Annotated in this window: 48 protein-coding genes and 1 pseudogene (1 of these 49 running past the window's edge); 23 read left to right on the top strand and 26 right to left on the bottom strand. The window is 62.7% G+C overall.

Annotation, left to right across the window (positions count from 1 at the left end; translation table 11 throughout):
* The 5 genes from G520_RS0116935 to G520_RS0116915 all read left to right on the top strand — a co-directional run.
* Window positions 1-438, top strand: partial view of a c-type cytochrome gene (locus G520_RS0116935; protein WP_028536682.1) — the 3' portion only. Its footprint begins 189 nt before the window's first position; the window shows 438 of its 627 coding nt (coding positions 190-627); its start codon lies beyond the left edge, outside the window; the stop codon is at window positions 436-438.
* Window positions 439-568: 130 nt separating this feature from the next.
* Window positions 569-2,593: a cytochrome c biogenesis protein ResB gene (locus G520_RS0116930; RefSeq protein ID WP_028536681.1), complete on the top strand. Its 2,025-nt coding sequence runs from the start codon at window positions 569-571 to the stop codon at window positions 2,591-2,593.
* On the top strand, window positions 2,593-3,735 hold the full coding sequence (gene ccsB / locus G520_RS0116925; protein ID WP_028536680.1) for a c-type cytochrome biogenesis protein CcsB: 1,143 nt from the start codon (window positions 2,593-2,595) through the stop codon (window positions 3,733-3,735). The genes G520_RS0116930 and ccsB overlap by 1 nt, the downstream gene beginning before the upstream one ends.
* Window positions 3,736-3,740: 5 nt before the next feature.
* Complete coding sequence (locus tag G520_RS0116920; protein WP_028536679.1) at window positions 3,741-4,028, top strand: GIY-YIG nuclease family protein; 288 nt, start codon at window positions 3,741-3,743, stop codon at window positions 4,026-4,028.
* A gap of 28 nt (window positions 4,029-4,056) precedes the next feature.
* Window positions 4,057-4,707, top strand: coding sequence for an MBL fold metallo-hydrolase (locus tag G520_RS0116915; protein WP_028536678.1), 651 nt, complete (start codon window positions 4,057-4,059; stop codon window positions 4,705-4,707).
* Here G520_RS0116915 and G520_RS0116910 read toward each other — a convergent pair.
* From G520_RS0116910 to zwf, 6 genes are all read right to left on the bottom strand, one after another.
* Window positions 4,698-9,266, bottom strand: coding sequence for a hemagglutinin repeat-containing protein (locus G520_RS0116910; protein ID WP_028536677.1), 4,569 nt, complete (start codon window positions 9,264-9,266; stop codon window positions 4,698-4,700). The genes G520_RS0116915 and G520_RS0116910 overlap by 10 nt on opposite strands.
* A 72-nt stretch (window positions 9,267-9,338) precedes the next feature.
* Complete coding sequence (locus G520_RS0116905) at window positions 9,339-10,901, bottom strand: ShlB/FhaC/HecB family hemolysin secretion/activation protein (protein ID WP_028536676.1); 1,563 nt, start codon at window positions 10,899-10,901, stop codon at window positions 9,339-9,341.
* 201 nt (window positions 10,902-11,102) lie between these two features.
* Window positions 11,103-12,746, bottom strand: a complete 1,644-nt coding sequence (gene pgi, locus G520_RS0116900) for a glucose-6-phosphate isomerase (RefSeq protein WP_028536675.1) — start codon at window positions 12,744-12,746, stop codon at window positions 11,103-11,105.
* 26 nt (window positions 12,747-12,772) lie between these two features.
* Window positions 12,773-13,609 carry a transcriptional regulator HexR gene (gene hexR / locus G520_RS0116895; RefSeq protein ID WP_028536674.1) on the bottom strand — a complete coding sequence of 279 codons (837 nt, stop codon included), beginning with the start codon at window positions 13,607-13,609 and terminating at the stop codon, window positions 12,773-12,775.
* Window positions 13,602-14,591, bottom strand: coding sequence for a glucokinase (locus G520_RS0116890; protein WP_028536673.1), 990 nt, complete (start codon window positions 14,589-14,591; stop codon window positions 13,602-13,604). The genes hexR and G520_RS0116890 overlap by 8 nt, the downstream gene beginning before the upstream one ends.
* Before the next feature lie 184 nt (window positions 14,592-14,775).
* Window positions 14,776-16,236, bottom strand: coding sequence for a glucose-6-phosphate dehydrogenase (zwf, locus tag G520_RS0116885; protein WP_028536672.1), 1,461 nt, complete (start codon window positions 16,234-16,236; stop codon window positions 14,776-14,778).
* Window positions 16,237-16,500: 264 nt separating this feature from the next.
* On the opposite strand from zwf, the gene edd reads away from it, so the two are divergent.
* The 8 genes from edd (at window position 16,501) to G520_RS0116845 (ending at window position 25,776) form a co-directional block, all read left to right on the top strand.
* Window positions 16,501-18,336: a phosphogluconate dehydratase gene (gene edd / locus G520_RS0116880; RefSeq protein ID WP_028536671.1), complete on the top strand. Its 1,836-nt coding sequence runs from the start codon at window positions 16,501-16,503 to the stop codon at window positions 18,334-18,336.
* Window positions 18,337-18,338: 2 nt separating this feature from the next.
* A complete protein-coding gene (locus tag G520_RS0116875; protein ID WP_028536670.1) occupies window positions 18,339-18,962 on the top strand; it encodes a bifunctional 4-hydroxy-2-oxoglutarate aldolase/2-dehydro-3-deoxy-phosphogluconate aldolase in 624 nt (207 codons plus the stop codon).
* 646 nt (window positions 18,963-19,608) lie between these two features.
* The gene (locus G520_RS23305) at window positions 19,609-22,017 is read left to right on the top strand and encodes an Hpt domain-containing protein (protein WP_084637691.1); all 2,409 of its coding nucleotides are present in this window, start codon (window positions 19,609-19,611) and stop codon (window positions 22,015-22,017) included.
* Window positions 22,018-22,059: 42 nt separating this feature from the next.
* Entirely contained in the window at window positions 22,060-23,034 is a 975-nt protein-coding gene (locus G520_RS0116865; protein ID WP_028536669.1) for a chemotaxis protein CheX, read from the top strand.
* Between the two features lie 34 nt (window positions 23,035-23,068).
* Window positions 23,069-23,437, top strand: coding sequence for a response regulator (locus G520_RS0116860; protein WP_028536668.1), 369 nt, complete (start codon window positions 23,069-23,071; stop codon window positions 23,435-23,437).
* A gap of 56 nt (window positions 23,438-23,493) precedes the next feature.
* Entirely contained in the window at window positions 23,494-24,282 is a 789-nt protein-coding gene (locus tag G520_RS25765; RefSeq protein WP_028536667.1) for a methyl-accepting chemotaxis protein, read from the top strand.
* Window positions 24,279-24,842: a hypothetical protein gene (locus tag G520_RS0116850; protein ID WP_028536666.1), complete on the top strand. Its 564-nt coding sequence runs from the start codon at window positions 24,279-24,281 to the stop codon at window positions 24,840-24,842. Before G520_RS25765 ends, G520_RS0116850 begins: the two co-directional genes overlap by 4 nt.
* A gap of 109 nt (window positions 24,843-24,951) precedes the next feature.
* Window positions 24,952-25,776: an HDOD domain-containing protein gene (locus G520_RS0116845; RefSeq protein ID WP_028536665.1), complete on the top strand. Its 825-nt coding sequence runs from the start codon at window positions 24,952-24,954 to the stop codon at window positions 25,774-25,776.
* On the opposite strand, the gene G520_RS0116840 is transcribed toward G520_RS0116845, so the two are convergent.
* A complete protein-coding gene (locus G520_RS0116840; protein ID WP_028536664.1) occupies window positions 25,773-27,656 on the bottom strand; it encodes a ribonuclease catalytic domain-containing protein in 1,884 nt (627 codons plus the stop codon). The genes G520_RS0116845 and G520_RS0116840 overlap by 4 nt on opposite strands.
* A gap of 76 nt (window positions 27,657-27,732) precedes the next feature.
* Window positions 27,733-28,497 carry a DeoR/GlpR family DNA-binding transcription regulator gene (locus tag G520_RS0116835; protein WP_028536663.1) on the bottom strand — a complete coding sequence of 255 codons (765 nt, stop codon included), beginning with the start codon at window positions 28,495-28,497 and terminating at the stop codon, window positions 27,733-27,735.
* A gap of 109 nt (window positions 28,498-28,606) precedes the next feature.
* On the opposite strand from G520_RS0116835, the gene glpK reads away from it, so the two are divergent.
* The gene (glpK, locus tag G520_RS0116830; protein ID WP_028536662.1) at window positions 28,607-30,085 is read left to right on the top strand and encodes a glycerol kinase GlpK; all 1,479 of its coding nucleotides are present in this window, start codon (window positions 28,607-28,609) and stop codon (window positions 30,083-30,085) included.
* Window positions 30,086-30,121: 36 nt separating this feature from the next.
* Here the strand turns inward: glpK and argH are convergent, their stop codons facing one another.
* Both argH and ppc read right to left on the bottom strand, forming a co-directional pair.
* Window positions 30,122-31,501 (bottom strand): argininosuccinate lyase, encoded by a 1,380-nt coding sequence (gene argH / locus G520_RS0116825; RefSeq protein ID WP_028536661.1) that lies wholly within the window; start codon window positions 31,499-31,501, stop codon window positions 30,122-30,124.
* An 88-nt stretch (window positions 31,502-31,589) separates the two neighbouring features.
* Window positions 31,590-34,283: a phosphoenolpyruvate carboxylase gene (gene ppc, locus G520_RS0116820; protein WP_028536660.1), complete on the bottom strand. Its 2,694-nt coding sequence runs from the start codon at window positions 34,281-34,283 to the stop codon at window positions 31,590-31,592.
* Between the two features lie 204 nt (window positions 34,284-34,487).
* On the opposite strand from ppc, the gene hemC reads away from it, so the two are divergent.
* The 4 genes from hemC to G520_RS0116800 are packed head-to-tail and all read left to right on the top strand — an operon-like array spanning window position 34,488 to window position 38,400.
* Window positions 34,488-35,417, top strand: a complete 930-nt coding sequence (gene hemC / locus G520_RS0116815) for a hydroxymethylbilane synthase (RefSeq protein ID WP_028536659.1) — start codon at window positions 34,488-34,490, stop codon at window positions 35,415-35,417.
* Window positions 35,414-36,166, top strand: coding sequence for a uroporphyrinogen-III synthase (locus G520_RS0116810; protein WP_028536658.1), 753 nt, complete (start codon window positions 35,414-35,416; stop codon window positions 36,164-36,166). The genes hemC and G520_RS0116810 overlap by 4 nt, the downstream gene beginning before the upstream one ends.
* On the top strand, window positions 36,163-37,188 hold the full coding sequence (locus tag G520_RS0116805) for a uroporphyrinogen-III C-methyltransferase (RefSeq protein ID WP_028536657.1): 1,026 nt from the start codon (window positions 36,163-36,165) through the stop codon (window positions 37,186-37,188). The genes G520_RS0116810 and G520_RS0116805 overlap by 4 nt, the downstream gene beginning before the upstream one ends.
* A 3-nt stretch (window positions 37,189-37,191) precedes the next feature.
* Window positions 37,192-38,400 carry a heme biosynthesis HemY N-terminal domain-containing protein gene (locus G520_RS0116800; RefSeq protein ID WP_028536656.1) on the top strand — a complete coding sequence of 403 codons (1,209 nt, stop codon included), beginning with the start codon at window positions 37,192-37,194 and terminating at the stop codon, window positions 38,398-38,400.
* A 69-nt stretch (window positions 38,401-38,469) separates the two neighbouring features.
* On the opposite strand, the gene glpD is transcribed toward G520_RS0116800, so the two are convergent.
* The 3 genes from glpD to G520_RS23295 all read right to left on the bottom strand — a co-directional run bounded on the left by glpD (window position 38,470) and on the right by G520_RS23295 (window position 42,072).
* Window positions 38,470-39,951: a glycerol-3-phosphate dehydrogenase gene (gene glpD, locus G520_RS0116795; RefSeq protein WP_028536655.1), complete on the bottom strand. Its 1,482-nt coding sequence runs from the start codon at window positions 39,949-39,951 to the stop codon at window positions 38,470-38,472.
* A 107-nt stretch (window positions 39,952-40,058) separates the two neighbouring features.
* Window positions 40,059-40,826 (bottom strand): substrate-binding periplasmic protein, encoded by a 768-nt coding sequence (locus G520_RS0116790; protein ID WP_028536654.1) that lies wholly within the window; start codon window positions 40,824-40,826, stop codon window positions 40,059-40,061.
* 49 nt (window positions 40,827-40,875) lie between these two features.
* On the bottom strand, window positions 40,876-42,072 hold the full coding sequence (locus G520_RS23295; protein WP_051229493.1) for a tetratricopeptide repeat protein: 1,197 nt from the start codon (window positions 42,070-42,072) through the stop codon (window positions 40,876-40,878).
* A gap of 186 nt (window positions 42,073-42,258) precedes the next feature.
* Here G520_RS23295 and G520_RS0116780 point away from each other — a divergent pair, with 186 nt between their 5' ends.
* Together G520_RS0116780 and G520_RS23290 are read left to right on the top strand one after the other, a co-directional pair.
* Window positions 42,259-43,431, top strand: a complete 1,173-nt coding sequence (locus tag G520_RS0116780; protein ID WP_028536653.1) for an MFS transporter — start codon at window positions 42,259-42,261, stop codon at window positions 43,429-43,431.
* 53 nt (window positions 43,432-43,484) lie between these two features.
* Window positions 43,485-43,892, top strand: a complete 408-nt coding sequence (locus G520_RS23290) for a MerR family transcriptional regulator (protein ID WP_036666482.1) — start codon at window positions 43,485-43,487, stop codon at window positions 43,890-43,892.
* Between the two features lie 104 nt (window positions 43,893-43,996).
* Here the strand turns inward: G520_RS23290 and G520_RS0116770 are convergent, their stop codons facing one another.
* The 3 genes from G520_RS0116770 to G520_RS0116760 all read right to left on the bottom strand — a co-directional run bounded on the left by G520_RS0116770 (window position 43,997) and on the right by G520_RS0116760 (window position 45,245).
* Window positions 43,997-44,191 carry a hypothetical protein gene (locus G520_RS0116770; protein WP_028536652.1) on the bottom strand — a complete coding sequence of 65 codons (195 nt, stop codon included), beginning with the start codon at window positions 44,189-44,191 and terminating at the stop codon, window positions 43,997-43,999.
* 254 nt (window positions 44,192-44,445) lie between these two features.
* On the bottom strand, window positions 44,446-44,706 hold the full coding sequence (locus G520_RS0116765) for a hypothetical protein (protein ID WP_028536651.1): 261 nt from the start codon (window positions 44,704-44,706) through the stop codon (window positions 44,446-44,448).
* Window positions 44,707-44,822: 116 nt separating this feature from the next.
* On the bottom strand, window positions 44,823-45,245 hold the full coding sequence (locus tag G520_RS0116760) for a winged helix-turn-helix transcriptional regulator (RefSeq protein ID WP_028536650.1): 423 nt from the start codon (window positions 45,243-45,245) through the stop codon (window positions 44,823-44,825).
* A gap of 111 nt (window positions 45,246-45,356) precedes the next feature.
* Between G520_RS0116760 and G520_RS0116755 the strand changes: the two genes are divergently transcribed.
* Window positions 45,357-46,232, top strand: a complete 876-nt coding sequence (locus G520_RS0116755; protein ID WP_028536649.1) for an SDR family oxidoreductase — start codon at window positions 45,357-45,359, stop codon at window positions 46,230-46,232.
* A 21-nt stretch (window positions 46,233-46,253) separates the two neighbouring features.
* Here G520_RS0116755 and G520_RS0116750 read toward each other — a convergent pair whose 3' ends face one another.
* On the bottom strand, window positions 46,254-46,763 hold the full coding sequence (locus tag G520_RS0116750) for a GNAT family N-acetyltransferase (RefSeq protein WP_036666480.1): 510 nt from the start codon (window positions 46,761-46,763) through the stop codon (window positions 46,254-46,256).
* A 253-nt stretch (window positions 46,764-47,016) separates the two neighbouring features.
* Between G520_RS0116750 and G520_RS25730 the strand changes: the two genes are divergently transcribed.
* Entirely contained in the window at window positions 47,017-48,333 is a 1,317-nt protein-coding gene (locus G520_RS25730; protein ID WP_051229492.1) for a methyl-accepting chemotaxis protein, read from the top strand.
* A gap of 341 nt (window positions 48,334-48,674) precedes the next feature.
* Window positions 48,675-48,932, top strand: a complete 258-nt coding sequence (locus tag G520_RS0116740; protein WP_028536646.1) for a hypothetical protein — start codon at window positions 48,675-48,677, stop codon at window positions 48,930-48,932.
* A 255-nt stretch (window positions 48,933-49,187) separates the two neighbouring features.
* Here G520_RS0116740 and G520_RS24620 read toward each other — a convergent pair whose 3' ends face one another.
* From G520_RS24620 to G520_RS24615, 9 genes and pseudogenes are all read right to left on the bottom strand, one after another.
* Window positions 49,188-49,628, bottom strand: a complete 441-nt coding sequence (locus tag G520_RS24620) for a GNAT family N-acetyltransferase (RefSeq protein ID WP_084637690.1) — start codon at window positions 49,626-49,628, stop codon at window positions 49,188-49,190.
* Between the two features lie 161 nt (window positions 49,629-49,789).
* Window positions 49,790-50,164 carry an HVO_A0114 family putative DNA-binding protein gene (locus tag G520_RS0116730; protein WP_028536644.1) on the bottom strand — a complete coding sequence of 125 codons (375 nt, stop codon included), beginning with the start codon at window positions 50,162-50,164 and terminating at the stop codon, window positions 49,790-49,792.
* Entirely contained in the window at window positions 50,161-50,472 is a 312-nt protein-coding gene (locus G520_RS0116725; RefSeq protein ID WP_028536643.1) for a toxin-antitoxin system TumE family protein, read from the bottom strand. The genes G520_RS0116730 and G520_RS0116725 overlap by 4 nt, the downstream gene beginning before the upstream one ends.
* Before the next feature lie 214 nt (window positions 50,473-50,686).
* On the bottom strand, window positions 50,687-51,334 hold the full coding sequence (locus tag G520_RS0116720) for an aspartate/glutamate racemase family protein (RefSeq protein ID WP_028536642.1): 648 nt from the start codon (window positions 51,332-51,334) through the stop codon (window positions 50,687-50,689).
* 1,972 nt (window positions 51,335-53,306) lie between these two features.
* A complete protein-coding gene (locus G520_RS0116710) occupies window positions 53,307-53,894 on the bottom strand; it encodes a phage tail protein (RefSeq protein ID WP_028536640.1) in 588 nt (195 codons plus the stop codon).
* The gene (locus tag G520_RS0116705; protein WP_156877008.1) at window positions 53,891-54,280 is read right to left on the bottom strand and encodes a hypothetical protein; all 390 of its coding nucleotides are present in this window, start codon (window positions 54,278-54,280) and stop codon (window positions 53,891-53,893) included. The genes G520_RS0116710 and G520_RS0116705 overlap by 4 nt, the downstream gene beginning before the upstream one ends.
* Entirely contained in the window at window positions 54,273-54,806 is a 534-nt protein-coding gene (locus G520_RS25095) for a hypothetical protein (protein WP_156877007.1), read from the bottom strand. The genes G520_RS0116705 and G520_RS25095 overlap by 8 nt, the downstream gene beginning before the upstream one ends.
* Window positions 54,799-57,336 (bottom strand): DUF927 domain-containing protein, encoded by a 2,538-nt coding sequence (locus G520_RS23285; RefSeq protein WP_156877006.1) that lies wholly within the window; start codon window positions 57,334-57,336, stop codon window positions 54,799-54,801. Before G520_RS23285 ends, G520_RS25095 begins: the two co-directional genes overlap by 8 nt.
* 23 nt (window positions 57,337-57,359) lie before the next feature.
* Window positions 57,360-57,671, bottom strand: a pseudogene (locus G520_RS24615) (integrase core domain-containing protein); the annotation flags it as partial.

Genomic DNA, 57,671 nt, shown 5'->3' with positions numbered 1-57,671 from the left:
GCCTATCTCTATAACCAGCTCAAGTCCATGAAGAGTCAGGCCCGGGTCAATCCGGTCATGAGCGGCATCCTCTCCACCCTCAACGACAACGACTTGCGCAATGCCGCCGCCTACTTCGCCGCCCAGAAGCCGCTGCCCCGCGAAGCCGCGGACAAGACCCAGCTCGTCGCGGGCCAGAAGCTGTTCCGCGCCGGCAACGCCGTGACTCACGTCCCCGCCTGTATGGCATGCCATGGCCCGAGCGGCGCCGGCATTCCCGACCAGTTCCCACGCCTGGGCAGCCAGCAGGCCGCATACATCGCCAAACAGCTCGGCGACTTCAAGGCAGGGACGCGCAAAGGCCCCGACGGCAAGCCCAGCCAGATGAACGACATCGCCGCGCGCCTGTCCGACAGCGAGATGAAGGCGGTTTCCGAGTACATTTCCGGATTGCGCTGAGCGCGGCACCATCCACACCACGTGATCGCAACACACCCGTCCCCCGGACTGCCGCAGGATGGCGGGGCATCCCTCCCGCGTGCCGCACGCAAACGACGCGCGGGAGGGGAAAAACCGGATCAGATCCTCTATGAAAAACCGCAGGCTTGCCTCATTCACACTGCGTTCTCTCTACGAGCTGTTAAGCTCGATGCGCTTCGCCATCGGCATGCTGACCATTGTCGCCATCGCCTCGGTCATCGGCACCGTCCTCAAACAGAACGAGCCCTACCCCAATTACGCTTTCGAGTTCGGCGCCTACTGGTTCCGGGTGTTTGAAACCCTGGGCCTGTACGATGTCTATCATAGCGGCTGGTTTCTGACGATTTTGTCTTTCCTGGTCCTGTCGACCACGCTGTGCATCGTGCGCAACGGACCGGCCTATATCAAGGATATGAAGTCATGGCGCGAGAATGCGACTGCCGGTTCTCTCGCCTCGATGCGCCATTCGGCGCTCTTTCGCTCGCATGAGGCAGACCCGGCCACGATTGGCGCCTATCTGAGCGCGCAGGGCTTCCGTTTTCGCATCAGCGAACGCGACGACCGCAGTACGCTGCTCGCGGCAAAAAAAGGAACAGCGACCAAATTCGGTTACTTTTTCGCTCACGGCGCCATGGTGCTGATCTGTCTGGGCGGACTCATAGACGGCAACCTGCCGCTCAAGCTTGCGCAGTGGACCGGGCGGGTGCAGGCAGAAACCCGCGAGATTCCACAGGCGCAGATTCCCGCCAGAAGCCGTCTCGGCCTGAATAATCTGTCCTTTCGCGGCGACGTGAATATCGCGGAGAACAAGAGTGCCGATGTCGTCTTCATCAACGCGGGGCAAGGCTATCTCGTGCAGGAACTGCCTTTCATCGTCACGCTCAAGGCCTTTCACGTCGATTACTACAGCAATGGCATGCCCAAGCTGTTCGCCAGCGACATCGTCGTCACCGACAAGGCCAGCGGCAAGGAAACGCCGGCCCGGGTCGAAGTCAATCATCCGCTGATCGTCAAAGGCATCGCCATCTACCAGGCCAGCTTCGGCGACGGCGGCTCGCCGCTCGTTTTCGACGCCTGGAATCTGGAGGCGCCGCAGATCGCGCCGGTCACCCTGAACGCTCAATCGTTGTCCAGCCAGCCGCTTGTCGCCAACGGCAAAAACTACACGCTCGAATTCGGCGAGCTGCGCGTGATCAATGTCGAGAACATGGCCGCCGCCCAGGCGGCGCCCGCGACGCTGGCCCAGCGCATGAACGAGGCGCGCTCGGTCCGCAAGGACAACACCTCGCTGCACAATGTCGGCCCCAGCATCAGCTTCAAACTGCGGGACAGCCAGGGACAGGCGCACGAATACCTGCAATACATGACGCCCGTGAGGCTGGATGGCGCCAACTATGTACTGGCAGGCATGCGCAGCGAAGTCGGCCAGCCTTTCCGCTATCTGCGCCTGCCGCTCGACGATGAGATGTCCATCGCACGCTTCATGCGCTTGCGCGCCACGCTGCTTGATCCAGGCCGCTACGAAGCCATCGCGGCCAGAAGTACCGCCAAGGCGCTGCAAGGCCAGGCGATCTCGTCCGATATGCGCGACCGCTTCCGCGACAGCGTCAAATGGATACTCGCCCGTTTCGCACAGGGCGGCTTCGCCGGACTCGAACGTTTTCTCGACCAGCGCGTGCCGGCTGACAAGCGCGCCGACATCGCGCAGACCTATGTCAAGATTTTGCAGGGCGCCATCATCGACGCCATGGACGTGGCAGACCAGGCCGCCGGCGCCGAACCGCTGCGCATGAACGAATCCCACTACCGCTTTCTGCTGGACGGCCTGGTGGCAATGAGCGCGCTTAACGACTATGCTTCTCCGGTGTTGCTGCAACTGCGCAGTTTCAAGCAGGTCCAGTCCACCGGGTTGCAGATCACGCGCTCGCCAGGCAAGACTCTGGTCTATCTCGGTTCCATGCTACTGGTCCTGGGCATATTTCTTATGTTTTATGTACGCGAACTCCGAATCTGGGTGGTGCTGTCGGGGCATGATGTCAGGATAGCCATGACGTCCAATCGCCATAACCGAGACCTCGATACCGATTTCGACCGGCATCGCGACGCGCTCAAACAGCTGCTGCGAGGTGAATGATGGAAATCGCTCAACACTTTGGCACCCCCCGCTTCTACAAGCGGCTGGATAAATTCGACGGTCTGTATGCCCTGGCCATCGCCCTCGCGACCGGCGTCGCGCTGCGTCGTTACGGCTCCGGCATGGACGCCTACGAGATCGCCATCCTGTTCGGGGCCGCCGGCGGCCTGATCGCACTGGGCTGGTTCTGGAAAGCCTGGCGGGTGTTTTTCCCGGTGGCGGCGCTGACCGCCCTGGCAGCCATCGGCCAGTATCACGGCGACCTCGACCGCGGCCAGCATGCGTTCGGACTCAAATATCTGTTTTCCAGCCAGTCGTCCATCATGTGGATGTGTTTTCTGTTTTTTCTGGCGACGGCGCTCTACTGGGCGGGCCTGCTTGCGCGCTCGGCCCTGCTCGCGCGCATCGCCTCGGGCCTGACATGGAGCGCCGCCGCGCTCGGCCTGGCCGGCATGCTGACACGCTGGTACGAAAGTTATCTGATCGGCCCCGACATCGGCCACATCCCGGTTTCCAATCTGTATGAAGTATTCGTACTGTTCTGCCTGATCACGGCACTGATGTATCTCTATTACGAGGCGCGCTTCCAGGCACGGCAGATGGGCGCCTTTGTCCTGCTCGTGATCTCGGCGGCGGTCGGTTTCATTCTCTGGTATGGCATCGCGCGCCAGGCGCATGATATCCAGCCGCTGATTCCGGCTCTCCAATCGTGGTGGATGAAGATACACGTTCCGGCCAACTTCGTCGGCTATGGCGCGTTCTCGCTGGCCGCCATGCTCGGCGTCGCCGAATTGCTGGAAAGGCACGGCCACCTCAAGGGCAAGCTGCCGCCGGCGGCGGTTCTGGACGAAGTCATGTACAAGGCGATCGCGGTCGGATTCCTGTTCTTCACCATCGCCACCGTCCTCGGGGCCATGTGGGCTGCCGACGCCTGGGGCGGCTACTGGTCGTGGGATCCGAAAGAGACGTGGGCGCTCGTCGTCTGGCTCAATTATGCGGCCTGGCTGCATATGCGCCAGATCAAGGGCTGGCGCGGAGAGCCCCTCGCCTGGTGGGCGGTGTTCGGCGTCGTCATCACCAGCTTCGCCTTTCTCGGCGTCAATATGTTCCTGTCCGGTCTCCACTCCTACGGCGGGCTCTAGTCGCGATGGCGGCGTGGTTCCTGTACCTGATCGAGTGCAGCGACGGCAGCATCTACACCGGCATCACGACCGATGTCGGCCGCCGCTGGCGTGAACACGCGAGCGGCAAGGGCGCACGCTATACGCGCATGCGCCCGCCGCGCCGGCTGCTGGCGGTCGTCGAATTCGGCGACCGCCGCCAGGCATCGCAAGCCGAGTACGCGCTCAAGCGGCTGGCGCCGGAGGCCAAACGCGACTTTGCCCGCCGGCACGGCGCCGACCTTCTCCTGACGCCGGACGCATGCCACAATTAACGTTTGAAGATTCGCGGCGGTAACACACATGTCCCTCAAATTTCATGTCATCCCGGTGACGCCATTCGCCCAGAATTGTTCCATTCTGTGGTGCGACCAAACGCAGCGAGCCGCCGTGGTCGACGCAGGCGGCGATCTCGAACTGATCGAGAACGCGCTGGCGACGCGCAACCTGACCCTGGAAAAACTGCTGCTCACGCATGGCCACATCGATCATGCCGGCGCCGCCGCCGAGCTCGCGGCGAGCCATGCTGTTCCGATAGAGGGACCGCAGCGTGAAGACGCATTCTGGCTGGATCAATTGCCTCAGCAAGGCACCATGTTCGGCTTTCGCCAGGTTCCGGCATTGACACCGGACCGCTGGCTCGAGCAGGGCGACTCGGTGACCGTCGGCGAGCAGACCCTGCAGGTGCTGCACTGCCCGGGCCATACGCCGGGCCATGTGGTGTTCTACAGCGAGCCTGCCGCCTTGCTGATCGCCGGCGACGTCCTGTTCCAGGGTTCGATCGGCCGTACCGACTTCCCGATGGGCAACCACGCACAGCTGCTGAACGCGATTCACGACAAGCTGTTCACCCTGCCCAACGCCACCACGGTGGTCACCGGCCACGGGCCGCTGACCACGCTTGGCGACGAAAAACGCTCGAACCCTTTCCTCGCCGACGCGCGTTATCGCTGAACGCCGACGAGGGTGCCGGCCACGCTGGCATCCTCGTCGCGATGCGCGTACGAAGGGGCTTTCTCTCCGCTGAAATCGACGCTGCCGCTCAGGCTCGAATGGCGCCCCGGTAAACGGGATAGCTGAGCGCCTTCCGCCTCGACCTTGCCGCCGCTCGATTCGACACGCGCGCCGACGATGTCGATGCCCCCGCTCGCATCCAGCTTCACATCGCCGCGCGCCATCACGCCGGTCGCCGCCACGACCGTGTCGTCGTGCATGCGCTCGAAGGAGACGCCCCCCCCAGGCACGCCGCCCTGTAGCGACGCGGCAAGCGAGCCTTTTCCGCTATCGGCGCTGTCCGGACGCCCCTGCAGGTGCAAGGCGCCGTCGATATGCATGTCCACCGTGCCCGCCACCACCTCGGCACCGGACAGAACCGCGCCGGACGACGCCAGAATCACGTGTCCCCCTTCGACCCGGGTTCCGAGCTGATGCAGCCCGCCGTGCTCGCCCTGCTCCACCCGCAGGTCGACATCCGCGCCCAGGCTGGCCTTGGCTTCTGCCGTGGGCGACTTGCGCTTGCCGGCCAGGGTGGCCTCCACCCGCAGTTCGGAGCCACTGCTCGTCCCCGTCGCCGACTCCAGCGTCATCGCTCCCGCGCTGCGCAGCTCAACGCCGGAACCCGTCAGCATCGCACCTTCCACCCGCAACGCGTCTGCGCCCTCCGCACCGGCCGACACGGCCACGCCTTCGCGACTGACAATGACGGCGGCTTGAACCGTCGTCCCGGCATCATGCTTCCGCCCCACCGTTCCCGCGCCTTCGACCTCCACCGCTTCGCCACCTGCCGCCACCGCCGAGCGGCCGCTCCACTCGAGCGTTTCCGACTGCGTCTGCCCCCGTGCCGCGTCGATTTCGACTCGGCCGCCGGCGGCCAGCGTCACCGGACCGGCCTCGGCATCGCGCGCTCCGATGCGACTCCCATCCAGCAGAAGGTCGCCGCCGGCCGCGACGTTTACCGCCCCCGGACTGTTCAGGCCGACCGCCTGCACGGTCGTGGCGCTCGCCTGCCGATGCGCCCCCCCGGCGGCGGCCTGGCCCGACCCGGAGTCGCCGGTCTCGCCCAGCGCCAGCCCGAGACGGCCTTCGCCATGCGTGCGATCGTGCGTTTCCTGCTGCCGCTCGTGCGCGGCCGCCAACGAGAGCGTGCCGCCGACATCGATAGCGATGCCGCCCGCCCCCGCCTCGATGCGCGTGCCGCTATAAGTGGCGTCGCCGGCGACACGAATGTCGATTGCATTGCCGGCTATCGTCCCCCCCTGCTCGTGCCGGACCAGGCTCGTGTCCTTCTGCCCCTCGCCTTCGCCCTGACCCTTCACCTGCAAGTCGTAGCCGGTGCGGGTCGCCACACGCAATCCAGCCTCGCCCCGGTCGGCGCTTTCTTCATGCCGGCTCTCGCTGACGGCGACGTCCGACACATGCCTCCCGGCGGACAAGGCCACGCTCCCCGCCTCGGCCTTATACTGTGTCCCCTGATCGAGCAGTCGACCGGTCGCCTCGACCGTCACGGATGCGCCATGCAGTTGTGTCGGCTCGGCCTGCAGGCGGCTGTCGTGGCTATTGCTGGCGTTGGCCCTGACCGTAAGGGTGAAACCGGCATCCGGTATGCCGATGCCGCTGATCGCGGCATAAGCGGCCTTCCAGTCCCCGTCGGCCGCATGCCGTGCCGCCTCCCCCAGCGCAGCGGCGACCTTCGCGTCGCCCGGATCGCCCAGCAGGGAAATCCCGGCCTGGTAAGCTCCTTTCCAGTCGCCGCGCGCCGCACTCTGCGCTGCCGACGCCAGTGCCTTGCCCACGCTCCCGGCGTCGGGCTGCACCAGAGGCAGATCGCCCGCCAGCTTGACGACGGGACGGAGCACTTCGCCATAATCGGCGCTCGGCCCCAACTCGGCACCCCACTTGAGCTCGCCATCGCGCGTATCCCGCTGCGAGGAGGCGGCGCGCTGCGCGATGTCCTCGGCGCTGATGTGCAAGGCACCGGCGGCGTTCAGGCGCGCTCCCTCGCTTTGCACCTTGCTGCCGTCCAGCGTCAGCGCGTTGCCGGCATCCATGCTGCTCACCTGTGCGTTATTGGCCTCGGAGGCATGCGTAGTCGTGCGCTGACCGAGGAATACCCCGTCGCCCGCGCGATCGATGCCGCCGCTCACATACGCTCCGCCGGCAAGCGCCGACGCCGTAGTCCGTTGCTGCACCGTATCGCGGCTGGCGGCCAGATCCACATCGGTCGCGGTGACGGCGATGTCACCGCCAGCCGCGATCTGCGACCCCTCCAGCTTCACTGACCCGCTGGCCCGGATAGTCACGTCGCCGCCGCGAACGCTGGCCGCAAGGGTATCGACGCGCTCCATATCCTGCGTGTCGCGCCGGTATTCCGCCTGCCACCCGGCGCGGTACTGCTTGTCCCCTTCCATCCCGGAAAAAACGCCCAGTTCCAGCGCCGAGGTATGCGAATGCGCTTGCGACTCTTGCGATGCCGCCCTGATCTCCACCTTGCCCCCTGCATCGATCGCCAGCCACCCGCCGGCATCGACGCGGCTGCCGATCAGGGCAAAATCGCCCTGGCTGCCGATGCGCAGATTGGATTCGGCGCGGACCTCCGATCCTATCGCACGCTCTTCCGAACGGCTGTCGTCGCGCGAAGCCGTCGGGATGCTGAACACGCCGCCCCGGCTCTCGCGGACGCGGGTCTGCGTCGATTCGATACCGTTGTCGATGACGACATCGCCGCCTGCCGCCGCCACGGCATCTTCACGGCCGAGTACCGCACTGCCCGATATATGGATATTCCGCCCGGCGGCCATGCCCAGCCGGCCGTTCGCCCCGATCTCGGACGCACTCAGGCTCGACGCGTCGCCGCTGTCCGCATGCGTGCCTCCGCCTGCGATCCCGCCCCATAGCGTATTGTCGTCACGGCTGCTGCGTTGCGATACGGCCTCGGCCGCGCTCACGATCAGGTCGCGCCCGGCGCCGACGACCAAGTCGCCCCCCGTCACCAGCACGGCGCCGTCCAGATTCACATCATTGGCAGCCGTCAGCCTGGCGCCGCCGCCACCGGACAGCACGCTGCCCACGATGCGTTCTTCCGTCTCGCTCCGGTTCCAGCTGCCCGTTTCCAGCCCCGCCCCCTCGTTGACACGCCTCCCGCTCTGGCGTTGACTCCGGCTCTCGCGCACGCCATCCACACGCAGATCGCTGCCGCTGGCGAGATCCAGCCCGCCTCCTGATCTGAGCTTTGCACCGCTGATGCGCATGCCGCCGCTGCCGGCCGACATGCTCAGCGTGGCGCCTGCCTCGATATCGACGCCATGCGCCACGCTGCTTTCCGTTTCGTCCAGACTGTGCCGCAGCCACGAGTCTTTCCACGCATTGTCGTAATTGCCGGTGAGCGTCGTCGCCAACCGTGCGCCGAGCTCGACCTCGTTCGCCGCGATGCTGACGTCGTGCGCATGCACGCTGCTCGCCGTCAGCGCTACCTTGTCGCGGGCAGCGAGCGTCACGTGTCCGCCGTCGAGCCGCGTCCCGCTCACGGTCTGGCCATGGCTATAACTGCCCTTGTCGCGGGCGCCGGTCTGCCAGATGAACCAGCTCTCCTCATGCGTGTCGTTGCGGCTCGTGCTTTCATCCACGTGCCCTCCGAGTTGCACGGTCCGCCCGGTCAGACGGATATCGGGAGCGGCGAGCGTGGCCGCCTCCAATTCCAGCGCGGCGCTGCTGTCCACGGCGATGGCTTCGGTGGCCGCGATATCGGCACCGACATGAATCCCGCCAAAGCCGGCCAGGCGCACCCTGCCAGCCTTCATTCCGCCCAGATAGACGCTATCGAGTTCGCCGCGGCCTTTCGCCAGGCCGTCTTCATAACCGACCTCGAGTTGCCCGCTCAGACCGTCGATCCTGTCCCCCGCCTCGATCCGGCCTTGTGCATCCACCCTCGGGGCGACAAGGTCGAGAGCCCCCTCCGTCGTCAGCGCGTCCCGCACCGTCAGCGTGCCCTCTGCCCCGGTCGTCAGCTTGAGCAGGCGCCCGCCCTCGACTTCGGGGCGGCCGACGAGCAGGGTTGCCCGCGGGGTATTGATGAAGCCGCAACCCTGGCACTGGATACCGTTAGGGTTGGCCAGCACGTAGTCGGCGGCCTGGCCGAACACCTCCTGCCTGCCGAGAAGCAGCGACGGATTGCGGCCGACGACCTCGTTGAGGATGACCGCGGCCGCCCGCCCGCCCAGGCTGCCGTTGCCGGCGAGCTCGCCCGCCAGCTGCGAGCGCCCGCCGGCAACGGCGTTGTTGAGGACGGCCCCCGCCGCGCTGATGCTGTATTCCTTGAAATGATTGTGCGACAGCCCGGCGGCACTCGGGGCGGCGATCGCGATCACGGCCACCCCCGTCGCACTGCGTGCGACCTGGGTGCTGCTCCCCTCCGCCACCTCGATTTCGGCGCACAGGACCGGGTCAGCCAGCGCGAAAGCCAGAGTGACGACAGCCGAGACTCTCCCTTGCATGGATAGTTGGAAACGCGTATTCATGGCACTGCTCCTTATGATGTGTGGTGTTGTAGCTGCCCACGCGTCTACGCGCGTTGCATTGCCGTACCCGGCTCAATAGAGCCAGGCGACACCGGCCAGCAGCCGGTGCCCCTCCGCGACAAAACCGGACGGCCGCCCGAGTGGACGGCTATATTCGAGATCCATGCTGATCCTGCCGTGCAGCAGGCCGAGGCCGGCGCTCGCGCCGCTGGCGCCCCGCCACGGAGGCCGGGCGCCATGCCACAGCACGCGGCCCGCATCCAGGCCAAGACGCGGCAGCAGCCCGCCCTGTGCCGTCGCAATGCGGTATTGCAGGGTATTGCGCCAGAACCAGCCCGATTCGCCGGCCAGCGGATTGCGCGCATGCCCGCGTATCGCCCCCGGCGCGGTGATTTCCATTTGCTCGGCCGCCGGCAGGGCATCGCGGCTCGCCTGCCAGTCGAAGCGGCTGCTCAAGGTGCCGCCTGCGAAACTGAAATCGGTGTCGATGCCGAACACCCATTTGTTGAAGCGCGCGACGGGCGCCCCCTCTATGCCCCCATGCGGCTGCCTCGCCCCCAGCCAGCCCACGCCGCGCTCCAGCCCGCCGCGGACGGATACTTCGCCCCGCGCGAAGACTCGCCGCTTCGTATATCCGGCCCCCGCCACCGTCAGTGTCGGGCTGGCCAGCTCGCGCAGTTCGTCCATCAGATAGTGGCGCAGTCGCTTATGCGTCAGTTGCAGAGAGAAACCGTCGATATGTTCTGCATCGCGCCATAGCACGCGCTCCAGCTTCACGCTGGCGGATGCGGTCTGTCCGCTCAGCGCAACCGTGTGGTAGATCAGGCGCTGCCGGTTGTAATAATCGGACCATCCGGCTGCCAGACTCGTCGTCCAATAGCCGTAAGGACGCGAGTAATACAACGCCAGCGAGCGCCGCCGGTGTCCGGGCAAGCGATCCAGCGTCTGCCCGACGCTGACGCCGGCGGCATCGTAGACGCCGCCCGGATTGTCGATGCCGAAACTGAGCGTGCCCTGCACGACGCCGGTAGCCGGTTCGCCGCCGTTATCGAGCGCGATGAAGCCGTGCCTGCCGCCGGTGGATCGTTCATCGATCGCGAGCTCGACTCCGCCCGGAACCGGATTCACGCGCGCATGCATCGCCACCGTCGGCAGGCGATTGGCCTGATCGAGGCCCTGTTCCAGCGCCCGCAGATCCAGCGGCTTGCCCAGCGCGTCGGGGAAAAGGGCGGCAACGTCGCCCCTGGCCGACGACGCCTCCATTCGCACGACCCGCCCTTCATCGACCCTGAGCACGAGTTCGCCATCGGCCGCGACCGGCTGCGGCAGCACCCGCGCGGCAACATGGCCACGCTGCAGATAGAGCGCGCTCAGACTTCGCAGCAGGACATTGAGGGCTTTGCGCGACAGGCAGCTGCCGTCTTCGGGCTGCAGGGCGTCGACTGCGGGCCTCGGCAGGGCATGAACACCGACGATGCGAACGCGCGTCACCGCCAGGCACTCGGCCCCTCCCTCGCGCACCTCCTCTTCGCTGCGGCGTGGATCGGCGTCGGGGAGTGTCTGCGCCACGGCGCCACCGAGGGCGAACAAGGCCAGGCAGCCGGGCGCGAGCACCGATTCGAAAACCGTTGTCATCGATCTAACCATTGTTTTATTAGATGAGGGTTGCTATCAGACGACGATATCGGGCACGCGGCAGAGCGTCCAGAGAATGATACACATTCTCATTCTTGCCGCATAAGTCGTGGTATTTGCGAAACAGACGGGAAAAATCCGGGGAGAAGAGGACGACGGAAAAAACCGTCGCCGCCGGCATGAGCCGGCGGCGACGGTCGATCAGGCATTGTAGCGGCGGAACAAGTCGATGAGTTTGGCCGTCGAACTATCGTGCGTGGCCGGCGGCAGCTTATCGGTCAGTTCGCCGTGGATGGTTTTCGCCAACTGCTTGCCGAGCTCCACCCCCCACTGGTCAAAACTGTTGATATTCCAGATCACGCCCTGCACGAAGATCTTGTGCTCATACAAGGCGATCAGCGAACCGAGGTTGCGCGGCGACAAACGCGAAATCAGCAGGGTATTGGTCGGCCGGTTGCCGCCAAATACCTTGTGCGGCACCAGCGCCTCCATCGCCTCTTTGCCCATGCCCTGGCCGGACAATTCGGCACGCACCTCGTCCGCGGTCTTGCCGCGCATGAAGGCCTCGGCCTGGGCGAAGACATTGGCCAGCAGGATTTCATGGTGCCCCGGCAGCGAGGCCCGTCTTTCCAGCGAAGCGATCAAGTCGATCGGCGATACGTGCGTACCCTGATGCAGCAGCTGGAAGAAGGCATGCTGGCCATTGATGCCGGTCTCGCCCCAGATGATGGGAGCGGTCTCGAAATCGACCGACTGACCGTCATGCATGACCTGTTTGCCGTTGGACTCCATGTCCAGCTGCTGGATGAAGGCGGGCAAGCGATGCAGATACTGGTCGTAAGGTGCGATGACGTGGCTGCCGCCGCCGTAGAAATTGATGTACCACACGCCCAGCATGCCCAACAGCACCGGCATGTTCGCTTCCAGCGGCGCGTTGCGGAAATGCTGGTCCATGATGTGGGCGCCATTGAGCAGCTCGGTGAAATTCTCCACGCCCAGATAAAGCATGATGGGCAAACCGATCGCCGACCACAGGCTGTAGCGTCCGCCGACCCAGTCCCAGAACTCGAACATATTGGCCGGGTCGATGCCGAAATCGGCCACCGCTTTCTGGTTGGTCGAAACGGCGACGAAATGTTTCGCGACGTTCTTCTCGTCGTCGGCATGGCGGAGGAACCACTCGCGGGCCGTCAGCGCATTGGTCAGGGTTTCCTGCGTCGTGAAAGTCTTGGAGGCCACCACGAATAGTGTGGTCTCTGGATGGACTTTCTTCAGCGTTTCCTTCAACTGCGCACCGTCCACATTCGAGACGAAATGCATATTCATGCGCGGGTGGCCGTAGGGCTTGAGCGCGCTGCAGACCATCAACGGACCGAGGTCGGAACCGCCGATGCCGATATTGACCACGTCGGTAATGGGCTGATTGGTATAACCGAGCCATTCGCCGGAACGCACTGCATGCGAAAAGCGGCCCATGCGGTCGAGCACGCTGTTCACTTTCGGCATCACATCTTCTCCGTCGACCATGATCGGCGAATTGGTGCGATTGCGCAGTGCGACGTGCAGAACGGCGCGGTTCTCCGTGGTATTTATTTTTTCGCCCTTGAACATCGCCTTGAGCTTGTCAGGCAAGCCGGCTTCGTGGGCAAGCTGCATCAGCAGGCGGATGGTCTCGTCATTGATGCGGTTTTTGGAATAGTCGAGAAAAACGTCGCCGACTTCGAGGAAATACCGTTCGGCGCGCTCGGGATCATTCAGGAATTGATCCCGCATATGCAGATGGCGCGTCTCGGAAAAATGCTGCCATAGCGATTGCCAGGCAGGTAACTCGGTCAATACACTCATGATACATCGCCTCAGTTTTCGTCTGTTTATTCGCGCAGCCGTCGACTCCTCAGACTGTGCTTGGTTTTTTCCAGCTGTGTAATCAGACCCGGACCACGCTGCAAGGCCACACCGACCGCCAGGATATCGATCAATACCAGGTGGACGATACGGGACAGCATGGGGCTATAGGTTTCGGCATCCTCGGGCGCATCGGCAACCAGCGTCACAGTCGCCTTGCGAGCGAGCGGGGAACCGCCGCGCGTGATAGCCACCACACGGGCGCCGCCATGCAGCGCCTCGTCCACCGCATCCAGCAATTCCAGCGAGCGACCGGAATTGGATATCGCCACCAGCACATCGCCCTCCGTGAGGAGGGACGCCGCCATGGCCTGGATATGAGTATCCGCGTAGGCAACAGTGGGGATGCCATAACGGAAGAATTTGTGTTGGGCATCCTGCGCGATGATGCCCGAATTGCCAAGCCCGTAGAATTCGACCCGTTTGGCGTGAGACAGCAATTCGACCGCCTCGGCCACTGCCGCCGGGCTGACATCGTTGCGGCACTTGATCAGTGCCGACACCGTGTTGTCGAATACCTTGGCCGCGATCTCGGAGGTCGGATCTTCCGGTCGAACGCTGGAATGCACATAGGGTACTCCGGTTACCAGACTCCCCGCCAGCTTGAGCTTGAAGTCGGGAAGACCCGAACACCCCATGGAGCGGCAGAAGCGGATCACCGTCGGCTGACTGACCCCGGCGTTGCGGGCAATGTCGGCAACGGCCGCCTGCATGACAGTGTACGGCTGCACCAGGACCAATTCCGCAACTTTGCGCTCGGCACCGGAGAGCTCGGACAACTGCAAGCGGATACGTTCAAGCATGCTGCACCTTCCCGAGACGGGCCGACAGAGCCGCCCCCGCCCCGATCAGGGCCGGGTACCGGCTTTCGATCAGAAACACGGGAATCGCGGCCAGATAGCCCGAGAAACGTCCTTTGTCCTCAAAGCGCGAGCGGAAGGGCGAAGACAGGAACAGCTCGCCCAGCCTCGGCACGATGCCGCCACCGATATAAACGCCGCCGACCGAACCCAGCGTCAACGCCAGATTGCCGGCCGCTCCGCCCAGCATCGCACAGAACACTTCCACCGCCTCGCGGCAACGCACGGACTCGCCCTCCAGCGCACGGCGGGTGACCTCCGCCGCCGTCGCCGGCATATACGCCTCGCCCGCAAGATGGCATAGCGCTTCGTGTATCAGGACCAGACCCGGCCCGGACAGCAGCCGTTCTGCCGAAACATGCTCGTGCCGTTCGCGCGCAAACCGCCAGACGGCCAGTTCGCGTTCGTCGAACGGCGCAAAACTCACATGCCCGCCTTCGCCCGCCAGCGCCGTATACGCGCCGGCACCGTCCGGGATCAGGCCGGAAACGCCGAGCCCGGTACCGGGGCCGATCAAGCCCATCACCGCATTGGGCCGGGCGCTGCCACCTCCGACCTGGCGCAATTCGTCCGCCGGCAAATGCGGCAGCGACAGCGCAAGGGCGGTGAAATCATTGATGACGACCAGTGTGTCGAGCCCCGCGGCCAGCCGCGTGGCCTCGATGGAGAAACCCCAGTGGTGGTTGGTCATCTGCACCCAGTCGCCCGTCACCGGATTCGCGATGCCGATGGCCGCGTGTCTCACCTTCCCTCCCGCTCCGGCACCTTGCAGATAGGTGCGCAACGCCGCTTCGAGCGTCGGATAGTCCGCTCCCGGCAAGACCTCGATTTTTTCGAGAACGCCGGCCGACGTTTCCAGGGCAAAACGGGCATTGGTTCCGCCGATATCGGCGAGTAGACGTGGATAGCTTGGCTCAAGTGACATCGAGAGCAACCTCGGTTCAATCGGAAATGGGTACAGTGAAAAGGCGCAGCGGCCGGAGAGACGCTCCCCGACCGGGTGACGCCACTCCCGCGGCCACCGGTTTACACCAGCGGCGCAGGGAGTTTGGAACTACTATCAAGAACAGGAAGCTGGCGCATCGCACACGCCAGCCCCCCGCTCCGTATCAGCTTTCTTCGTGCCAGGACACGCCGTCGCGCGACAGCAGCGCGCTGGATGCCGCCGGACCCCAGGTGCCGGAAGTGTACAGCTTCGGCGGTACGGTGGAGTGCTTCCAGGCCTCCATGATCGGGGTGACCCAGCGCCAGGCTTCGATCAGCTCGTCACGACGCATGAACAGAGCCAGCTGCCCGCGAATCACGTCGAGCAGCAGACGTTCGTAGGCGTCGGCGCGACGCACGGAGAAGGCCTGGTTGAAGTCGAGGTTCAGGAAAGCCGGTTGCAGGCGCATGGTGTCGCCCGGTTCCTTGGCCAGGAAGTGCATGCGGATGCTTTCGTCCGGCTGCAGGCTGATCACCAGACGGTTGGCGGTGTTGCTGCCGACCGGGCTGGGGAACAATTGATACGGCACGTCGCGGAAGTTGATGACGATTTCCGCCAGACGTTCCTGCAAGTGCTTGCCGGTACGCAGGTAGAACGGAACACCGGCCCAGCGCCAGTTTTCGATTTCGGCCTTGATGGCAACGAACGTTTCGGTCTGGCTGTCGGCGGGTACGTTCTTCTCTTCGCGGTAGGCCTTGACCGGCTTGCCGTTGACGGCACCGGATTTGTACTGGCCGCGGACCGTGTTGCTGGCCACGTCTTCGTTGCTGGTGAACGGGCGCAGGGCCTTGAGTACTTTGAGCTTTTCGTCGCGGACGGCGTCGGCGCTCATATTGGCCGGCGGTTCCATCGCGACGATGCACAGCAATTGCAGCAGGTGGTTCTGGATCATGTCGCGCAGAGCGCCGGTACCGTCGTAGAAATCGCCACGGCCTTCGACGCCGAGGTCTTCGGCGATGGTGATCTGAACATCATGGACCCACTCGCGACGCCACAGCGGTTCGAACAAGGCGTTGCCGAAGCGGATGGCCATCAGGTTCTGAACCGACTCTTTGCCAAGGTAGTGGTCGATACGGTAGAGCTGTTCTTCCTTGAAGTGCTTGGCGACGGCTTCGTTGATCGCGTTGGACGATTCGAGGTCGGTACCCAGCGGCTTTTCCAGGACGACGCGGACGTTGTCGCGGTTCAGGCCGACGGCAGCCAGGTGTTCGCAGCAGACGGTGAACAGCTCCGGAGCCAGCGACAGGTAGCAGACAACGCTCTTCTGCGTATCCGGGCCAACCCACTCGGCCAGGGCCGGGTAGTCGGAACCGGTGCCGGCATCGACCTTGAGATAGTCGACGCGCGTGAGGAATTCTTTCCAGCTTTCCTCGCTCTTGGCCTTGACGTGCTGGCGCGAATTGGTTTCAACCAGCTCCAGGTATTCGTCGAGCGAGATTTGCTTGCGTCCCAGACACAGGATGCGTCCGTTTTCATTCAAGAGGCCGGCCGCATGCGCCTGGTACAAGGAGGGCAGAAGCTTGCGCATGACGAGATCGCCGGTGCTGCCAAACAGCACCATGTCAAAAGCCGGAGTGTTGTCAATTCCAGTACGCATAATGGTATCCATAGTAAATGAGGGGCTCGATGTAGTTATATTACCACTCGAAAACGCCCTGTCTATTGGAGATAGATCAAGGAAACGAACATTCATTTCTGTGAGACTTGATGTACCAAATACCTACAAGCCAATAAAATCAAGGACGTTAACAAAGATATCCACAATCCCACAGGCATTAAAGGGGATTCGCCTTGCTTTTTGACTGTAGTAAAATTACCATCTAAATACTACCTTCCACGGGGTTATACCATGGCCAAACATCCCGTCCTCGTCGACGTCACTGACCGCATTATCGAACGCAGCCGTAGAACACGCACTGCCTATCTGGACCGCATCCGTTCCGCCACCCTCAAGGGCAAGGTCGAACGGTCGCAATTATCCTGCACCAACCAGGCACACGCGTTCGCCGCGATGCCGAACGAGACCAAGATCCGCTTGAAGGAAGCGACGCTTCCCAACCTGGCCATTGTTTCCGCTTACAACGACATGCTGTCGGCACACCAGCCGCTGGATATGTTCCCGGCCTGGATCAAGGAAGAAGCGCTCAAGGTCGGCGCCACCGCCCAGTTCGCCGGCGGCGTGCCGGCCATGTGCGACGGTGTGACGCAGGGTCAACCCGGCATGGAGCTGTCGCTGTTCTCTCGCGACGTGATCGCCATGAGCACCGCCGTCGCCCTGTCGCATCTGATGTTCGATGCCGTCCTCTACCTCGGCGTCTGTGACAAGATCATTCCGGGCCTGATGATAGGCGCACTGACCTTCGGCCACCTGCCTGCAGTCTTCGTTCCCGCCGGCCCGATGACCAGCGGCATCAGCAACGACGAAAAAGCCAAGACCCGCCAGCTGTACGCCGAAGGCAAGGTCGGACGCGACGCGCTGCTCGAGTCCGAAGCGCAGTCCTACCACGGTGCGGGGACCTGTACCTTCTACGGTACTGCCAACTCCAACCAGATGCTGATGGAAATCATGGGCCTGCATCTGCCGGGCGCCGCCTTCGTCAACCCGAACACCCCGCTGCGCGAAGCGCTGACGCGCGAAGCCGCACGCCAGGCTGTCGCCATCTCGGCCGAGGGCAAGCAATTCACCCCGATCGCCGACATTGTCGACGAAAAAGTCATCGTCAACGCCATCGTCGGCCTGATGGCCACCGGCGGCTCGACCAACCACACCATGCACCTGGTCGCGATCGCCCGCGCCGCCGGCATCGACATCAACTGGGATGATTTCGACGCCCTCTCCGCGATCATTCCTTCGCTGACCCGCGTCTACCCGAACGGCAAGGCCGACGTGAATCATTTCCATGCCGCCGGCGGCATGGCTTATGTGATCCGCGAACTGCTCGACGCCGGCCTGTTGCATGAAGACGTCAACACTGTAGTCGGCCACGGGCTGCGCCGCTATGCGGAAGAACCCTGGCTCGCCGACGGCAAGCTCGCCTGGCGCCCGGCCGTTGCCGCTCCCCTCGATCGCGACGTCATCCGTCCTGCCAGCGAACCGTTTGCCGTCGACGGCGGCCTGCGCGTACTCTCAGGCAACATGGGACGGTCCGTGATCAAGGTTTCTGCGGTAAAACCGGAGTATCGTATCGTGGAAGCGCCCGCGGTCGTGTTCCACGATCAGAACGATTTGCTGGACGCTTTCAAGCGCGGCGAGCTGGAAAAGGATTTCGTAGCCGTCATCCGCTTCCAGGGTCCGCGCGCCAATGGCATGCCGGAACTGCATAAACTGACTCCGGCGCTGGCCATCCTGATGGAACGCGGCTTCAAGGTGGCCCTGGTCACCGACGGCCGCATGTCGGGTGCGTCGGGCAAGGTGCCCGCAGCGATCCACGTCAGCCCGGAAGCGCTGGCGGGCGGCCCGATCGCCAAGGTGCGCGATGGCGACATCGTGCGTCTGGACTCGGAAGCGGGAACCCTCGAAGTCGTGGTTCCGGCCGAGGAATGGGCTACGCGCGAGGCCGTGCATGTGGATATGTCCCATAATGATTTTGGCGTCGGTCGCGAACTGTTTGCGGTATTCCGCAACACCGCCGATGCCGCAGAACAGGGTGCGATGAGCTTCAGCCACCCGCTTTGGAGAGATTGAAAATGGATGCATTAACTCTGTTGCGCCAGGGTCCGGTCGTTCCGGTCATCGTTATCAATGACGCCGCTGTCGCCGTCGACCTGGCACATGCCCTGGTCGAAGGCGGAATCCGCGTGCTGGAAGTGACCTTGCGCACCAAGGCGGCTCTGGCTGCCATCCGCCGCATGCGCGACGAAGTGCCCGATGCCATCGTCGGCGCCGGCACGCTGCGCAACCGCGCTCATTTCGAAGCCGCCGCCGATGCCGGCGCGATGTTCGGCATCAGCCCGGGGCTGACCGCCGAACTCGCCGCCGCTTCGCGCTGCAGCGAAATGACCCTGGTACCGGGCGTCGCCACCATATCCGAAGCCATGCGCGCTCAGGATGAAGGCTTCCTGTACCAGAAGCTGTTCCCGGCCGAAGCCGTTGGCGGCATCAAGCTGCTGAAGTCGCTGAGCGGCCCGCTGCCCGACCTGCGCTTCTGCCCGACCGGCGGCATCGACCTGGCCAAGGCGCCCGACTACCTGGCGCTGAAGAACGTATTGTGCGTCGGCGGCTCCTGGCTGACCCCGGACGATGCGGTCGCCGCCCACGACTGGGCACGCATCACCACCCTGGCACGCGAAGCCAGCGCATTGAAGAAGTAAGCGCGGCGGCGGCGCATGCCGCGGATTGCACCAGAGGCCTCCCACGGGAGGCCTTTTTTTGCGCCGGCCTGTGCCGCCGCCATCAGCCCGGACACCGGCGTGCTCCGGAATGGGCGCCCATCCGTTCGTGCGTATCGCGCGCCATCGGGCAGAGGGGCACTGGCGTACCATACCAAGCCGAAGCGCTGCCGGGCGATGCAGCCCCCGCCGGCCCGTGGTCCCGGCTTGCGTCGCACCCGCAGGACAAGCGGCGCCATGCGGGTGAAAACGCCTGGAAATCGGCATGGCAAGCTCCGCTTCGAGCGAGAAAGCGAGTGTGCGGCTCGACGTTCGGACCCGGCTGCGAACGAACAGATGGCGCGATATCGACCGGCATCCCGCCTTGCCAAACGCGGCTTGCGGCGCGGCTCGTCATATCCTCAACCATCACATAGTGACATGCGCGTATCGATGCGCAGCCAGATCAAAAAATAAGCACTCGCGGCCCGGAGCCTGGACGATAAATTCGCCATTTCACATTTCTTTCATCTCCCCCTGAAAGAATGCGGGTTCGTCATTCGTAACTTTACCAACGAGTTGCCCGGGGTTTTTCCCCCTCATTTTCAAGTGAGACCCCGGCCGACTACGCCTTGGGGGTGTAAGTGAAATGAATATCCGACACCGCATTACAATGCTGGTCGTCCTGAGTTTTGTCGCTATTTCTGCCATCGGCGGCTACGCCGTATTCCAGTCGCGCGGCAACGCATCCGAAGTCAAGACCGTTACAGAAGGCATCGTCCCCAGCACGCTGGCCTCATCCGATCTCGTCGCACAGCTCAAGGATGTGCAGTTGGCGACGATGAATCTGATCGCAGCGCCCGACCAGAACATCGCCCAGCAGGCACAGGAACAACTGACCGCCGGCAAGGCTCGACTGCAGGCCGGGCTGGACTACCAGCTCAAACATGCCGACAGCGCCACGCAGCGCGGGCTGATACAAGAAGCACACGATTCGCTGCAAGACTATTTTTCGTCTATCGACGACGCCGCCCGCTTCAAACTGGCCGGCAAGAACGATCTGGCCAACGCCACCTTCTACGCCGGCGTCTCGCAATACCAGGTCAATCTGCAACAGAACATCCAGGCCCTGCGTGTTGAAAAGAGCCGCAGCACCGATGCCGCGACCGCGGCACTGAACCAGAATCTGTCACGCACGGTCACCACCTTGTCCGGGGTCACCCTGATCACCGTGCTGGCACTGTTCACCATGGGCATCCTGCTATACCGCCAGATCACGCGTCCCATCAGCCGCATGCAGCACATGATGAGCGAGATCGCAACCAGCCAGGACTTCACCCGCCGCGTGCCGGTCGATCAGCAGGATGAAATTGGCAAATCGATCATCGCCTTCAACACCATGATCGCCAAGATCGAAGAAAACTCGATCCTGCTGAAGCAGAAAACCAACGATATCCAGACCATGCTGCAAAACATCCCGCAGGGGATCTTGACCCTCACCGAGGGCGGCCTGATTCACCACGAGTATTCCGCCCATCTGGAGAGCATACTCGAGACCCGCGATATAGCGGGCCGCACCCTGCCGGATCTGGTTTTCAGTGACACCACCCTCGGTTCCGACATCCTGTCGCAGATCGATGCTGCCGTAGGCTCCTGCATCGGCGAAGACGTGATGAACTACGAATTCAACGAGCATCTGCTGGTCGGCGAAATCGAGAAGCGCATGCCGGACGGACGCGTCAAGATTCTCGACCTGAACTGGTCCCCCATTACCGACGATGCCGACACCGTCGTGCGCCTTATCCTGTGCGTACGCGATGTCACCGAACTGAGAAAACTGGCGGCGGAAGCCAATGAACAGAAGCGCGAACTGGAAATCATTGGTGAGATCCTCGCGGTCAGCCAGGATAAATTCCACGAGTTCATCGCCGGCGCGATCAAATTCGTCGACGAGAACGAACAGTTGATCCGCGAACACGCGAAGCACGATAGCGAAACGATCGCGCAGCTGTTCCGCAATATGCACACCATCAAAGGCAATGCCCGTACCTACGGGCTGCACAACCTGACCAATATCGTGCACGAAGCCGAACAGACTTACGATGCCTTGCGCAAGCCCAATCCCGATATCGCCTGGGACCCGGCCAGCCTGCGCGAAGAGCTGGCCGGCGTGCGCGCGGCCATCGATCGCTATGCACGCATCAACGAAGTCAGCCTCGGGCGCAAGGGGCCGGGCCGTCGCGGCAGCATCGAGCGCTACCTGATGGTGGAAAAAGCGCAGATACAGGAAACCCTGCATCGCCTGGAGACCGTCAATACCGGCAATCTGCACGAGCTGATCGCGGCCCGCAATGCCGTGCACAAGATACTGCGCCTGCTCGGTACCGAAGAGATCGAAGAGACGCTGGCCGGCCTGCTCGAATCGCTGCCATCGCTTGCCGACGAGTTGGGCAAGGAAACCCCGCTGGTCAAAATCGTCGACAACGGCTATGTCGTCCGCAACCAGGCTTCGGGGACGCTGAAGAACGTATTCATGCATCTGTTCCGCAACTCGATGGACCACGGTCTGGAGTCGCCCGATGAACGGGTCGCCCTGGGAAAACCGGTCGCCGGGACCATACGCCTGGCGATGAATGTGGTCGACAAGCAATTGCAACTGCGCATGAGCGATGACGGCCGCGGCCTGGCACTTGGGCGCATCCGCGAACGCGCACTCGACAAGGGCCTGATCGAAGCCGATGCCGCACTGAGCGACGAAGAAATCGCCCGCCTGATCTTCCGCCCGGGCTTTTCCACGGCGGCCAAAGTCACCGAAGTCTCCGGCCGCGGCGTCGGCATGGACGCGGTGCAATCATTCATCAAACGCGAAGGCGGCCAGATCACGTTGCGCTTTCTGGACGAGGAGGTCGGCGCCGACTTCCGCCGTTTCGAAACCGTGGTGTGCTTGCCCGAGAACATTGCCATCGCTGTCGACGCCGGCGCCGGCAGCGCCGCCACGGCGGCCGCCAGTGTTGCCGAAGCGAAGCCGGCCCAACAAAACAGCGTGGCCGGCGCCTGAGGCCGGATACGAACCGGCAATACGAATAACGAAGGTAGATCGATGCGAGAAGGAAACAGCGTGGTCAGCAAAGTGCTGGTACTGGACGACGCCGACGTGCATTTCGCCAGCCTGAAGGCGTTCTGCGACGAATGCGGACTGATAGGCATACGCCCGCAACAGAAAAGCATGTCCCGGATCATGGCCATCCTCAAGTCCAATGTCGACCTCGGCGGCATTCTGCTGTACGAACACTTCGGGGCTCGCACGGGAGGCGGCATCGAGCTTGCGCGCGAAATCCACGCCTCGCGGCCCGAGCTGCCGCTATTTCTGCGCCGCGACGGCGTAGCCAATGTCGCCGGACTGAACGAGAAGGATGCAGCGATGTTCCGCTGCGCCTACACCCTGGCCGATCTGCAGCATCTGCGCGTTACGCTTGAAGCTTCGATATTCAGTCGCGTCTATCCGACCGATCTGGTGCGCGGCATCACCGAGATGACGCGCGCATCGTTGCAAACGCTGTTCGCCAACTGCGACATCGACGTCGAGACACCGTATCTGGTCAAGGACCGCATCATCTACGGCGAAGTGTTCACCCTGATCGCCATCGAAAGCCACTGGTGCCGCGGTTACATGATGTTCCAGGCCGAAGAGGACGCGTTGATGGGCGTCGTGCGGCGCGGCGCGGGCGAAGAAGGCGAGGCGATGACCTTCCGCGAGCTCAACAGCGTGCTGGGCGAAACGACCAATCTGGTATGGGGTTCTTTCAAGAACCGCTACGTCGGACATGAGACCGCCTCGCTGTCGCAGACCCAGGTTCCCATCATCATCAACCATCAGCGCCGCTTTATCTCCTTCGGCTCGGACGACCCGCAACTCTGTCTGAAATACACCCTGCGCGAGCGCGATTACCCCGACGCACCGCCGACACCGATATACCAGCGCTTTGTCTTCAACCTCAACTGGTCCCCGGATCAGCTCAGGGAAAATCCTTCCGTCGAGTCATTATTCGACTCCGGCGAACTCGAACTGTTTTGATCGCGTGTTCGACACGCTTGTTAAAGGAACTCTCATGGCACAAGTACTGATGGTCGACGACTCCAGCACCGTTCGCAACGAAGTATGCGACTTTCTGAAATCCAACGGTCTGACCGTTACCCCGGCGATAGACGGCAAGGACGGTCTGGACAAGCTGCGCGCCGATCCGGCTATCCGGCTGGTGATCAGCGACGTCAACATGCCGAATATGGACGGCCTGACCATGGCCGAAAAAATCCGCGGCGAACTGAAGAATGCGGCGGTTCACGTGATCATGCTGACCACGGAAAACAGCCCCGCGATGAAGGAACGCGGCAAGGCCGCCGGGATCAAGGGCTGGATCGTCAAACCGTTCAATGGCGGCGCGGTACTGGCTACGCTCAAGAAACTGGTTACCGCCTGACAACGAAGGCCGGTGCGCAAGCTCCCGCCGGTAGAGAGAATACAGATGGATATGAGATGGATCTGACGCTGACGCAATGGCTGGCGCTGGGCGCGGCATGGGGGCTCAGCCTGGCGCTGGTGGCATGGCGGGGGGCGCGCGCGCTGCGCGCCTGCCGCGCACGACTGGACGAAAGCGACAGCAGACTGAAAACGCTCGGCGATCACGTGCCCCCGGCCGAGGTCGACGCGCGCCTGGCCGCATTGCGCACCCGGCTCGAAGCCGAGCATGCCGAGCAGCTCGTGCAGCGGCAGAGCGACGTCGAAGCCGCCGAGACGCTTGCGGTCGAGCGCCAGACCCGCGAGCGCGAAGCGCTCGCCGCCGGTTTGCGCGACGAACACGAGGCACAACTGGCAAGGCTGCGCGCCGACATGATGGCCGAACACGACACCCTCAGACGCGACGTCGAGCTGTTGCTGGGCATGGCGCATACCGTTGAGCGCTGGCACGACGAGATGCAGGCCATTCTGGCCAATAACCGCCATCTGAAGGAGCAGAACGACGGCTTCGCACGCATCGTGAAAAACGTCGTGATGCTGGCGCTCAATGCATCGATCGAAGCGGCGCGCGCAGGCGAACAGGGACGGGGCTTCGCCGTCGTCGCGGATGGCGTGCGCGATCTGGCGCTGACCTCGGCACAACTCGCACAGGACTACCGCAGCAACCTCGACAAGAACGATCTGGTCACGATCACCACCTTTCAGGACATGCAGGCCGGCAGCAAGATGATACGCACCGCCGTGTCCGGCCTCGGCGCCACCAGCGAGAAGATACTGGCCGCCATCGTCGCGGATCGCGCATCATGATCACCGACCGTGCCTGCGAGGCGATAGACTGGCTGTTCGAGCAGGGCATTCGCGAGAACAGTCTGGCGGAGGGCGGACAATCCTGCGTCCTCTCGCACCACGATGCCCCTCTCGTCGGCGAAGGCCGGCGCCAGTTGATCGTGCTGAATATTTCCTCTTACCAGTTCCGCCTGGTCGCCATGTTCGACTTCGCACTGGATGATGCAACCGCCGCGCATCTGGCCGCCCTGTCGCGCAGCCCGCGTCCGCTCGAGGGGCAGGCGCTGCTCGACTCGTGTGCGGAACTCGTCAATATGATCTGCGGTGCAGTCAATCGCGGCTTATCCGCCACCTTCTGGCACGCAGGCATGTCGACACCGTTCGCACTGGAAAGCAGCTGCCTCGGCCACGTCGCCATCCTCGCCCCACAGCGGATCAGAACCATCGCCGTCGAAATCGGGCAGGCCGTCCGCTTCAATGTTACCGTCTGCCTGTGCACGGCACGCGACAAAACCCTGGATTTCGATGTCGACCGCAGTCTGGCAGAGGCCGATTCCGCCGGGGAACTGGAGCTGTTCTGAAGCGGCTTCCGCCGCTCGCTTCGACGGAAATGAGACAAATTCGCAGCGCAGGGGATCGAGGAGGAATACACTAGGGAGAAGCGAGACAACGTTTCGAGGAGAAGCCTGAATGTATCTGGAAGCGATTTTCGAAAAGGCGTCGGGACGTCTCCCCATGATCCCCAAAGTCGTGCAGGAATTGATCGCCAGTTTTCAGCGTCAAGATACGAACGCCGAAGATATTTCGGACAAGGTCGGGCACGATCAGGTTCTTTCGGCCAGGGTACTGCGCATGGCCAACAGCGCACGCTTCGGCTATGCGCGCCGTATCGGCTCGCTCGAAGATGCCGTCATGCTGCTCGGCTTCGACAATTTGCGGGTCGTCGTGATCGCTTCGGGCGTCAGCGGCCTGAGCAGCGCCGTGCCCGGGGTCGACATGCTTCCGTTCTGGCAGCGCAGCTTCGCCATCGCGACCACCGCGCGCAGCCTGGCCGGACTGGCCGGGCTGAACGGCCAGCTCGCGTATACCTGCGGCCTGCTGGCCAATATCGGCGAACTGGTGCTGCATGTGGCGGTTCCGGAAGAGGCGCGGCAGATCGATCAACAGGTCGCAGCCGGCAGCGACCGCTACCAGACGGAACAGGAACGCCTGGGTTTCGATCTGGCCCAGGTCGGGGCGGAACTCGCCCGCCGCTGGGATCTTCCGGAAACGATACAGCATGCGATCCGGCGCCAGCACGAACTCGACCTGCCGGATCCGGCTGCGCCCTACGCCACCCTGTGCGGCCTGGCGAGCCTCCTGGTCACCGCCTTTCTGCGCGGCCAGCATGACGAAGCGGTGGTGACCGCCTTGCCGACTGCCGCCCTGGCGGCACTGGAAATCGACGCGGCGGAATTGCGCGAGGCCATCGACAGCCTGGCCGCCGACGCAACGCGCCACGACGCGCTGCTTTAGGCCCCCGCGTCGGGCTCGGCCGCCGGCGGCACCGCCACCGCCACCGGAGCCAGGAAGCGGCATTCGATCTCGAGCATCAGCTCGTCGATGCGGATGATGGACAGGCGTATCTTGTCGCCGTTGACCAGCGGCGGCAGGCCCGGTACGCGCAAGCGCATCGGCAAACCATCCAGCCGCACCAGATCGTCCTTGATATACGTCGCCACCGGCTCGCGCACGCCTTCCTGGGTAAACCAGCGCAAGCACCAGAAATACTCCATCTTGTCCTGGAACGACAGATAGGCGGAATAGTTGGCGTCGAAGTCGCGCAGCAAGCCGAACAACATGGCGTCGTTCTGCTCGTACTGCGGCTTCTCTCCGTTCACCATCGCCAGCAACTGGCGCTGATTGACGAAGTCCGCCGCACGTCGCAGGGGGGACGTTGCCCACGCGTACTGGGCGACGCCAAGCCCGATATGCGGCTCGGGCCGGGTCGTCATGCGCACCTTGCCCATACTCTGCGCGCGGTACATCCCCGGTATGTCGGCTTCGCCCAGCAGGCGGCCCCATTCGCAATTGGCCAGAATCATCAGCTCCGACACCAGCTTGTCCATCGGGGCGCCACGCTTGCGCACCGTGATCGACACATGATCGTCGACGACATCGAAGTTGTAGTCCATCTGGATCGGGCGCGTCGGATCGAATTTGCCGCGGCGGCGTTCCAGCGCATTGGCGAAATGCCACAGCCAGACCAGTTCCTGCTTGAACGGGTAGCTTTCGCCCGTATCGTTGATCAGGGTGTCTTCGTTGAACAGCGGCTCGAGCGTCGAGTGGCGCAGGTTGGCCGCGATAGGGACCCTCTCGACCCGGGTTTCCACTGCGAGCAGCTCGAATTCGGGCGAGACCTCGGCGTACAGGCTCAGCGCGGGGCAAGCCCGGCCTTCCTGCAAGGTAAAGGCGGCGACCACGCTGTCGGGCAGCATGGTGATCTTGCCCCCGGGGTAGTAGACGGTCGACAAGCGGCTATGCACCACGCGCTCCAGCTCGGAGCCGGGGGCGATGCCGAGCGTCGGCGCGGCGATGTGAATGCCGACGCGGCGGTTGCCATTGGCCAGTTCAACCACCGACAACGCGTCGTCGATTTCGGTCGTGCCCGCATCATCGATGGAAAAGGCGGCCACATCGGCCAGCGGCAAGCCCGATGCATCAAACTCGGGCAGGGGCAGATCGCCGAATTGCGCGCCCTTGGGGAAGTATTCGAGCAGGAAACCCGCCATCAGATAGTCGGGAACCGAACGTATGCCCCCGACGTGCTCGGCCAGACGCAACGGCGGCAGTCCGGTTTCGCGGCTGGCCTGGTCGAAGGCGCGGAATTCGAGGGTGTTCTTGTCGGGACGAAACAGCAGCGGCATCAGATGCGGACGAATCGCGGCGGGCAGCTGGCCGCTCTTGAGCTCGGCCACCCAGCCGTCTATGGTTTCCTGCTCGCGCTTCTTGCGTTCGATGCCGGCCAGGGCGGCCTGCAGCGACTCCAGCGGGGCCGCCTTGTAGCGGCCGCGGCCTTTCTTGTAGAAATACATCGGGGCGGCCGAAAGGCGCATGATCAGCGCCGCCGCTTCGACCGGGGACGGAGCATGGCCGAAGTAGTCGGCCGCAAGCTCCTCATAGCCGAACTCGCCCTCGCCGCAACATTCCCACAGGAAATCCAGATCGATCTCGGCCGACAGGGCGTCGCAGGCAGGCAGGAATTCGTTCAGGGGCAGGCCGAATTCCAGCATGACGTTGGCCGCCTTGATCTTGGCCCTTTTGCCGTGCTGGGTATCCACCTGGAGGCTGGCATCGCTGCGGGAAACGATGGTGCCAACCTTGAAACTGCCGCTCTCTTCGTAAAAGACGTTCATCTAGCGCGCCGGACTGTTGCGTGAAACGCGGATTATAACAGCTGCGCGCGCCGTGCAGTGGGACCGTGGCCGCCGTTCAGATGGCGAGTTGCAGCCTCACATTGTGTTCTTCCAGCAGACGCGCCAGCGAATCGGGCGGCAGGGCGTCGGTAAAGACCACATGGAACTCGCTGATATGCCCCATCCGCACCAGCGCATTGCGTCCGAACTTGCTGTGGTCGGCCGCCAGATAGCGGTGACGCGCGTTTTCCATCATCGCCTGCGCCACCCGCACTTCGCGATAATCGAAATCGAGCAGCGAGCCGTCATCCTCTATTCCCGAAACGCCGAGAATGGCATAGTCCACCTTGAACTGATTGATGAAGTCCAGCGTCGCCACGCCGGTGATGCCCCCGTCGGAGGCCCGTACCGTCCCGGATGTGATCAAAACATTGAAATCCGGGTTGGCCGACATGATTGATGCAACATGAATATTGTTGGTGATGACGCGCAGGCCCTTGTGCGACCCGGTCAGGGCCTGTGCCACGGCCTCTATCGTCGTGCCTATGCTCATGAACAGCGAGGCATGGTCGGGGATGCTGCTCGCGATCATCTCCGCGATATGCGCTTTTTCGCTTTGCAACTTCCCCTTGCGGGCGAAATAGTCCTCGTTTTCCACGCTGCTGCCGAGCGCGGCGCCGCCATGATAGCGGCGCAACAAGTTGTCGGAACATAACTGGTTGATATCGCGACGAATCGTCTGTGGCGTCACATCGAGCAGACGCGCCAGCTCTTCGATCGGCATGAAGCCGTTCTCGCGAACCAGGTGTAATATTTTTTCGTGGCGGGGTGGGCGGCTCATTATCGGTTCGATTTCGAAAATCACTGTAGTTTTATTAACATAGTCTGGCCGCCCGGGGCAAATAAGAATGCCGCACAAGCCTTGATCCGCCGCAAACACAGGAGAGACCATGCCGAAACTGTTGCTTTCCATCGACCAGGGCACAACCAGCACCCGTGCCATGCTGTTCGATACCGCCGGGCGCGTCCAGGCGAGCGCGCAGCGCGCTCTGCCGCAGATTTTCCCGGCACCGGGCTGGGTCGAGCATGATCCCGAGACGATATGGGAGCACACGCTCGATGTTTGCCGCCGGGCGCTGGACGGCGCCGGTGTCGACGCTGCCGCCATCGCCGCCGCCGGCATCACCAACCAGCGCGAAACCACGGTGCTGTGGGATCGCACCACGGGGCGCCCGATCTACCATGCCATCGTCTGGCAGGACCGGCGCACCGCGCCGCTGTGCGAGCTGTTGGCCACGCCTGACACCCTCGCCCGGATCCGCGACAAGACCGGTCTGCTGCTCGATCCCTACTTTTCCGCCACCAAGATACGCTGGCTGCTCGATACCCTGCCGCAGGCACGCGAACGGGCAGAGCGCGGAGAACTGGCCTTCGGCACCATAGACAGCTTTCTGCTGTGGCGGCTGACCGAGGGCCGCGTGCATGCCACCGACGCCACCAATGCCGCGCGCACCCTGCTGTTCAATATCCACAGCCAGCAATGGGACGACGAATTGCTGGCCCTGTTCGGCATTCCCGCGGCGCTGCTGCCGCAGGTGCACGACAACGCGGCCGAGTTCGGCGAAACCCGGCTGTTCGGCGCTCCTATCACCATCACCGGCATGGCCGGCGACCAGCAGGCGGCAACCATCGGTCAGGCCTGCTTCCGCCCCGGCATGATCAAATCGACCTTCGGCACCGGCTGCTTCATGGTGCAAAACACCGGCTCGCACGTCGTGCGCTCGTCGCACCGCATGCTGTCGACGGTCTGCTATCGCATCTCGGGCCACACGACGTACGCGCTCGAGGGCAGCATCTTCGTTGCCGGCGCGGCCGTACAATGGCTGCGCGACGCGGTCAGGCTGATCGACGACGCAGGACAAAGCGAAACGCTGGCCCGCCAGGTCGAAACCACCGGCGGCGTCTACCTGGTGCCGGCCTTCACCGGCCTGGGTGCGCCGTACTGGGACCCCCTCGCGCGCGGCGCCATCATCGGACTCACCCGCGACTCGGGCATTGCCCACATCGTGCGTGCGGCGCTGGAGTCGGTCTGCTATCAGGCCAGGGATCTGATGGAGGCGATGGCGGCCGACATCGGCACGGAGCCCGCCGCCTTGCGTGTCGACGGCGGCATGGTCGGCAACGACTGGCTGATGCAGTTTCTGTCCGACATGCTGGCGCTGCCGGTAGCAAGACCGTGCGTCACCGAGACGACGGCATTGGGCGCCGCCTTTCTGGCCGGACTGGGCGCGGGGCTGTTCTCCTCGCTCGACGAGCTGGCGGGCCGCTGGCAGTTGGAAGCGGATTTCAAACCGCAGATGGAAGAAGTGCGCCGAGCCGGCTTGTACAGCGGCTGGCGCGAGGCGGTCGGCCGCACCCTGAGCCGCTGATCGGCGGCGGGGTGCGGTCGCGCCGGACGGACCGGCTCAGCCCAGCCGCGCGCGGTGGCGGGCGATCTGGGTGCGCACTTGCGCCGGCGCGGTGCCGCCGACATGGTCGCGCTGTGCCAGGCTGCCTTCAGGCGTCAGCACCGTATAGACGTCGCCGCCAATCAGCGGACAGAAACCCTGCAAGGTTCCCAGCGTCAGATCGGACAGGTCGACGCCCTGCCCTTCGGCATGACGCACCGCCAGAGCGACCACTTCGTGACTATCGCGGAAGGGCAGGCCCTTTTTCACCAGATAGTCGGCCAGATCGGTCGCGGTGGCAAAACCCTGCAATACCGCGCCGCGCATCGCATCGGCGCGCACGGTGATGCCGCGCATCATGTCGGCATAGATGCGCAGCGTGTCGATCAGCGTATCGGCCGTATCGAACAGCGGCTCCTTGTCTTCCTGATTATCCTTGTTGTATGCGAGCGGCTGCGACTTCATCAGCGTCAGCAAACCCATCAGATGCCCGATCACACGGCCGCTTTTACCGCGCACCAGTTCCGGCACGTCCGGATTTTTCTTCTGCGGCATGATGGAGCTGCCGGTGCAGAAGCGATCGGCGATGTCGATAAAGCCGACGCGCGGGCTCATCCACAGCACCAGCTCTTCCGACAAGCGTGACAGATGCACCATCACCAGACTGGCGGCAGCGCTGAATTCGATCGCGAAATCGCGGTCGGAAACGGCATCCAGCGAGTTCTGGCACACGCCATCGAAACCCAGCAACTGCGCGGTGTACGCGCGGTCGATCGGGTAGGTCGTCCCCGCCAGCGCGGCGGCGCCCAGCGGCAGCTGGTTGATGCGGCGACGGCAATCGCCCATGCGTTCGGCGTCGCGGGCGAGCATCTCGACATAGGCCAGCAGGTGGTGGCCAAAAGTCACCGGCTGCGCGACCTGCAGGTGGGTGAAGCCCGGCATCACCGTCGCGGCGTTCGGCTCGGCCAGATCGACAAGCGAACGCTGCAGCTCGGCCAGCAGGCCGACGATGCTATCGACGGTATGGCGCAGCCAGAGCCGGATGTCGGTCGCAACCTGATCGTTGCGGCTACGCCCGGTGTGCAGCCGCTTGCCGGCATCGCCGATTTTCTCGGTCAGACGCCGCTCGATATTCATGTGCACGTCTTCCAGATCGAGGCTCCACTCGAAGCGTCCGGCACGGATATCCTCGCGGATGGCCTCCATGCCGCCACGAATCGCGGCCAGATCGTCGGCCGTCAGCACGCCGGCGCGATGCAGCATGGCGGCATGCGCAAGCGAACCCTCGATATCGAATTCGGCCAATCGATAGTCAAACCCTACCGATGCGGTGTATTTTTTGACGAGTTCCGATACCGGTTCTGAGAACCGGCCAGACCAGGCTTTGCTATCTTGCATGATGTCGGGATCCCGGGAGACTAAGGTCGATGGGGCATTATAACCAGACCACGGCCGATGTCGCGAATTCGACATCGGCCGTCGCGATTCAGCCTGAATTGCGCAGGCCGGCGGAAATACCGTTGATGGTCAGATGGATGGTGTACAGCGCATCGGCATCATCCGGATCGGTGCGCAAACGGCGCAGCAGGTCGATCTGCAGCAGGTTCATCGCGTCCAGATACGGCAGGCGCGAAGCCAGGCTGCGTGCCAGCGTCGGATTGCGTTCCAGCAGTTCGCTCTGCCCGGTGATGGTGAACAGCGCATCCACGCTGCGCTGCCATTCGGCCTCGATGCGCGCAAACAGGCTTGCGGCCAGCTCGGGATCGCTCACCAGTTCCGCATAGCGGCGGGCCACGCGCAGATCGGCCTTGGCCAGCACCTGCTCCATATTCGACAGCATGACCTGGAAAAAGCCGCAATCGCGATACAGGCAGCGCAGCCGCCCGACCCCCTCGTCGCGATGCGCGGCCAGAAACGCACAGACCGCCGAACCGAAGCCGTACCAGCCCGGCAGCATCACCCGCGACTGCGACCAGGAGAAGACCCAGGGAATGGCGCGCAGATCCTGGATCGAATTCAAGCTCTTGCGCGACGCCGGCCGGCTGCCGATATTAAGCTTGGCGATGGCATTGATCGGCGTAGCCTCGAGGAAGTACTGCATGAAGCCCGGCGTTTCGACCAATTCGCGGTAGGCGGCGTACGCCGCTGCCGACAACTCGTCGAGCAGGGCTTCGTCTATGCCGCCGCCGGCCCCGTGGCTCAGGCTCGCCTCCAGCGTCGCCGCCACCAGCGTCTCGAGATTGCGCAGCCCGATATCGGGGTCGGAATATTTGGACGCGATCACTTCGCCTTGCTCCGTGATACGGATGCGCCCGCCGACCGAGCCTTGCGGCTGGGCCAGAATGGCTTCGAACGAAGGCCCCCCGCCCCGGCCGACCGAGCCGCCGCGGCCATGAAACAGCCGCAGTTTGATCCCGGCGGCGTCAAAACACTCGACCAGCTGCCGTTCGGCCTGATACAGCTCCCATTGACTGGTCACATAGCCGCCGTCCTTGTTGCTGTCGGAATACCCGAGCATGACTTCCTGCATGCCACCCCGGCTTTGCAGCAGCTGCCGATACCATGGCAACGCGAACAACGCCTCCATCACGCAGCGCGCCGCGCGCAGATCGCCTATGGTCTCGAACAGAGGCACCAGATTGAGGCTGGAGCGCGGCTGCCCGTTTTCCAGCCGGATCAGGCCGCACTCCTTGAGCAGCAGGGCCAGCGAAAGAATGTCGCTGACCGAAGCGCAGTTGGAAATGATGCTCTGCCCGATGGCGTCGACGCCGAAACAGCGCTGGATACGTGCCGCCTCGCGGAAAATAGCCAATTCCTTGCCGGTCTCGGCGCTGTAGTCGACATAGGGGGAGAACAACAGGCGCGTGCTCGACAACTCGGCCAGCAACACGCGCACACGCTCGTCCTCGGGCAGATCGTTCCAGCCCGGATGGCCGGCGCGTTCAAACAGCTCGGCGACCGTTGCGCCATGCGTACCGGCGAACTGGCGCAGATCCAGCGGCATCAGGAAAAAGCCGAACACATCGAGCGCCCGCGCCAGGCGGCCGAGGCGGCCCTCCGCCAGCAGCGCGCTGCCATGCGCGCACAGCGAATCGGCCAGCGCCGTCACATCGGCGAGGCAGGCGCCGACATCGGCATACGCGGCTCCCGGCGCCCAACGCGACGTCACAGCGACGCCGAGCGCCGCGGCCGTCGCCGCCAGACGCGCCTCAATCGTCGCGATCGCCAGCCGGTACGGCTCTTCGCGCCGACTGTCCTCATGGTCGGGCGAGACGGCGGCCAGCCGCGTCACCGCCGCGCTGACCTCGACATGGCGCGTCGACAGCGACAGTTCGCGATAGAGCGCCGCCAGTTCGTGCAAGTAATAGTCGAACGCCACCTGCGCCTGCCGCGTCACCGCGCTGCTGAGCACGCCGGCATCGACATTGGGGTTGCCGTCGCGGTCGCCGCCTATCCAGCTCGCCACCCGCAGAAACGTCGGCAGCCTCGGCGTCTCGCCCCAGTGGTGCGCGATCAAGCGCCCAAGCCGCTCGTACAGGCGCGGCAGGGCGTTGAAAAAAGTCATCGGGTGGTAGGCGATGCCGTTTTCGATCTCGTCCTCGACCCGCATGCGGAAATGACGGATTTCGGTCGTCTGCCACAATGCCAGAATCACGCGCTTGAGTTTGGCTTCGAATTCGAGGACTTCATCCGGCGTCAGCAGCGGATTGTTCAGCTGGCTCATGAAATGACGCACGGCGCGGTGGCCGTCGAGCACGCTCTGCCGCTGCACCTCGGTCGGGTGCGCGGTCATGACCGCCGCGACCGAGGCGTCGTCGAGCAGGGCCTGCAAGCGCTCCAGGCTGACGCCATCCTGGCGCAAGTGTTCGAGCGCGCGCTCGAGACTGCCCTGTTGCGCCGCCGAGCCGGCCACCCTGTGCGCGCGCCGGCGCCGGGTATGGTGCAGATCCTCGGCGATATTGTACAACTGCGAGTACAAGCCGCAGGCGCGAACCAGCGCACTGTCGGCGCTGTCGACCAACTGCGGCGGCAAATCGCCCTGCTGGCGCATATCGTGCGGAATGGCGCGCATCTCGTCATACAAGGTCGCGCCGGCCTGCTCGTTCAACACCTCGCTCAGCAGTCGGTCAATCCTGGCCAGGTCCTGCCTGAGCGGTAAATCCTTCTCATGTTCCGTCATTACCCTACCCTCGTCGTGCCGGTCTGCGCCGGTCATTTTTTGTTCGTAATCGAACTACAATATTCGAATTCGCACGACGGCAAGTCAATCATTATTATCGCGCTTCCAAATTGCATCATTGGGCCATATCGCCTGCGGCTGGCGTGGCATCTGATGGTAAAATCCGCTGATACCTCATCTCAATCGACAAGCGAAACCGTTTCAATGGACAAAATCGTCATCGCCAGCCGCGAGAGCCGGCTGGCCATGTGGCAGGCCCTGCATATCAAGGACCGCCTCGAAACGCTTTACCCCGGACTCGAAGTCGACATCCTCGGCATGACCACCCAGGGCGACCGCATTCTGGACAAGACCCTGTCCAAGATCGGCGGCAAGGGCTTGTTCGTGAAAGAGCTCGAACTCGCGCTCGAGGATGGCCGCGCCGATCTGGCCGTGCATTCGATCAAGGACGTGCCCATGCTGCTGCCGACCGGTTTCGCTCTGGCTGCCATCTGCGAGCGCGAAGACCCGCGCGACGCCTTCGTCAGCTCGCGCTATGCGAGCCTGGACGCCCTGCCGCCGGGCGCGGTGGTCGGCACCTCCAGCCTGCGCCGCGAAGCGCAGCTACGCGCGCGTTTTCCGCACTTGCTCGTCCACCCCTTGCGCGGCAATGTACAAACGCGCCTGGCCAAGCTCGACCACGGCGACTACGACGCCATCATCCTGGCCGCCGCCGGGCTCAAACGGCTCGGCCTGGGCGCCCGCATCCGCACCGCCCTGCCCGCGCGCGACAGCCTGCCGGCTGCCGGCCAGGGGGCGCTCGGCATCGAGATTCGCGAAGACCGGGCCGATCTGATGGCGCTGCTCGCCCCGCTCGACCATGCCGACACCCATGCCTGCGTGGCGGCCGAACGGGCGCTCGCGCGCGCGCTCGGGGGCTCCTGCCAGGTGCCGCTCGGCGCCTACGCCGAAATTCGCGGAGACCGCATCACGCTATCGGGACTGGTCGCCAGCCCCGATGGCAAAACCGTGTTGCGCGCCGAGGCGTCGGCGGCACGCAGCAACGCCGACGCACTCGGCCGCGCGGTCGCGCACCAGTTGCAACAGGACGGCGCGGACGCGCTTATCGCCGCCATCCTGCCGGAGACGGCATGAGCCTCGCCGGGCGCGGAGTGCTCGTGACGCGCCCGCTGGCGCAAAGCGCGCGGCTGCTGGCTTTGCTCGCCGACGCAGGCGCCCGGCCCGAGCATTTCCCGGTCTTGCGCATCGAACCGTGTCCGCTGGCCCTGGACGCGCTTGAGCAGTCGGCCTCCGATGCCGACTGGCTGATCTTCATCAGCCCGAGCGCCATCGACATCGCCTGGCCGCGGCTGAGGTCGCTGCCGCCGAAGGTCCGCCTGGCGACGGTCGGCGCCGCCAGTGCCGCCGCCCTCGCGCGCCGCTCGGGTCGGCCGGTGCTGCACCCCACCGACGCGAGCGATAGCGCGGCGCTGCTCGCACTGCCCGAGTTCGCCGCGCCGGCCGGCAGCAGGATCGTGGTCGTGCGCGGCAGCGACGGACGGGCGGAACCGGCGGCCACGCTGGCCGCGCGCGGCGCGACCGTCGTGCCGGCCGACGTCTACCGCCGCCAGGACGGCGAACCCGACTGGCAGCACTTCGACCGCCTTCATGCCGGGGGCCATCTGGACGCCGTCGTGATCACATCGGGCGAAATCGCCGAGCGGATGTTCCGGCTTGCTGGCCCCGCTCGTGGCAGAACGTTACAATGCTTGCAGTATTGTGTGCCGCACCCCCGCATCGCGGAACGACTCGCGTCCCTGGGCGCGGCGCGGATCGTAACAACCCGGGCCGACGACGCCGCAATCGTCGCCGGCCTCAGTGAATGGTTCCTCCATCACCCATGAGCGAAACTCCGATCGTCGACAACGCCACTCCGGTGCGCAAGAAGCCGCTGAACCTGGCACTGATACTGGCGCTCGCCGCGCTGGGACTATCCGCCTGGCAGCTCTATTCCACCCAACAACAGCTGACCGCGACCCGGACCGAGCTCGCGCGGCGGCTGGCCGACAGCCACAACTCGGCCAAGGACATGCAGGGCGCCACGCAACAGGCGATCAATACCGTGCGCTCCAGCGACGCGCGCCTGCTGGCACTCGAATCGCGCGTCAACGAAGCGGCCGGCCAGTACGCGACGCTCAGTTCGATGTACAGCGAACTGAACAAGAGCCGCAGCGACTGGCAGCTCGCCGAAATCGAGCATGCGCTCACGATCGCCAGCCAGCAGCTGCAGCTCGCGGGCAACGTTCCCGCCGCGATCTCCGCGCTGCAGGCGGTCGACACGCGCCTCGAACATAACGACCAGCCGCAGTTGCTGGGACTGAAAAAAGCGGTCTCGAAGGACCTGGAAACGCTTAAGGAACTGCCCTATCTGGATAGCATCGGGCTGACGGTCAAGATCGATCGCCTGATGCTGGCGGTCGACGCCATGCCGCTCGCGGTCGATGGCAACCGCCTGGACAGCAGCACACATGCCGCCCGCGTAGCCAGCGCCTCGGCTCCGCTGTGGGAACGCCTGATCGGCGACATCAGCCGCAGCCTGGGCGAAATGGTCCGCATCCGGCGCATGGACAAACCCGAAGCGCTGCTGCTGTCTCCGGAACAGGCCTTCTTCCTGCGCGAAAACCTCAAGATGCGCCTGCTCGATGCGCGCCTGGCGCTGCTGCAGCGCGATGGCAACAGCTTCAAGGCCGACCTGACCGCCGCGCAGGCGTATACCCTGCGCTACTACGACCGCGACGCACCAGCGACCAAGCAATGGCTGTCGCTGCTGGCCGAGCTCGGCCAGGCACCGCTGGGGGTGACGCTGCCCGACCTGGCCGGCAGCCTGAAAGCCGTGCGCGACGCACAGGGCAACCCGGGAGAATAGGCTGTGAAATTCGTACTCTGGTTTACCGGCCTGTTCGCGCTGGCCGTACTGGTCGGTCTCGCGGCGACCCTGAACAGCGGCTACGCCATCCTGTTCATGCCGCCCTACCGCATCGAGATCTCGTTCAATCTGCTCATCGTCGGCATCGTGCTCGCGATCGCGCTCGCCCACTTCGGGTTGCGGCTGTTCAGCATCGCCGCCGGCCTGCCGGCCGAAGTGCGCCGCTTCCAGCGCCGCAAGAAATTGCGCAGCGCCCGCCACGCGCTGCGCGATGCGGCCATCGCCTATTTCGAGGGCCGCTTCCAGCGCGCCGAACGCGCGGCGCAAAAAGCGGTCGACGACGAGTACGCCCCGGAAAACCGCGCGCTCGCCTTGCTGATCGCGGCACGCTCCGCCGGCATCATGCAGGATGTCGAAAAACGCGATGCCTACCTCGGACGCCTCGATGCGCTGCCGGAGAACCTGCAACTTGCGCGCCATATGCAGGACGCCGAGCTGCGGCTGGACGCCAAGGATCTGACCGGTGCGCTGGCCGCCGTCGAGCGCGCGCGCTCGATCTCGCCCAACCTCACCAATGCCTTGCGCATCGAGCTGAAAGTGCGCCTGCTGCTGAAACAGCCGGAAGCCGTGCTCGCGCTGACTGAAAAGCTGCTGAAGTCGGACGCGCTGGATGCCGATCAGGCCCGCCGCTACCGCTTGGCCGCCTACACCCAGCAGTTGGCAACGCTGATCGACGGGCGCGAGATCCGCGACTGGCAGCGGCGCATTCCCGAGCAGGAGCGGCACAACCCGACCCTGGTCGGCGCCATGGTGCAGCGCCTGCTGCTGGCAGAAGACTACGATCTGGCGGCGACCCTGCTGGCCGAAGCCCTCGCCGACGACGAACAGGCGACGCCCGAGCTCGCACGCGAACTCAGCCAGTTGGCCGAGAAGCTCAGCGAGACGCGCCGCCTGGAATTGCTGAAATCGGCCGAAGGCTGGCTGACCCGCCGCCCGCGCGACCATATGCTGCTGCTGGCTCTCGGACGGCTGGCCTATGCCCAGCGGCTGTGGGGCAAGGCGCAGAACTACCTGGAAGCCAGTCTGTCCATCCAGCCGACTCTGAGTGCGCACGCCGCCATGGTCAGCCTGTTCCAGGCGATAGGCAAAGCCGACTCGGCCGAGCTGCACTACCGCCAGAGCCTGGAGCTGGCGCTCGCCCAAGGCTGCTGACGGCATGACGCCGCCGGAGGGCTTACCCCCGGCGGCGTTGTCTTGCCATCCGATCCCCGCCTTTCCCGCTCAGACCGCCGCATTCCACCAGTTCGTGAACTGTTCGCGCTGGGCGGCGCTCATGCGCAAGCCGCACTTGGTGCGTCTCCACAGGACATCCTCGGCCTCGGTCGCCCACTCTTCGCTGCGCAAAAACTCGGCCTCGCGCTGGTAGAGGCCGGCTCCAAACGCCAGCCCCAGGTCCGAACGCGAGCTGACGCCCGCAAGCAACAGCTCGCAGCGGCTGCCGTGACGACCCGCCATCTCGACCAGATCGGCGGCGGGGATAAAAGACAGCCGCCGGGTGAGGTCGGCCATATAGCTCGCCATGTCCGCGGTCGGCAACACGCCGCCGGGCAACTTGGGCGGCGCGTCGGGCGGCAGCGGCAAGTCGAAGCGCTGGGACAGCAGGCGCAAGGCCGACAAGGCAAGGCGGCGATAGGTGGTCAGCTTGCCGCCATAAACCGACAGCAAAGGGGCCGCAGCCGCGTCGTACTTCAGGTGATAATCACGCGTTACGCGAGCGGCCTCGACCGTGCCGTCGTCGTACAATGACCGCACGCCGGCATAACTCCACACCACGTCTTCCGGCGTCAGGCGGCGCTTGAAATAGCCATTCACGGCCGTGCACAGGTAGGCGATTTCTGCGGCATCCGCACTTACCGTACGCGCATCGCCGCTGAAATCGACATCGGTGGTGCCGATCAGATTGTAGGCACCATAAGGCAGCACGAACACGATGCGGGAATCGTCCAGTTGCAGGATATAGGCCTGCTCGCCGGCGTACAGCCGCGGCACGACGATATGGCTGCCCTTGACCAGGCGCAACGGCACCGGCGAAGCGAGGCCCATGGCAAGCGCCGCGATTTCACCTGCCCACGGCCCGGCCGCATTGATCACCACCCGGCACCGTATCGTCGTCGGGGCCTTGCCCTGCCGTTCCAGCGTGACGCACCAGTCATCGCGACCGCGCTCGGCAGCCGTCATCTGCGTCCGCGTGCAGATCGAGGCCCCGTATTCGCTCGCCTGCAAGGCATTGAGCACCACCAGACGCGCATCGTCGGCCCAGCAGTCGGTATAGCTGAAACCGCGCCCGAAACCGGATTTGAGGGGTTCGCCAAACGGATGCCGACCGAGATTCAGGCGACGGCTGGGCGCCAGCGATTCGCGGCGTCCGAGATGATCGTACAGCATCAGGCCGGCGCGAATCATCCAGGCAGGCCTGAGTGAAGGATTGTGCGGCAGCACGAAAGTCAGCGGGTGAACGATGTGCGGGGCCAGTGACAGCAGGACTTCGCGTTCGGCCAGCGCTTCGCGCACCAAACGGAACTCGCGCGTCTCCAGATAGCGCAGTCCACCGTGTACCAACTTGCTCGAACGCGACGAGGTCTGCCCGGCCAGATCGCCGCGCTCGACCAGCAGGACGCTCAAGCCCGCCTGGGCAGCAAGGTTCGCGATACCGCAACCATTGATGCCCCCGCCCACCACCAGAACATCCACCTCTTTCAACATGATCCTAGTCCCGTGAAGTGGCCTTGCCTATAGCATAAGCAAACGCGGAGCGGCTGACTATCGCCAGGAGGGCAGGCAGGCTAAATAAACAGGTGCCGGAACCGTACTTAGCGCGAGGAGACCGGAGCTTCTTCGATCGGTGCGAGCAGGCGATGGACGGTGCCATCCTTCACCATGCCGTCGAGCGCAAGTTCGAGCCGCGGTTTGAGGGAGTAGAACGGAGAGGCCCGCACCAGAGCCACGCGGCGCAGCTCGCTGTTATGCACCCGGTAAGCCGCGAATTTCAGCCCGGCGCCCGACGACATGTGCTCGAGCATCCACTTGGCTTGTCCATAATTGAAAATCGCGGTATCGACGCGGCCGGCGAGCAGTTTGCGCAGGCTGCTCTGGCTGTCCGGCGCCGGATCGCGGATCAGACTGCGATCGGAGTCGAAACGCTCGAAATAGGTGCTGCCCTCGACCACGCCGATGCGCAAGGACTGCAGATCGCCATAATTGCGCAGTGGACGGCCATCGGCGCGGCGCTGGATGAAACTGAGCGGCGTCCCGCCCGCAAACGGGGGCGACAGAAAATCCAGCTTGTCGTCGCGCCCTGGCCGACTGCGTACGCCTATCATCAGATCGACTTCGCCGCTGGCTGCCAGCGCCAGACAGCGCGGCAGCGGGCAGCGCCGAAGTTGCAGGGGATGTCCGACCCGCTCGGCGAGCACGCGCACGATATCGAGATACGGCCCGCTGGCCCGGCCATCGGCATTGATGATCTTCCACGGCGGCAGGGTGCTGAAGGCCAGGACCAGCGGCGCAGGCGCGGCACAGGCCAGGCCCGGCAACAAGCCGCAGCAGACAGCGCGAAGCAGGTGCGACAGGGCGGTCATCCGGTAGCGATCAGACGGTTATTGGGACTCATCACCCCGCAACATAGCATTAAACACCACCAACGTCACTCGCCTGCTCCGCGCCAGCCCCCCGAAAGCGTGCCGGTTCGCGCCGCGCACGCGCGCTGGCCGAATAATTCATGCCGACATGAAAATCGGGGGCGGCCCAAGCCTGCGGCGGAAACGGCCGCGCGCCGGGGACAGGATAGAAGCTGTCGTGCACGAGACAATGCGCGCGGATGCGCGGCCAGATCACCGAACGCAGGAACCACTGGTCGATATGGCGCGTCGGCGTATGCTCGATGCTGAAACGCGCAAGCTGGGCAAAGGGCGGCAAGGCGCCGCCGACGCCGCCCCACATGCCGGCCAGCATCAACTCGCTGTGCAGGGGATTGTCGCGCATCACGTGGAACAGGGCACCGGACAGCAACCACTCGTCGACGGCAGCTTTTTCGCGCGCCGACAGGACCGAATCGGCATCGCGCACCAGAAAACGGTCGATGCCGGCATCGCCTATGACCGAGAAACGCCAGAACAGACCGTCGTAGAAGCGCACCGGCCGCGCCATCGGCACCAGTTCGGCCCCGTGTGCATCCAGCTGCCGCAGCAGGGCTGGCGGCACGCTGTCGTCGCAATAGAAACGACAGGTCCAGCCAGGAAACAGGTCGGGCGCGAGCATGGCATTGCGCAGCGCGCCTTCGAGATAGCGCGGCGAATCGCCCCACAAACTGAAAACGATCAGATTGCGCTGCGGCCGGCCGACGTCGAACTCGGGTGCCACCGTGCGTGCGAGCACGGCGGGTGCGGGTCCTGCCGCCTCGTCCTTGAGGCGCAGACTGCGCATGCCCGCCGCGCGGGCGTCTTCGGTGTGCCCGAGCCGGCTGAAAGCATGAGCGAGGCCATCCTGCCAGTTCGGCGCATCCGGCTCCAGCCCTGCCGCACGCCGCAACTGGGGCAGGGCCTCGGCCGCGCAGCCCAGCTGCAGCAGGGCCACGCCAAGATTGCCGCAGACCTGCGCGTCATCGCCGGCAACCCCGACCAGCCGCGAAAACGTCGCGGCGGCGGCGGCGGCATCCCCGAGCCGATGGAACAACAAGCCCAGGGTCTTGAGTTCGGCGATACAAGCCAGCCCCTGCGCCTGCATCCGGTTCACCGCCTCGATCTGACGCTGCACGGCCTGCAGATGCTCACCCCCCAGGCTGAGCCGACGCGCGTCTTCCAGTAAATCCCCGATACTTGCGACCATATTCTTTCACTCTCGTCAGAATCCGGAATCGATCATACGAAGCCCCCCGCCTGCTGTATAGCCAGCGCGGCAGCCCTTTTCTGCAGTGCACGCTCGATGATGATCGAATAGAATAACCGTATTATTCATAGATCGAACCGTTTGCGCGCACCGTGGCCGCCGGTTCGCCGCCGACCGATCGCAGTCATGAACCTCGCCTACCCCGCAAGCCTGCGCCGCAAGCTGGACCCGGCCTCGCTGGCGTTTCTCGTCGTCGCCTTCCTGACCGGAATCGCCAGCGCCCTGCAAGTCCCGATTCTGAGCCTGTTTCTCGGCAACGAACTGGGGGTGCGGCCCTATATGATCGGCCTGTTCTACACGGTCAGCGCCATTGTCGGCATCGTGGTCAGCCAGGTTCTCGCTCATCGTTCCGACCGTGGCGGCGACCGGCGCCGTCTGATCCTGCTTTGCTGTGTAGCCGGCTTTCTCGGCTGCCTGCAATTCGCCTTCGACCGCCATTTCGCCCTGCTGATCAGCATGGGGGTGCTGCTGGGCAGCTTCGGCGGCACCGCCAATCCGCAAGTCTTCGCCCTTGCGCGCGAGCACGCCGACTACACCGCACGCGAAGCCACGATGTTCAACTCCATCATGCGCGCGCAGATATCACTGGCCTGGGTCATAGGCCCGCCGCTGGCCTTCGCGCTGGTCATCGGCTTCGGCTACACCGCCACCTATCTGGCGGCGGGCGTGGCCTTTCTCGCCTGCGCCGCCCTGGTGGCCAGAACGCTGCCCTTCATTCCGCGAGCACCGCATGCGGCCGATCACGGCGGCGGCTGGCGCGATCCCGCGATTCGCCTGCCCTTTATCGCGTCGACCCTGATGTGGACCTGCAACGGCATGTACCTGATCGCGATGCCGCTCTACGTCACGCACACGCTGAACATGCCGACCCGCACGCCCGGCCTGCTGATGGGCACCGCCGCCGCACTTGAAATCCCGGCCATGCTGGTCGCCGGCTTCAGCACCCGCCGCTTCGGCAAACTCGCCATGCTGCGTTTTGCCACGGCTGCCGGCGTGCTGTTCTATGCCGGCATGGTACTGCTGGACAGCGAGCCCGCGCTGATCGCACTGCAGCTTGGCAACGCCATCTTTATCGGGATCATCGCCGGCACCGGCATGCTGTATTTTCAGGACCTGCTGCCGGGTCGCGCCGGCACCGCGACCACCCTGTTCGCCACATCGACCCGCACCGGCGCCATCATTGCCGGCGCCATCGCCGGAGGCATCGCCGACGCCTGGGGATTTCACGCCGTGTTCTACGCCATTCTCGCCTGCTCGCTACTCGCCTCTGCCTGCAGCTTCATGATGCGGGAGCGTTGAGCGCGATCGTGCCGCTTGCCCGGGTGCCGCCCCGGCTACTGGAGGTAAAAGCCATGAACGAAGAAAACCTGACCATCAGGCAGCTGGCGCGCCTGAGCGGCTTGAGCGAGCATGCCTTGCGCTATTTTGAACGCATCGGACTGCTGGACCCGGTTGAACGCAATGCGGCCGGCCATCGCCGTTATAATGCGCGCGACCGCGCGTGGCTGGAATTCATCCAGCGCCTGCGCGCCACCGGGATGTCTATCGCCGGGATGCGCGCCTACGCCGCCCTGCGCCGCCAGGGCGACCTGACTTTTCCCGTGCGGCGCGCACTGCTGGCCGAGCACCGGGAACGGGTCGCGCAACGCATCGAACAATGGCAGGGCGCGCTGCGTGTGCTCGATGACAGGATTGCCTGGTACGACGAACAGACCGCCCCCTGGCGCACCGCGGCCAACGACCCCGACAAACCCGACTGAACCCGGACACGAAAACAGCCCCGCCGATTCAAACCGGCGGGGCTGTCGAACAGACTGGGCCGCTCCCGTCACCCGCCCGGGTAGTCACGCCATGACACGGGGTGTCATGCAGTAGTATCGATGAGGGTGCCTACTGTCGCGTAAATCGTGGTGGTGCCGGATTCTGTCTGTTGCCCTTCACTATCGCTGCTGCCAGCATCGTCGTCGCCAGCGCGAGCAGCCATCGGCGTCGGAGACGCACTGGTCAGCATCGCCCGGTAATACGATTGGCCCGAAACAGGTTCTATCGACTGCGTCATCCATGTCCTCCACGGTTAGACCAAGACACCTTCCTGCTCTCTTATCGGCCCCCTTCATCGAAGCTGAAGAGCAAGCCCGGCCACCCGACAAAATCGGGCGCCCAGTGTTGCCCTGGCACCACATGGCACAGCAATAGCTTGATTCTTAATAAAAAAAAACCACCATGCTCACGCACGGCGGTTTATCGAATGGAACGACACACACATCACACTTGAATGGTCGCGCAGGGGGCCGGCGGGAACGCCGCGCCACTTCAGGCGCTCGTATTGATATTCGACCCCAGTGTCGGTGTCGAGTAAGACTGTGCAGCATTCGCCTGCTGCGTCTGCTGAGCCAGCGCCTGCGCCTGCGCCAGAATCTGGGCCGGAGTCTGGGCCTGCTGTGCCTGTGCCTGTGCCTGCGCCTGCCGCGCCGCCGCACCGCGACCGTTTTCGCCGCGTGGTGGCGGAGAAGCGACCGACTGCGACGGCTGGTATTGAGATGGGCCGGATACGTTTCCGATTGCTTGGGGCATCGCGTCCTCCACTTTGAATATGCCTGTTGATTTATTTATCGGCAGCAAAGTCAAGACCTTAAGGGCTGACTGGCAAATACTGTCGCAAATAGATCCAAACCCCTGCGTGCGACGGCTCAGCGCCCGTCAGACCCGTTCTCTGCAAGCGCCGCATCGAAGTGCGCGCGCGCCGCGCGGATCTCATCGTGGTGAGTCTCCGCCCATGCAACCAGGCCGACGATGGGGCCCAGCAAGGACTCTCCGAGCGCAGAAAGCCGATACTCGACACTCGGCGGCTTGGTCGGAAAGACATGCCGCGTGATCAAGCCGCCGCGCTCCAGCTCGCGCAAGGTCTGAGTCAGCATGCGTTTGGAAATATCGGGCACCGCGCGGCAGATGTGGCTGAAGCGTGCGGCTCCATCCGCCAGTACGATCAGGATCAATACCGTCCATTTATCGCCGATATGATCGAGCACATCGCGTACCGGACAGCAGCTGCCGTCGAATGGCTGCCCCTGCCATTCCTGATACCGTGCGGCCAGTTGAACGCCAGCATTCATGAGAGGGTTCCTTTCGGGTAACCTGGAAACAAAAAACTGCCTCCTTGTGGCGCAGTCACATGGTCTCTATATTAGACCTTGTATTCAATATAAACCACAAGGAGAAGCTCCATGCCCGCCTCACCAGCCCGTATTCTGATTACCGGCGCCAGCGGCCAACTCGGCCGTCTCGTCGTGCACGCCCTGCTGCAAACCATCGAGCCCGCCCGCATCGTCGCCGCGGTGCGCGATACCGCCAAGGCCGGCGACCTCGCTGCACTGGGCATCGAAGTCCGCCGTGCCGATTACACCAAGCCCGAAACACTCGATGCCGCCTTCGTCGGCATCGACCGCCTGCTGCTGATCTCGTCGAGCGAAGTCGGACAACGGCTGCCCCAGCACCGCAATGTCATCGACGCCGCCAAACGCGCGGGCGTCAAGCTACTCGCCTACACCAGCCTGCTGCACGCCGACAGCTCGCCGCTCGGCCTGGCAGAGGAACATCGCCAGACCGAAGCCGCCATCCGCGCCTCGGGCCTGCCTTTTGCCCTGTTGCGCAACGGTTGGTATAGCGAAAACTACGCCGCCTCCATCCCTTCCGCCCTGCAGCACGGCGCGCATATCGGCAGCGCGGCCGAAGGCCGTATCGCCTCCGCCGCCCGTGCCGACTATGCCGCTGCCGCTGCCGCGGTTCTGAGCGCCGAGAGCGTATCGGATAGCCGCATCTACGAGCTGGCCGGCGACGACGCCTACACCCTGACGCAATTCGCCGCCGAGATCACGAAGCAGAGCGGGCGCACGGTCATCTACCAGGACATGCCGGAGGCCGCCTTCCGCACCGCCCTGACCGGCGCCGGCCTGCCCGAAGCGATCGCGCAGCTGCTGGCCGACTCCGATGCCGGTGCCGCCCGCGGCGGGCTGTTCGACGACAGTCACCAGCTGAGCACCCTGATCGGACGCCCGACCACGCCGCTAGCCGCCACAGTGGCGCAAGCATTGCAGAACTGAGCCGCCCGCGCTGCGGGGCGGCTAGTCGTCCCGCAGCGGCAAGGCCAGCAGAACCTCATCATAGAAACGCCCATCGACTTGAAAGGCCGCGTCCTCCTGGCCGTAAGCCTCGAAACCGAGCGAACGATACAAGGACAAGGCGGCCTGATTGCCGGCGTAGACGCTCAACTGCAAACAGCGGATCCCGGATGCAAGGCGTGCGCGCTCGATGGCGGCCAGCAGCAGGGCGCGGCTGATGCCGCGGCCGCGAGCCTCCGGAGCCACATAAACGCCGACGATAGTCGCCTTGTGCCGAAGCTTGCGTCGCGGGCTGCGCCGCAGGCCGACGATGCCGACCAGCGCGTCGGCCATGAACGCCCCCAGCACGCCTTCTGCCGGCGCCTGCGACAGCTTCGCCTCAAGCACGTTCTGCGGCAGATCGGCCTCTTCGTCCGCAAACGAATGGAAGGCCAGGGGGTCAGTCGTCAGGCCGAGCAGGCGCAGCGTTTTATATGCGAGCGCATCGGACGGCGTCAGCAAGCGAATTAACATCGGAATCATCCTTTCAATAGCCTAGATACATCGAGCACACACGCAGTGGAGGGAGGCTGCTACGCCCCGGATCGGCCGACAGGATGCCGTACGAGTGGCCGCACTGCCCTCGCGAGAACGCCGGCTTTAGATACATTCAGGTCGCGACTATCCTCAGAATTGCAATTTCCGCACCACTTGGCTACTTTTTAATGAGCCCCACCCAATCTGGACCGGATCATCAACACTTTCAGCGCAACTTGGATCGGATATCATGTTCAACAAAAAACTATTGGCGTCCCTTCGGAACCAGGAAGACAAGCTTCAGCGCCAGGATGCTGTTTTCGCTGCCATCGACCGATCAATGGCACGCGTCGAGTTCGACCTCGATGCAAACATCATCGACTCCAATAGTCTTTTTCAAACCGCGCTGGGCTATGGCGCCAGCGAGCTGCTCGGCAAGAATCACCGCATGTTATGCGATCCCGAGTTTGCCAACAGCCCCGAATACCAGCAAGTCTGGGCGCAACTGCGCCGCGGCGATCCCTTCATCGGCGAAGTGAAGCGCAAGCGGAAAAACGGCGACTTCATCTGGCTGGAAGCGACTTACAATCCGCTCAAGGACAGCAGCGGCAAAGTCACGGGCGTCATCAAATTCGCCACCGACATCACCGGCAAAGTGCTCGCGGCCGCCAGAAACAAGGCCATTCTGGCGGCCGTCGACCGCTCGATGGCTACCATTGAATTCACCATCGATGGCACGATCACGGCGGCCAACGCCAACTTCCTGCATGTGATGGGTTACAAGGAAAGCGAACTGATCGGGCAGCACCACCGTCAGCTGTGCAGCCAGGAATTCGTCCAGAGCCAGGAATACCCGCAATTGTGGACTAACCTGCGGAACGGAAAATTATCTTCGGGACGCATCAAGCGCCTGGCCAGGGACGGAAGCGAGCGTTGGCTGGAAGCCAGCTACAACCCGGTGTTCGACTCCAGCGGAAAAGTCGTGTCCGTCATCAAATTCGCGACCGACATTACTGCGAGCGTCAACAAGAGCATCCAGGAACGCGACAGCGCGCTGTTCGCCTTCAACACCTCGCAGCAGACCCGGCACTGGGCCGAGGAAGGCGTGACCGACATTGCCAGCAGCGTGAGCAATATCGAGGGCATGGCGAACAATATCGAAAGCTCGAGCCAGAATATCATGACCCTCGGCCAGCATTCGAAACAGATCGGCTCCATCGTCCAGACGATCAAGGATATTGCCGACCAAACCAACCTGCTCGCGCTGAACGCCGCGATCGAAGCCGCGCGCGCCGGCGAGACCGGGCGCGGTTTTGCCGTGGTGGCGGACGAAGTGCGCAAGCTGGCCGAGCGCACATCCTCCTCGACCGCGCAGATCTCGACCATGGTCAATACCATCCAGTCGCAAACGGACGTGGCCGTCGAAAGCATGGAGCAGATCAGGACCCAGGTTCAGGACAGCGTGGTACAAGTCAACAAAGTCGGCAATGTCATGGATCAGATCCGCCAGGGCGCCGAATCGGTCGTCACCGCCATCCAGCAAGTCGCGAGCGAACGCGGCATCTGACCGCGCGCGGCAGGCACCGGACGACGCCCTCCTCGCGGAGGGCGTCGTTGCTTGCGGGGGGACGGATGGGAGAAGGCTGCTTCTGCGATTGACCAGCACGATGCCGCCCGGTGCAACCCGCCGTGGCGGGCGACATACTATTGTCTCTGCGCATGCCCGGTTCAAGCCCGCATGAAGCCGTCGCCACGGCATTTCCTTTCTGTTGACTCGCCTGAGTCGCCAATGTCAATTGCCTGAATACTGACCTTTATGTCAGGACAATAGCATTAAACATAATCTATACCCTTGATAGCTACACCATGACAAAGGTCTTTGAACCCCAAACGAAAGTGAGTTTTCTCATGATCAAAGTTATCAATAAAACCGGTCTTCCGATCAAGGTTTCGATCAACCACTGGGGAAGCGGCGGCGATACGAGCTACTTCACGATAGAAAAAGACAAGGCTGAAACGTGGGACCGCACTGACGCCCGTGGCTTCGTGATGGCAACGATCGTCAAGGGCGTCGGTCGCTCACAAATCGTGTTCGCAGGCACGGAGGTCGTCGTTGATGAAAAATATCTCTCAGGCTCGGTTAAAACCGAGGCAGTAGAAGCATAAAAAGCCTGTCGTTTCGGGTCTGCCTGACAGGTGATCCACATCTCGCTCGCCAGGCAGATCACGCGCACTTTCACGCCTGCAGTGCCTCTGACTCTGCAACTCGCAGGGCCTTGCTGGGCACAGAACCTTCAGGCCCAGCGCGGCGTTGATGCCACCACCTGACCGGCCCTGCATCGCCCGTTGCGGGCTGACGACCCTGAGTGGAAATTCAGGACGCAGCCTACAATCGTATCCAGTTCGCCAAAGCAGAAAGCATTACCGCCGGAAAACAAGACCATATTCTTTGCCCGTTTCGGATTCCATGCAAAACCCAAGCCGTTCATATAAGCGGCGGGCAGGGTTGCCACGTAGGACGCTGAGGCGAACCGCAACCCCATATTGTTTCGCATCTTCCAGCAAGACGCGAAGCAGATGCTGACCTATTCCTTGCCCCTGGAATCCTGGCAGGATTTGAATTTGCACGAGAACCCATTCTTGCGCGGATCTGCAAACCTTCATCAACCCCACACGGACGTCGCCGATGAGCACAATCTGAGCATCGGTATAGCAATAACGCACTCGTTGAAGATGCGCATCATCATCCGTTGCTTCCCCGACCCGCATCAGGTGCTCTGTCATGACTTGCTTGCGCAGGTCGAGGAGAAAACTTTCATCGGATTGCCGAGCCGGACGTAACGTAATTCCCTGGCAGGTCATGAAATCACCATTGTTAGGGTTGACTTGATAGCCGCTTCAGGCCGATAGAGGGCATGAATACCGACGGCTGCAGACGACGGCTACCGACCCGTTGCGGACGGTCAGGCAGTCAAAGACCCAAAGGCAACTATCCGTTTAAAACAGGCCTTCAAGATGCCGGGTCAAAAAATAGATGCTTCTAACTTGAACTGCTGAGCCGCGACGCTGACTTCCTTCATGCGTCCATGTCCAGGCAACACTTTGGACTCGACCGTCAGCAACCCCGCCTTTTCCAACTCGTCTACATCCCGTTTTACCGCGCTGCGATCCCGGTGAAGACGTTCGGAAATCGAGGTGATCGAACCGGGGTTGTCTTTGATCGCACGAAACAGAGCCAAGCGGGCGACGGTAAGCAGCTTCAGCACATCGGACGGATCCTCAAAGCTCACTACGCACTCTTCAGGCAGGGGGGAACCCTGGTCTGCCAGGGCGGCCAGCTTACGGCCACGTTTGAAAAATTCTTCTTCAGTCGCGGTTTTTACAATGAGTACGCTCATGGTTTATCCCTCAATGCTACCCAATCCTGCTGGAAACGCTCTTCAATGTCGTCGAAGCTCACAAAAACGACGGGCTCAATTTGACCAAAGAAGTGTCTGTGGTGGCCATCGTGAGCATTGTCGTAACCGATGACGCGTCCATTGTCACCGTGATGTAACCGGTGATTGATGTACGCCAGGTTATAGCGGGTTACCCGACCCCGTTCATCAACCCAGATTTCGCGCCGTAAACTTCCGTTTCCGCGCTTGTCCGGGATCTTGTGATAGTCGTCAGTCACTTTTTTATCAGCCATGATGTATTTTATCATGACTGTTTTTCGTGTCAAAGCAACATGGGTGAAGATGCGCAACGGAACGCCATGCGGTGAGCGTGCAATCCTCCCGTTTCGGTCATGTCGCGGCAGGAGAATGAATGTCTGTTACTGGCCGATAGCAGCCATCATAGCACCAGCCCCCTATGCCGGCATTCAACCCGCTTCCGCCATTGGCGTTAGCCATCAACGCTTTACTCGCCGGCACAGATCAATCCAATTTACGTTGGCATGCTGCGATTGCTGCGTACAAACCACAGAACGGGCTTGTTAATGGATTCCTGCTTTGCTTCACATACACCGTTGCACCAGCCATGGACGCCTGCGCGAATGCGACGACATCAGCACCATCAACATATGCACGGTCAGCCGCTTCGGCCATCGTCAAAAAGTAGCGGTTTAAATCACCGGCCATGAAATAGTCCCATGCATCATCAACCAGTCGAACTTCAACGGCCACGCCAGTGTCTTTGGCAACCATTTTGAACAGATCTAATGTAGGAAGCAGGGTAGTCTTCACCGCACAGAGCGCAATCACCTTCTCACCATCTGCCACTGCCTGTCTAGCCAAGGCTTCGTCCACTCGCAGAACAGGAACGGTCGATGTAATAGCTTTAATTGCTGGGCCTAGTGTCGAGCAGGTCAGTAACACGGCATCATTTTGTGCACATAGCACCGCCAACGCCTTACGCGTTTGCATGGCGATCGCTTCGTTCATTTCTCCAGCTTGCGCGGCAGCCGCCAAAAGATCTGGACGTACCATGTGTCCAAGCTTAATGTCGGCTCGATCCAGACTACCCAACGCAGCCTCGAAGACATCGATATTACTGCTTGCGGTATGTAGACATCCAATGCGCATGGTCTAGGAATTCATTGACTGATACTGGTGTAGGTTTCGATTTCAGTTGGTGCCAGTTGTCTCATTGCAGCAGCAAGGCATTTACCGGCCGGAATACAACAAAAGCGATATCTACGAACGACCGATCATGGCCGCTAGCAGCCATGCTAGCACAAAGGCATATCAGTCTGCTCGGTGTAGGCTGCAGTTGTAAATTGGCTGCGGGGTATCGGGGGGAACAGCCGGCAACCAGGTTCGTTCTTCTGGTTGGAAGCTTACAAGAAGGGCATGCGATGCTCGAAACTACGCTGTAAATTTCGTCAATTTTTCTCACGCATGCATGCAAAACCGGCGTCGACTCGCCGCCGACTAATAAACTCTTTATATTCAGCTTAATAAACAGGTAGCTGACGTGTTGGCGGAGCACCTACCTGCGCACCTGAAACGTAAAGATGCCACTGGATGCCCGCGGACGCCTGCGGAACAAAAAAGCCCCAAAGACGGGGCTTCCAGCTGAATTCCGGATGACGCCGGACCTACTCGGACAGGGACCGATGCAGAATGTAGCGAGCGCCGCCACAAGCCGCGCCGTTGCTGCATTCTTGCATATCACATTTCATTTTGTGTACCCACCTGTGTACCCAAAACAAAAAGTACCCCCTCATTCCGCCTATTTTTTGCCCTGCCAGACAGGGGCCGAATACGGTACAACCCCCATAGGAGAATTTTGCGGCTGGGGAATGGTCGCGCGTCATTGGACCCGCCCCTGTGAAATCTCAAGGAAGGACCCGCCCGACAAAAAGGAAGGAAGCCTAGGCCACGTTTCACCTAGACAGAAATCGGGGCTCATTGCACCCGCACCCCTGATATGTCCAGGAAGGACCCGCTCATAGACCCTCGATACGCAGGCGAAGCCCGTTCGACGCCAGCATGGGCGGAATCACCAGCAGCCGTTCGGCGCGCTGCCGCTGGGGGCGGTGACCAGATCGACGCCGGCCAGGGCGACGAGCTACACCAGCAGGCGCTCGGCGCACTGGCGCTGGCGCGGTGTGCGGATCGGCACCAGGCAGGGAAACGGATCACCAGCATAGACTCGGCGAGCGAACGCTGATGGTGGCGGCCAGCCATCGGCACAGGGGAATAATTAACTAACCCTATAGAGGTTTTCAGCTAGAAAGAGATCGCGGTCACTTGCACCCGCACCCCACGCTTTCCAAGGAAGGACCCGCTGCCCATTTGGCGTATTTCACCATTTCACCTGATCGGGTGAATTTCACTTACCCAGCAATGCAGCCCCTGATTCTTTTCCGCGAGTCATCGTACCCGCCTTAGCCTCATGCATTGGAAGGACCCATGCGAATTCACGTATGCCTGACATTCTCAAAGTCAGGCATCAAACCCGGCACGGTGCTAGGGACGATCCGGCCCAATGCTCATCGCTGTTTGATCGTGGGGGGAAATTGACGGCGCGTTTTCCCTACCCCTCTAAAAATACGTGGTGACAATAGTGACATAGTGACACCATTGATTTTAAAAGGGTTTTTTTGCTTGGCGCATAGTGACAGAACGGGGTGTCACTATAGTGACAGCCTGAAGCTCTCTGTTTGATGCTCGGTACTGATGATATGGATACAGCAGACACTCGACGCGCTGGTGTTGGGGACGGTGGCCGGATCGACACCAGGCAGGGAAACGGATCACCAGCAGGCACTCGACGGGCTGGCGCAGGGGACGGTGGCCGGACAGACGCCGGCACGGGCGACGGGATCACCAGCACGCGCTCGACGCGATGCCGCTGGGGGCGGTGGCCGGACAGACGCCGGCACGGGCGACGGGATCACCAGCACGCGCTCGACGCGATGCCGCTGGGGCGGAGGCCGGATCGACACCAGGCAGGGAAACAGATCACCAATAGCCCGACAGCCTATTCCGACGTCTGATGAATTCAAAAGGATCAGCGCCAGCATGACGCGATGCGCTGGCGCTGGTGACGCTATTTCTTCTTTTCCATGCTGGCGAACCTCAGCTCATGCGCAAATATTTTGGGTAGCTTCTCTTTGATCAGCCTTTTCACAGCGTTTTGTACCTTTTCATTTGCAAGAGCAGTCGGCACGGATGGCCCGAACAATTCCTTTACTGGCAACCCCGTGCGCACTCGCTTGCCATTACGAACAACGGTTCTGTGACTCTTCCCGATGCGCACGAACACCCCTTTATGGCCACTGCGCATTTTTGCGATGAACGCATGATTGATGATCTTCCGCCCATTCTTTACGGCAACACTGACACCACTGCCGACCTGCCGCGCACCATAGTCAATCAGGGCAATCGGCTTGCCGGTCGAAGTCAGAACGGCAGTGAGATTATTCTTTGTCGCGCGCTGTAGCTTGAACGAATTTCGAACCGCCGATGCCTTTATGTTGTAACCAGCAGTCCGCACCGCGCGCACGGACTCAGTTCGAGCCTGCATCGCGGTTTTGTTAATCGCGCGCACCGCAGCCTTGTTGACCACGCTATCCATCTGCGCGGCCAACGCACATTGAATATCCTTGGTATTTATCTTGATGGAGATGTCGATCATTGCAGGACCTCCGAAACCGGCACCCACTCGAAAACATTTACCGTCGGCGGCTCATCCTGAGGATGCTCAATCAAGTCATTCACCATGGCTTCAAGGGCATCCCCTTCGCTGTCGCGCAAAAACTGGAACAGCCCGAACCACAAGCCAATCAGTCCATCTTGCTGCGCCATCAGGACAACGGCGGTTTTGCTCACTGGCAGGTCAGACAAGCGGCAATCGTGGTCTTCGATCACGACTTCAAACACGCATGGCTCACCACCGTGGATATCACATCCAGCCAGGCAGAAATGAGCCTCATCGCCAGCAATGCCGACACGCTCCAGAGCGGCCGGCGCATTGGGGTATGCGCCGACATAGATAGCAGGGTAATACATCGGGTTACTCATGAACGGAAACTCCTGAATTTTGGATTTTGGATGCCATCGGTGACGGCAGCGCGGACGCGCCCGGAACGGGGTAAACAGATTGCACGGCATCCCCGTAGTGTTGCCGCGCCCAGCGGATAGCCATGGATTGGTCGGCCGTGGGCAACGTCATGAACCACACCAGCTTGTTACCGGGTAACTCAATCCGCCACAGCCAGCAACGCCCAACCACGACACCCGCGCGGGGGCGGAAACGGGCGCAGTAGGCGGCATCCTCGAAAACCGGGGTAGCCCCCAACCGGTCGCAGCGTCCCTCACCCAGTGAGGTGCAGCCACGACACAGCAATGGGCCGCTGCTGGCGGATTCAATGCCACTGATTTCCCCCTCCTGATCGGCACACCACGCCAGCGTCAGCGGATCAGATAAAGCAACAGGATTTCCCCCCTCAGAAATGCCAACCGCCCTTGTAAGGGCGGTTGGTGGGGGAGGATCATTCATCGCAGGCGGAGACGAAATCCCGCCGAACCAATCAGCAAGATCAGTCATAACTGGTCTCCTCTCCGTCATCAATGATTGTGCCCTGCTCGTATATAGCGGACGTCACGCAATACACCTTGGCCCGCCCGCTCTTACTGGACTTGGCCTCGGGAGTGATTCGGGTTTGCAGCATATTCCCCGCGCCTGTAGTGGTTTCCAGGGCGCCCATTTCTGCCAGTAAGCGGCACACGCGGTTAACGTCCAGACCGGCACAGATTTCCTGACGAAATGCCTCTGGCAAAACGTAATACTTGATCAGACCAGAGACGGGGTCTCTCATTCGATAGCCCAGGCGGCTGATAGTCTTGGGTGCATGGTCGTCCGGGTCGGGGACTTTGCCATCGGCTTCGTACAAGATAGCCCCTGTTGATAGCCGGGTAAACCGTGACTCACCGTCCATCTCAAAGCGCAGTCGGATGCGGGCCTTGATGGCCTCGTCTTCTGCATTGCCAACCGTACCTCGCGCCTTGAGCCAGTCGGCAAAACACACCTTGGCCGCATCCCAAGCAACATTTTTCGGCCAGCCAGTGACGCCCCAGGCGCTTGCCATTTCACCCGCCACTGCCACCAGCGCGAAACGAGCGGCAGCGCGGTGGATTTGTCCATGAGCTTCATCAGGCACAACCTCACGGACAAAACGTGATACTTGATCAATGATAGTGGCAGCCTGTTGCAAACGCTCCGACACCAGCCGGGAAATAAACGCCCGCGCGGCAGTACCGTAGTATTTGCTGCACGCAGCTTTCAGGTGATTTGTCAGAGCGGTCCCTGTTGGTTTGTCATGCAAAACATCAAACAGCCCTAACCCAGCACCGGGGTCAGCAGGGATTTCAAGCATTCGGACATCCATCCCCACATCGGTTTTCTTGCCGACTGTAGCCATGTGGGCCGCGAGTGTTTTTTCACCACTGCTCAAGAACATGACATTCCAGGCCGCTATGCCGCCTCGACTTCCGCCACGCTCATTCGCACGGCCTTTGCCTTTGCCGTTGCCGTTGCCCAACATCATCACCGTTTCGCCGACGATGCGAGGATCACACTGTTTCAGCTCGTCCAGAGCCAGCAGACAACCCGAATAGGCCGCTGCGACATTCTCCAGACAGTTGTCGGTTTGTCTCCACGTCTGCATATAGCCTGGCGAACCGAAAACGCTGCATGCCGTTTGTAGCAAGGTCGTTTTGCCTTGCGAGCTATCTCCGTAGAAGTTAAATCCGCCCGATTCTGCTCCAACAATGTCCATGATAGGCCCCGCAAACGCCGCAGATACGCCAAAGGCAAAACGATGATTGCCAACACAGTAGCGCGCCACCTGCTCTTGCCAATCCGCCAGCGTCCCGGCAACCTGCATCACCTTGCGCTGTTCGGTGGACGCCTGAAACACCAGCATTTCAGCACACTCACCAAGCTGACCATCCGGCAACAGAAACACGCCGTTATGCCACCCCAAGCGCGCCACTATCGTGGCCCTACTAACACAATCGTCACGCTCAAGGTATTCAATCAACCGTTGACGGGCCTTGGGGCCGGAACCTGTTTTCAAGCCTCGCGACTTGAGTTCCCGGAACACGTCTGCGCCCTCTACCGTCGCAAGTTTTTCAGCGGGAATATTCCATTCTTTTGTGATGCCATCCCTATCGGAAAAACGGACAAGAATGCCCCAGTTCTCACCGTTTTGGTCTCGGGTATGCGCCAAGATTTCCAGCTTCGCACAGATCCACAACGGCGCGTCCATGTCCTCGGTTTTGAACCACACGCCGCTATCGGTGACATGAAACGGACTGCCCGCGCTTTCGGTCGTCGGGCGCTTGGGCGCGCTTTTCTTGGTACGGCTGGTATTGGGCTTCTCTGCCTTGGCGAACTTCTCCACGCTGGTGTTGCTGGTACTGTTGGCGGTGCCAGGGTTGGCCTGCACCGGGGCGGTGGCATCCAGCACCAGCCACTGACCGGACGCACGCAACAACTCGATATGTCCCGCCGTCCAGCCGCGCGCCAGCGCATCGGCGGCATCATCGCCGACACTCCACTGGCCACCCTCGACCAGCACCAGCTTGCCACCGTCTTCGCTAGGTACAAACGCAGCGAAGCCGGACAGGTCCACCCGTGCCACCGATGCCGCGCCCACTTTCTGTAACGCGGTCGCAACCGCTTGCGCCGCATCTGCGCCCGGTTGATCGTTGTCCGGCCAGATCAGGCAGTCACGACCAGACAAGGGGCTGAAATCGGCCTTGCTGACCGCTTCCGCGCCGTTCATCCAGCAGACGGCGACATGATCCGGCAACAACTTAGCGGCGGCATCGGCGGCTTTCTCGCCCTCGCATACCACAACCGGGTCGGTAGTGCGCGCGGCCAGTTGATCGAGGCCATACAGCGGGCGCGGGGCCGGTAGGTTTTTCCAGCGCCATTCACGCTTGCCGGTCACGCTGTCTTGCCAAACCGACAACGGAAAATAGTCTTTGCTGCGCCCATTCAGTCCCGGCTCAAGCCTTACCACCGACACCAGCGGCAAACCCTCTGCATCACGGTAGGCGGCGATTGTCAAAGGTGTTGAGATAATTTTACGATTTATGCAGCCAATAAATTATCGGTTTTCTCCTGCGTAATCGGTCGATCCGGATTGAGCTGAACCGCATCGTTCCAGGCCCAATTTCGTGTCTCTCCTTGCCAGCGTTCTGGCCGTGCGGTGCGAGCCGCTTGATAGACCAGATGGCGCTTCGCCAGCAAGATTTTATCCAGCCCTTGGTGCCGCTGAGCCGGGGTCACGAATTGGATGCCGCTGTGACGATGGGCGTGGCAATACCAGTCGATGAAACGCTTTACCCATTGCCGGGCTTCGTCCAGTGAGGTGAAGCCTTTACGTGGCCATGATGGCCAGTA

The organism is Paludibacterium yongneupense DSM 18731, assembly GCF_000422925.1.
Classification (GTDB): Bacteria; Pseudomonadota; Gammaproteobacteria; order Burkholderiales; family Chromobacteriaceae; genus Paludibacterium; species Paludibacterium yongneupense.
This window is presented reverse-complemented; position numbering and strand designations above follow the sequence as displayed.

Coding starts and splice junctions, on each gene's coding strand:
- G520_RS0116930 (WP_028536681.1), top strand. CDS start 569: ATGAAAAACCGCAGGCTTGCCTCATTCACACTGCGTTCTCTCTACGAG.
- ccsB (WP_028536680.1), top strand. CDS start 2,593: ATGGAAATCGCTCAACACTTTGGCACCCCCCGCTTCTACAAGCGGCTG.
- G520_RS0116920 (WP_028536679.1), top strand. CDS start 3,741: ATGGCGGCGTGGTTCCTGTACCTGATCGAGTGCAGCGACGGCAGCATC.
- G520_RS0116915 (WP_028536678.1), top strand. CDS start 4,057: ATGTCCCTCAAATTTCATGTCATCCCGGTGACGCCATTCGCCCAGAAT.
- G520_RS0116910 (WP_028536677.1), bottom strand. CDS start 9,266: ATGAATACGCGTTTCCAACTATCCATGCAAGGGAGAGTCTCGGCTGTC.
- G520_RS0116905 (WP_028536676.1), bottom strand. CDS start 10,901: ATGACAACGGTTTTCGAATCGGTGCTCGCGCCCGGCTGCCTGGCCTTG.
- pgi (WP_028536675.1), bottom strand. CDS start 12,746: ATGAGTGTATTGACCGAGTTACCTGCCTGGCAATCGCTATGGCAGCAT.
- hexR (WP_028536674.1), bottom strand. CDS start 13,609: ATGCTTGAACGTATCCGCTTGCAGTTGTCCGAGCTCTCCGGTGCCGAG.
- G520_RS0116890 (WP_028536673.1), bottom strand. CDS start 14,591: ATGTCACTTGAGCCAAGCTATCCACGTCTACTCGCCGATATCGGCGGA.
- edd (WP_028536671.1), top strand. CDS start 16,501: ATGGCCAAACATCCCGTCCTCGTCGACGTCACTGACCGCATTATCGAA.
- G520_RS0116875 (WP_028536670.1), top strand. CDS start 18,339: ATGGATGCATTAACTCTGTTGCGCCAGGGTCCGGTCGTTCCGGTCATC.
- G520_RS23305 (WP_084637691.1), top strand. CDS start 19,609: ATGAATATCCGACACCGCATTACAATGCTGGTCGTCCTGAGTTTTGTC.
- G520_RS0116865 (WP_028536669.1), top strand. CDS start 22,060: ATGCGAGAAGGAAACAGCGTGGTCAGCAAAGTGCTGGTACTGGACGAC.
- G520_RS0116860 (WP_028536668.1), top strand. CDS start 23,069: ATGGCACAAGTACTGATGGTCGACGACTCCAGCACCGTTCGCAACGAA.
- G520_RS25765 (WP_028536667.1), top strand. CDS start 23,494: ATGGATCTGACGCTGACGCAATGGCTGGCGCTGGGCGCGGCATGGGGG.
- G520_RS0116850 (WP_028536666.1), top strand. CDS start 24,279: ATGATCACCGACCGTGCCTGCGAGGCGATAGACTGGCTGTTCGAGCAG.
- G520_RS0116845 (WP_028536665.1), top strand. CDS start 24,952: ATGTATCTGGAAGCGATTTTCGAAAAGGCGTCGGGACGTCTCCCCATG.
- G520_RS0116840 (WP_028536664.1), bottom strand. CDS start 27,656: ATGAACGTCTTTTACGAAGAGAGCGGCAGTTTCAAGGTTGGCACCATC.
- G520_RS0116835 (WP_028536663.1), bottom strand. CDS start 28,497: ATGAGCCGCCCACCCCGCCACGAAAAAATATTACACCTGGTTCGCGAG.
- glpK (WP_028536662.1), top strand. CDS start 28,607: ATGCCGAAACTGTTGCTTTCCATCGACCAGGGCACAACCAGCACCCGT.
- argH (WP_028536661.1), bottom strand. CDS start 31,501: ATGCAAGATAGCAAAGCCTGGTCTGGCCGGTTCTCAGAACCGGTATCG.
- ppc (WP_028536660.1), bottom strand. CDS start 34,283: ATGACGGAACATGAGAAGGATTTACCGCTCAGGCAGGACCTGGCCAGG.
- hemC (WP_028536659.1), top strand. CDS start 34,488: ATGGACAAAATCGTCATCGCCAGCCGCGAGAGCCGGCTGGCCATGTGG.
- G520_RS0116810 (WP_028536658.1), top strand. CDS start 35,414: ATGAGCCTCGCCGGGCGCGGAGTGCTCGTGACGCGCCCGCTGGCGCAA.
- G520_RS0116805 (WP_028536657.1), top strand. CDS start 36,163: ATGAGCGAAACTCCGATCGTCGACAACGCCACTCCGGTGCGCAAGAAG.
- glpD (WP_028536655.1), bottom strand. CDS start 39,951: ATGTTGAAAGAGGTGGATGTTCTGGTGGTGGGCGGGGGCATCAATGGT.
- G520_RS0116790 (WP_028536654.1), bottom strand. CDS start 40,826: ATGACCGCCCTGTCGCACCTGCTTCGCGCTGTCTGCTGCGGCTTGTTG.
- G520_RS23295 (WP_051229493.1), bottom strand. CDS start 42,072: ATGGTCGCAAGTATCGGGGATTTACTGGAAGACGCGCGTCGGCTCAGC.
- G520_RS0116780 (WP_028536653.1), top strand. CDS start 42,259: ATGAACCTCGCCTACCCCGCAAGCCTGCGCCGCAAGCTGGACCCGGCC.
- G520_RS23290 (WP_036666482.1), top strand. CDS start 43,485: ATGAACGAAGAAAACCTGACCATCAGGCAGCTGGCGCGCCTGAGCGGC.
- G520_RS0116770 (WP_028536652.1), bottom strand. CDS start 44,191: ATGACGCAGTCGATAGAACCTGTTTCGGGCCAATCGTATTACCGGGCG.
- G520_RS0116765 (WP_028536651.1), bottom strand. CDS start 44,706: ATGCCCCAAGCAATCGGAAACGTATCCGGCCCATCTCAATACCAGCCG.
- G520_RS0116760 (WP_028536650.1), bottom strand. CDS start 45,245: ATGAATGCTGGCGTTCAACTGGCCGCACGGTATCAGGAATGGCAGGGG.
- G520_RS0116755 (WP_028536649.1), top strand. CDS start 45,357: ATGCCCGCCTCACCAGCCCGTATTCTGATTACCGGCGCCAGCGGCCAA.
- G520_RS0116750 (WP_036666480.1), bottom strand. CDS start 46,763: ATGTTAATTCGCTTGCTGACGCCGTCCGATGCGCTCGCATATAAAACG.
- G520_RS25730 (WP_051229492.1), top strand. CDS start 47,017: ATGTTCAACAAAAAACTATTGGCGTCCCTTCGGAACCAGGAAGACAAG.
- G520_RS0116740 (WP_028536646.1), top strand. CDS start 48,675: ATGATCAAAGTTATCAATAAAACCGGTCTTCCGATCAAGGTTTCGATC.
- G520_RS24620 (WP_084637690.1), bottom strand. CDS start 49,628: ATGACCTGCCAGGGAATTACGTTACGTCCGGCTCGGCAATCCGATGAA.
- G520_RS0116730 (WP_028536644.1), bottom strand. CDS start 50,164: ATGAGCGTACTCATTGTAAAAACCGCGACTGAAGAAGAATTTTTCAAA.
- G520_RS0116725 (WP_028536643.1), bottom strand. CDS start 50,472: ATGATAAAATACATCATGGCTGATAAAAAAGTGACTGACGACTATCAC.
- G520_RS0116720 (WP_028536642.1), bottom strand. CDS start 51,334: ATGCGCATTGGATGTCTACATACCGCAAGCAGTAATATCGATGTCTTC.
- G520_RS0116710 (WP_028536640.1), bottom strand. CDS start 53,894: ATGATCGACATCTCCATCAAGATAAATACCAAGGATATTCAATGTGCG.
- G520_RS0116705 (WP_156877008.1), bottom strand. CDS start 54,280: ATGAGTAACCCGATGTATTACCCTGCTATCTATGTCGGCGCATACCCC.
- G520_RS25095 (WP_156877007.1), bottom strand. CDS start 54,806: ATGACTGATCTTGCTGATTGGTTCGGCGGGATTTCGTCTCCGCCTGCG.